Consider the following 56,685-nt stretch of genomic DNA (forward strand, 5'->3'; position numbering starts at 1 on the left):
CCTGTGGTATAAACATACCGGCTTTGCCCAGCTGATCATGCCTAAAACAATACTCCGTCGCCAGCTGAAAAATAACAGCGGCTTTGGCATTACCAAAACGGTCAAATCATCTGCGGCTGAAAAAGTAGCCGCTATCACGGCGTTGAAGCTGAAATACAGCCGCAGGGAAGGATTGATGGTCGCCCGCTGGCTCAACGATATGTCCCTGGACGTGGCCACTATGTGTGAAATCATGCATCCTAAGCGCAGGATGTGGGTACGATTTATCCGCGCCCTGCGACTGGCGGAGTTCAGCCGCCGCGAAGGGTTTGCACACCTGCGCACATTGATGGATACTTTCTACCGCCAGGACTACACCGTATGGCAAGGCCGGGTGAACCACTATCAGCTTCGTTATGACAGAGATAACACCTTAAAGTTATTACAACAGCGTCCCGGACTTTTTGCCCGGTCCCTGTTTGCCAACATCCTGTGGTTTGGCGAAGAAGCGGTTATTCCTGCATTTGCGGAAGTAGCACATAAAGTGCCTGCCCGCCTGCTGCTGACATTACAGATGTACGCTGCCTATTATTTTGATCCTGCCACCCAACGTGCAGTAAAGCCGCTGGGAGGCGTCAACAAACATATCCCGGTGAATAAGTTGGTATTCCTATACGAAGCCGATCAGCTGAAACAAATGCAAAACGCCGTAACCGCGCTTTGTATACAGGTGATACAACAGCGTTTTGCTACAGTAGCTACCAACGCAAAAACCATCTACATTGCACCGGCATTGTACAACATACCCGTTCCTATAGGCGACCGTAGCGAACAAATACAGGACCTCCCTGCAGCGTTGATGGGTACCCGTTATAAAGTGGACAGCGATAACCTCCTCCTCTTCCTGCAATGGGGTAAAGGGCTGCCAGCCCAGCACCTCGACATGGACCTGAGCTGCTTTATCGCCTACGACCATCAGCGGGTAGACATCTGTTCCTATTCCCGCCTGCATACTACCGGGTGTAAACATAGCGGTGATATCCGCGCTATACCACACCAGGTGGGCACCGCGGAATACATCAAGCTGGATATTGCCGAACTGGACGCAGCCGGCGCACGGTATGTAACATTCACCTGCAATGCCTATAGCGGCGGAGCATTAACGCCTAACCTGGTCGTAGGATGGATGAACAGCCAGCATAAAATGACGGTCAGCGAAAAGACCGGGGTAGCCTACGACCCTTCCTGTGTAGACCAAATGCTGCGCATTACCCAGGGACTTACAAAAGGACTGGTATTTGGCGTACTGGATGTAGCTGCCAGAGAAATCATCTGGCTGGAGCTGGCGTTCGGCGGACAGGTAGTACAACAGCTGGACCTGGTCAACATCAACAGCATCCTGAAAAAACTGGAGAGCAAATTAAGCATAGGTCAACTACTCGAAGCCAAAGCCGTCGCGCAACAGCTGCAAATCATGGAAACGCCTATCGCCGACGAGGTGTACACCCTGCAATGGGCCGTGAATACTGCCGCCGTGACACAACTATTGATCGGTTAAAGGAGCGGAAAGCGGAAGGCAGAAAGCAAAAAGCTATTGACACGAATGACCAACACGATTTTAAATATCCGCAAAGGTCATCCGGGGAAATAGCTTTTTGCTTTCTGCCTTCCGCTTTCCGCTTTTTTTCCTATATTCAGTGCATTGTCATCATGAATAGATACCTGCTTTTATTACTGCTTATCACCCCAGCCGTACTACACGCCCAGCAAAAAGACCGGGCCGATTCGACGGCCACCGTTGCTGTGCCCCGTGGATTCTTCGATCAGGTCATGTATTACCTGAAAAATACCAACGTTGAAAAGAAGAAAAAGAAAGTAGACCTTAGCTTCATTGGCGGCCCGGTTTATACGCCGGAAACCAGTTTTGGCATCGCTGTGATGATGGCTGCCCAGTTCAGAACCGACCGCCGGGATTCCCTGCTACCCATTTCCAACGCGGCTATTTATGCGTCCGGTGCCCTGACCGGCTTTTACGGGATAGGTATCAGCAGCACCACCATTTTTCCGCATAACCGCTTCCGGCTGGCCCTCAAGGCCTCTTTCAGCTCCCGGCCCAACAGGTACTGGGGCATAGGTTACGAAGCTGGCAGCAACAAAGATCATTACACCAAATTTGTACAACTCACCGAAAAAGCGCAGGCAGATTTTGCGATGAATATCAACGGAAAACTATTTATGGGCATTTGTACCCAGATACAAAATGTACAGGCCGGGCAAATAGATACCGTTGGCGGCAAACCACTGATGTTGCCCAAAAAAATACTGGGTATCGGCGTAGGCCCCTTTGTGGTATATGATACCCGCGATTTCATCCCCAATGCCTATAAGGGTATGTACATTCGCCTGGGCTACCGGTTTTTTCCCTCCTTCCTCGCCAATAAATCCATATACTCTCAATTTGACCTGCAATTCGATTGGTTCAAACAGCTCTGGAAAGGCGGCGTGCTGGCTACAGACCTATACGCAGAAGAACGCAGCGGCGATGTTCCCTGGAGTTTGCTGGCAGAGGCAGGCGGTTCCAGCCGGCTGCGCGGCTATTATGAAGGCCGCTTCCGCGATAAAAATTATTTAGCAGCACAGGTAGAACTGCGGCAGCGGATCTACGGCCGCAGTGGTATGGCGGTATGGGTAGGCGGTGGCAATGTATTTCCCAGTTTCAATAACGTGGAGTTGAGCCAATCCCTTATCAGCTATGGTATCGGCTACCGGTGGGAGTTTAAGAAAAGGGTAAACATACGGCTCGACTATGGCCGGGGTAAAGACCAGTCCGGCTTCTACTTTGGTATTAATGAAGTTTTTTAGAGAGATATCTCCCGCGTCTTTTTCTCCCTGGATGAAGATAATTTCCCGTCCGTTATAACAAAACTTTATCATTCGTTTTCATACGCCCGACCAGGGATGCTGCTATCTTAGCACAAACCTGGCGCCCATGAAACTGACTTTTACCAGCCTGTTATTCTTACTCTGTCCCGGTACATTGCTGGCTCAACATGGGCTGTCTGGTACCGTGGAGGACGACTCCTCCATGGTATTGCTACCCGGGGCCAGCCTGATCAACATCAGCAACGGCAAAACGGTGATTTCAGATAGTCACGGCTCCTTTACCATCAACTGCCGCGAAGGCGATACCCTGCGCTTTTCTATGGTAGGCTATTTACCCCAACAGCTGATTATTTCAAAGGAATTATTTACCCTGCCTACGCTGCGCATCCGCATGAAGCAGGGTGTTATTACCCTGCAACAGCAGCTGGTAAGAGGAAGTAACCACTATAAAGATTCATTGCGGCTCCGGGAAGAATACGCTGCTTACTTTAAGAAGGCCCAAAACTGGGATTTTAACCTGATGCTGCCTCCCAACAGCAAACAGGAACTACGGGACCAGTTTCACACTGTAAGACAGGGGCTCAATATCAACCAGTTTTATAAAAATCTTTCTTTCCGTAATAACCGGAGGAAGGAGCGCTTCCGGAAACAGCTGCTGAACAAAGAAGCGGAAGCATACATTAAATACGCTTATGACCCGGATATGGTAGGGCAGATAACGGGACTTACAGGTGACAGCCTGGATTATTTCATGGCACATTACCGGCCGGCGGCCAGTGTATGGCAAAGCAGCAATACTTACGAAAAACTGAATTATATCAAACAACTGTTTCAGCGATATACCGATAGCCTGGGCGTTGTGCTGCCAGCCCAACGCTAACTATCTTTTCCTTTGTTGCCTTCCATTTGTTTGATGATATTATTTACTTCTGTTTCCGTTGCCCGCAGTTTCTGCTGACAGAATTCTATCAGGATGGCGGCGCGTTTTACCTTTTCGGCCAACAGGTCTACAGACACGGCTTCATTCTCTATTTCTTCTGCAATGAGTTGCAGTTCGTTGTAGGCAGCTTCATATGTTAATGCTTCACTCATGAGTGTTGTTCGTTTTTGTGTTGACCGTTGCCTCCAGCGATGCATCCTGCATCACTACCCGGATATGGGCGCCTGGCTGTAAGTTAGCAGCATTGCTGATTACCTGGTCATCCAGGTATACCATTGCAAAACCGCGTTTCAGGATATTGGCTGGGCTCATCAGTTTAAATAAAGTATCGTAATGTGCTACCTGTCCCCGTTTGCTCTGTATAAACAGGCGGCTGAAAGAGCGGAATTTACCGATAGCATTCTCCAGGTCGTTCCGGCGGTTAGACACCATCATGCGGGGTTTACTCAGCACCGCGTTGGATACGGTGATCAGGTCCCGGTGGTTGTTTAACAGGATATCGCGCGACGTATGCAGCACCACATTGTTACAGGCATGCAGGGCTTCTTTATGGGCAGCCAACAGGTTGCGGGCCTGGTTAATAATGCTGCTGTTTAAATATGACAGCGACTGGAAATGGCCGGAAAACATTTGTTGGGCACGGATCAGGATCTGTTGCCGGGCGCTGATCACCGATTCCTCAAAACTGCGGTTATGGGCAATAATCAGCTCCGCCGCTTTGGTAGGCGTTTTGGTGGCCGTATGCGCCATCATATCCGTTACCGTTTCATTTTTCTGGTGACCAATGCCAGTTATGACCGGGATGGGAAATTTCGCAACGGCTCTTCCGAGTATAAACGTGTCGAATAACAGGAAGTCTGTTTGTGCGCCGCCGCCACGGATAATCACCACGGCGTCATACGGTACCTGGCTATTGTAAATATCAATCAGCCGTTGCTGTACCAGTTCTGCTTTTGCTTCTCCCTGCACTACCGTAAAATAATTATCGATCACAAACGTATAGCCGAAAAGGTTATGATCGAGCGTATGTTTAAAGTCCTGGTAGCCGGCCGAATTACCAGAGGTTACCACCGCCAGCCGCTGTATCACCCTGGGCAATGTCAGTTGATTGTTACGGGTGATATAACGATCTCCTACTTTGCGGATAAAGTCGGCGCATTCCGTGGTCAACCGCAGCAGGGTTTGCTGTTTCTGCTGCTCGAGCAGCCCTACCGTGAAATTGGTGTCTATATCCAGCAGGGTAATCTGTAAGCCGTGTACCTGGTGATAGCTGACAGATACGCGCACTAATACATGAATATCATTTTTAAACTGTTGGCCGGTCACGAATTCAAATTCACTGATCCTGATGGCGCCATTCCCCCAGGCTACAGCAGATACTTTGGCGACAATACCGCCGGAATATTCATCTTTTTCCACCAGGTCGAAGTAGTGATAGCCTTTCTGGCGGTAAAAAGAGTGGTTGGTCACATCGGCTACCACCCACCAGGTTTGTTCAGCAAAAACCTGGTGGAGCGCTTGCTGGATTTTCCCGGTGAGCACGGACAATTTTATGGAGGCGGAGGTGGTCATGCTACGCATAAAGATAAGGAAAACGTTATTCACGTGCGGAGAATGACAGCTGTAGGAAATCCAAAAATTGTATATATTGCCGACATATATGAACAATGACTTTGACTGACAAACAACCGAAATCGTAACAAACACTTAATAGAAGACTTATTCCGTTTTATATACTTTTGCGCCATGAGAAAAGATGAGCAGATAAAATCGCTTTTTCAAAGGGTCTGCTGTGATGACAATATTCAGGCGTATAACGAATTATACATAGCGCTGTGCACCCGGCTGATTCATTTTTCTGCATCCATTGTATCCTCGTTCCATCTGGCAGAAGAAATTGTGTCGGATGTATTTATTGCGTTGTGGCAAAAGCGCAACGACCTGCTGCACGTAGAAAACCCGGTGGTATACCTCTACGTAAGCACTAAAAATCTTTCTCTTAATACCTTACAACAGCAGAAAAGGCACCAGCACCATGCCCTGGACCATATCAACCCCGATATGTTGTCTATCGCGCCGGAGGCGGAAAATGGGATGGTATCTGCAGAAGTATCTCAAAAGATAGAAAGGGCCATCCGCAGTCTCCCCGCCCGCTGCCAGGTGATTTTCCGTTTGATTAAACAAGACCGGCTCAGTTACCGGGAAGTGGCTACCCTGTTGAATATCTCCTCCAAAACCGTAGATGCACAGTTGACTATTGCGGTAAAAAAAATATCCCAGGCTATCCGGTTCGACTTATCGGATGAAGTAGCCCAGACTTTTCTGCGGATAGATTCTTAAATTTTTTTCATTTTCCTTAGGGAGTTTTCAGGTGTTTATTGGTCCTCTTTATAAGGACGGAAAAATTCCGTTGTTGCGGTACCTTTTACCGCCTATCTGGAACTATGGATCAGGAAAGACTTTATGCGTTGCTGGCCCGCGAAATGGCCGGCGAACTGACAGCTGAAGAAGCCAGCACTTTGCAGCAATTATTGCAACAATATCCTGATGCCAGTTATATACGGGAAGTATTTGCCCAAAACTGGGTGCCAACAGGTAAGCAATATGGGCCTTCCCAGGTACAGCAATTACTGGAAAAGCATCAGCTGCGCCTGCAGGCAGCCACCCTGCCGGAAGAAACGCCCGCAGCGGACATCGCTCCACAGCGCAAGGTATGGAAGCTATATACCGCTATAGCCGCCAGCTTGCTGGTATTGGTATCCATGGGCGCCTGGTTCCTGCGCCAACGGCCCGTCCAAAAGCCTGCCCCGCTGGCACAACTGGTCACTGCGAAACGTATGCGTTCACAAATATTATTACCCGACGGTTCCCGGGTATGGTTGAATGCCGGCAGTAAACTCGACTACCCGGAACAATTTGCACCACATAGCCCCCGGGAAGTACACCTGGAGGGAGAAGCCTTCTTTGTAGTAGCCGCCGACGCGGAACGTCCTTTCCGCGTACACACCAAAGCATTTCATGTGCATGTATTGGGCACTTCTTTCAATGTAAGGGCCTATCCGATGGAAGACAGCGCAGTAGCTTCCCTGGTACAGGGCGCCGTGGAAGTAGTATTAAATAATGATAGTAAACAGGTGGTGGCATTACGCCCCAATGAAAAACTGACCGTACCGGTTCATCCGGTTACGGCCGCAGCCACCAATGCAGCTCCCATGCCCGCGATGGCAGCCCTGCAAAAAAGTAAATTAACATTAGTACAGGATAGTATTATCCCGGAAACCGCCTGGGTGCAAAACAAGCTGGCCTTCAAACACCTGGAGCTGGAAAAAGTAGTTGTCATGCTGGAACAATGGTACGGTGTAGAAATAGACTTCCGCAACAATAACAAACGAAAATTATACTTCACCGGCGTATTCGAAACAGAAAGCCTGGAACAGGTACTGAACGCTCTGGAAAACACTTTATCCTTTAGCTGGGAAAAAGACAACACGGGGAAAATATGGATCAGGTAACAGCTGGTCCTTTTTGAAAAAATAACACGAAATATTCTATTCACTTGAAAAAACAGACAACCTGAACAGACAGTAATTTCAAAATTTTAAAGCAAACAATGTTTAGCATGTAGCCGAAAAAAAACGGGAAATGTTCGCACCATTCCCCGCGTAATATCGGTTAACAGCATTGTATTGGGTAAACATTCCGTCAACAATTTATTAACCAACAAAACAAATGTATGAAAAAAAGTACAGTGGACAAGTGGCTTCCGCCTGGCCGGAAGTTGTATAAACTGTTAATTTTTATGAAGCTTTCTATGCTGCTGATGACCGTTGCCTGTTTACACGTAAGCGCATCGGTACATTCACAATCTACTATTACAGTGAAACTTACGCAGGTGCAGCTGGAGAAGGCGCTCGCCCTGTTGGAAAAAAACAGCCATTACCGGTTTGTTTACAACGACGACAATCTCCCGGCAAACCATAAAATATCGTTAGACGCCAAAGACTGGAGTATTGATTCGGTATTGGATAAAATATTGGATAATACCTCCCTGCGCTTCCGTAAAATGTCTGACAAGCTGATTGTCATCGCTCCTGCCGGTGTAGTCAGCAAAGACATCCTGGTAAAAGGACGGGTGGTAAATCCCGCAGGGGAAGTCCTCCCGGGAGTAAGCGTGCGGCTGAAAAATACCAGCATCGGCACCGTTACCAACGACAAAGGAGGCTTTGAATTAAAAGTACCCGAAAACGCCATCCTGCAATTAACCTATGTTGGTTTCGATCAACAGGAAGTATCGCTGAATGGACGTGAAACCCTGACCATCACCCTGGAGCCTTCTAAAAACTCTATGGAAGAAGTGATCGTAGTGGGTTATGGTACGCAGAAAAAACTGAACGTAACCGGTGCGATCGACCAGGTAGCCGGTAAACAGCTGGCAGCACGCCCCATTGCCAACGTGATGCAGGGCCTGCAGGGTCTCAGCCCCGGGCTGAATATCAGCTATGCCGGCGGTAAGCCAGGCCAGGTACCCAATATCAATATCCGTGGTGTAGCCACTATTGCCGGTAGCGGTACTGTACAACCCCTGATCATTATTGATGGTATTACCGGTACAGTAGACGATATGATGCGGTTGAACCCTTCTGATATCGCTTCTATTTCCATCCTGCGCGACGCGGCATCTGCTGCTATCTACGGCGCCAGGGCCTCTTTCGGAGTAATCCTGATCACCACCAAACAAGGCACCATGGGTGGTAAGCAAACGGTGAGCTACAGCAATTACTTCGCCATGTCCCGCCGCACGGTATTGCCAGATCCAATCACGGATCCTTATATCTACTCCCGTGTGCTGGAAACTTCTACCGATAATACTCCCTGGGACTATGTCAACTACTCCGATGAGTATTATAAATGGGCCAAAGAAAGATCCGAAAATCCTTCCCTCCCCGATACCCGGATTGACCCCAGCGACCCTACCAAGTGGGCGTATATGGGTAGCAACAACTGGAACGATTACTTCTTCAGTAAAAGTAATTTCTCCCAATACCACAGCATTTCCCTTAGCGGTAGCGCAGAAACAGCAAAGAAAACACCGATCAGCTACCTGCTCTCTGCCGATTATACCAAGGAAAACGGTTTGAATAAACTGGCCAAAGATGACTGGGGGCGTTCCGGTATGCGCGCAAAAATCAACCTGAAGCCCATCAGCTGGTTGCAGGTCGACAATAACCTGAGCGTGTACCAGACCAAAACAGATGCGCCTACTTTCAATATCACCGATGTATACTACCTGCAGCCTACACAGGTGGCCGTAAATCCCGATGGCACCTGGGCTAACACAGCGGCAGGACGCCTCTCCGCCCAGCTGGTAGACGGCGGCCGCAATACCGCCACCCGCTTCGGTTTCCAGGATGTGATCAGGGGAGTAGCCTCCTTCCTGAACAACGACCTGCAAATTACCGGCGACGCCAGCTTCAAAAGGGAGTTATGGAAATATCATACCGACCAAAACCAGTATAAAATCGGGTATGGTCCTAATGACGTACGCCAGGAAGGCGGTAACACCAGCGTAACGGAAAACAATACAGCTATTAAGCATGATGTATTTGACCTGTATGCCAACTATCACAAAACCATTGCAAGAAATCACAGCGTTACCCTGCTGGCAGGATATAACCAGGAAAGCTTTGAGCAACAGGATGTGAATGCCAACAAGAAAAACATCATTTCTCCTTCCCTGCCCTATCTGTCACTGACCAGCGGCGATCCATCCGTAAGCGGCTACTACGGTTCTTATGCCATCAGGAGTCTCTTTGGAAGGATTAACTATACCTTTAAAGATCGTTATATCATAGAGGGAAATGGTCGCTATGATGGCTCTTCCCGCTTCCCTTCCAGCAACCGCTGGGGGCTGTTCCCTTCTGTTTCTGCCGCCTGGATAGCCAGCGAAGAAAGCTTCATCAAAGCAATTCCTGTTATCTCTGTACTTAAGTTCAGGGGATCCTATGGTAGCCTGGGCAACCAGAACGTTGGCTACTATGGATACCTGCAATCGCTCGCTACCCAAAACTCCGGTTACCTGATCGATGGTGCTACCAAGCAAACCGTAATCAGTGGTGCGCCTTTACTGAAAGTAGACCCGAACAACTATACCTGGGAAAAAGTAACCACGACCAACGTAGGTACTGATATCGGTTTCTTCCAGGGCAAGTTCCTCGCTTCCTTCGACTATTTTGTACGTAATACCACCGGTATGCTGGCGCGCGGACAAGAACTGCCAGGCGTATTAGGTACCAGCGCTCCCCTGCAAAATGTAGCCGACCTGTCGACCCGCGGATGGGAACTCACCGCCGGTTACCGCAGCGATTTTAATGTGGGCAACAAGCCTTTCAACGTAGGATTGAAAGTGACTTTATCTGACGATAAAACAAAGATTACCCGTTTCAAAAATGACCAGAAATTATTTGGTAACAAATACTGGGAAGGACAAAACTTTGGCGAAATATGGGGACTCACCAATGATGGTTATTTCAAAAGCAAAGACGATGTAAAATCACTCGACGAATCTGCCATCGTTCCCTGGGGTGCACTGGAAATAGTAGAAGGATGGCCTAAATACAAAGACCTGGATGGTAATGGCAAAATTGAACAAGGCCTTTCCGCTAAAGATCCCAAAGACCTGAAAGTGATCGGCAATACCAGTCCCCGTTACCGCTATGGTATCAACCTCGACATGAACTGGAACGGTATCGACCTGTCTATATTCATGCAAGGCATTGCCAAAATGGATTACTATCCGCATCACTACCTGTTCTGGGGACCACTTCAACAGCCCTATGCCAACATCTACCCATGGAATCTCGACTACTACCGCGCTACAGCCGATAATGAAGCTACCCGCGCCAAACATAGCGAATCCTATATCAAGGCAGGACTGGCTGATGCCAATACCAATTCTTACTACCCGGTATTACAATCCTGGCTGGCTGATGCCAACAACAAAAAAGGATTGGATATCCCGCAGTCCAAATACTTGCTGAGCGCGGCTTATATGCGTATCAAGAATGTGACGCTGGGATACACCTTACCGGCTGCTCTCACCAAACGTTACCATATTAACCGTTTGCGCATATACGTAACCGGGGAAAATATCTTCGAGTTTTCTCCCATCAAGAAATACGTAGACCCGGAATCTATTATCGACGGCTATGGATGGGCCTATCCTTACCAGCGCAAATATGCAGTAGGATTAAACCTTGACTTATAATTCCGGACATTTTAAACATTGCGACATGAAAAAAATTACTCCATATATCATTGCCGGTCTATTGCTCACCGGGGCTTCCTGTAAAAAGGATTTCCTGGACCGATATCCACAGGATGCTATTTCACCGGAACTATTTTTTAAATCAGAGACTGACCTTTCCCTGTATGTAAACGGGCTGCTGTCCCTCGCCGGTACTTATCAGTACCTAAGCGACCAGAGTACCGACAACACCTCCACCACCGCCGCTATTGAAATAAAAAATATGATGGTGGGCAATCCCAGTTCACAAACAATTACCGGTGGATGGGATTGGGGACGTTTACGCGATATCAATTATTTTCTCGACAACTACAACAAAGCCGCCGTTGTTCAGGAAGTAAAAGATCATTATGCCGGTATGGCCAGGTATTACCGCGCGCAATTTTATTTCGATAAAATTGGCCGCTATTCAGATGTGCCCTGGTATGGTAAGGCCTTGCTGCCGGATGATCCATCCTTGTTCAAAGCACGCGATCCCCGCGCCCAGGTAGTAGACAGCGTGATGGCCGATCTGTCATTTGCGGCCAACCATGTACGGGAGAAAGTACCTACTGGTACACCCAATGTGTGGGCAGCAAAAATGTTGTTTGCCAGGTTTGCGCTTTACGAAGGTACCTATCGTAAATACCATCCGGAGCTCAACCTGCAGGCCACTGCCGGCCGCTTCCTCGACAGCGCCCTGGCACAGGTGAAAGATATCATGGCCTCCGGCAAATTCCAGGTATATAATACCGGCGCTCCCAACAGCGATTATGCAGCGTTGTTTTCCAGCCAGGACTTTGGCAAAATTTCCGAAGTAATCTTAGGGAATCCTTACGACCTGTTGAAAGGTACCGGTAGCAGCAGTAACAATGGTACCGTGTTTGGCGACTACGAACAAGCGCCTTCCCGCGACCTCATACAAACCTACCTGATGAAAGATGGTAGCCGCTTTACCGACGCCGCCGGGTACGACAAACTCCAATATACCCAGGAATTCAAAAATAGGGATCCCCGTATGGCGCAAACACTCGCCTGGCCTGGCTTTATACGTGCCGGCGAAACCCGTCCCTACATTCAGCGCTTAAATAAAAACTTTACCGGCTACCACCAGCTGAAAGGCTATTTCAATACCACCGACGCCAACATTGCCGGTAGTATGGATTTCCCCGTATACCGTTATGCTGAAACACTGCTGATTTATGCAGAAGCCAAAGCAGAAAACGGAACGCTCACACAAACCGACCTGGACCAGTCTGTAAACCTGCTGCGTGCCCGTGCTGGTATGCCGCCAATGAACCTGGCTGCCAGCAATGCCACACCAGACCTGTTGCTCGCTGCGAAGTATCCCGACGTAACCGGTGGCATGAAAGGTGTGATCCTGGAAATCCGCCGCGAAAGAAGGGTGGAATTTGCCCTGGAAGGTTACCGCTACGATGACCTCATGAGATGGCATGCCGGCAAACTGCTGGAAAAAATACCGGAAGGCATGTATTTCCCCGGCCTGGGCAAATACGACATGACCGGCGATGGTATTGAAGACATTATCCTGATCGACAAAACCCAGGATATTCCGGCTGAAGACAAAAAAGAGAAAAACTCCTTGGGACAAACACTGATTTATTATAAAGCAGGTAGTATAGGAGATGAAGTAACGGTATACCTGAAAAATGGTGCAGCCGGCGGCAACATTGTAACGGAAGTAAAAACACGCACCTTTACAGAACCTAAGTTCTACTACCGTCCTATTCCCTATACCCAGGTAGCATTGAATCCAAACCTGAAGCAAATTTTTGGCTGGGAATAAACCATCGTATGAATAGAAGAGATATATTAAAACATTCAGGCTTACTTGCAGCCGGTACCCTCCTGGGACCGGCTGCCGTTAAAGCCGCCGGCAACAGCAAACGCAGCCCGGTGCTGACCGTGGCGCATATCACGGATGTGCATATTCGCGAAGACCTCGATGCGCCAGCGCGATTCAAAAAATGCCTGGAAGAAATCAAAAAGAAAAAGATCGATTTCTTTCTCAATGGCGGCGATTCTATCTTTGATGCCTCGTATGACAACGTGGTGCGCGACCGCGTAACACAACTCTGGAGCCTCTGGGATGACTGTATCAGCAGCCTCAAATCCTACGAGGTACATAGCTGCCTGGGCAACCACGATATGTGGTGGAAAGCGCCTTCTAAAGACGATAGCATGTATGGGAAAGACTATGTTGTAAAGCGCCTGAAAATACCGCACCGCTACTATAGCTTCACCCGCCAAGGCTGGCACTTCATTATCCTGGACGGTAACAACGACAAAACCTCCCTGGATGAAGAACAATACCAGTGGCTGGAAAAGGATCTGCAGGCATTACCGGCCGGTACTCCTACCCTGGTGATGTCGCATTATCCTATCCTGGGTGTTACTCCCATGCTGGTAGGCGGCGGCCACGGCGATCATCAGCGGTTAAAGTCCCTGTTTTTCCAACACCGCGACAAAGTAAAAGTATGTCTTAGCGGCCATAACCACCTGGCCGACAACGCGGTTTACAATGGTATCCGTTACTGCTGCAATGGCGCTATGAGCGGCTTCTGGTGGGGCAAAGGCGATAAGGAATCTGCCGGTGAAGGGTATTACCTGGAAACACCTCCCGGTTATGCTATCCTCCGCTTATACGCAGATGGCAGTGTAGAAAATGACTACATTCCGCATCACTGGTAACGGCGATGATGATATTTTGTATTCAGGGGCGCACGAAGCGCCCCTTTTTTGTGTAATTATCACCCGGGAAACCGTGATAGTTCAATGGCATCAAATATCCATTCCGGGGTCAGCAACTTGCCGGTGAATCCGGCTGTGTACCAGGGCGAAGCGCCTGCCGGGTTCTTTAATATATGTATATCCTGGGCAGGCATATAACTTTGCGCCAGGAGGAAAATCCGGTTACCTGCCGCGTCTTCTGCTACATCTGCTACTATCACCGCATGCCCCGGGCTACCTCCTTTAATAAATACATCACCAGGCAATAATTTCCGTGTATCCTTTACCGATACCAGCTCCCGGCTGAGCGAAAGCGTGCCTGCCCAGGAAAACACCGTTTCCAGGTACGACAGTAAACAGGTATGTCCGCCACAAGGCGACGCTATCCGCTTTCGTTGTAGCTGGTTGTTCTTTAAAATCCAGCGGTCTCCTTTGCTCCATCCGTTATAATCCATCAGTGTACCACTGGTAGCGTGAAAGGCAATTTTCTCTGGCCGTTCACTGGCAAATAAATACTCTGCCCGCAGCCGTATTACTGCATCTGCGCATTGCTGCAAATTTTTTGTACCAACAGAAATATCAAGTACTGCGTATTGCGCCTGTTGATTATGTTTTAACTGGCCATTATAGAGATATACCCGGCCATCCTTTTTCAATGGCAGCAATCTTAACCAGGCGCCAAAGGAGCCTGGTGACTGCGAAAGGCGTTTATAACCCGGTGGCAGCGGGATGCCGGATACGGTCCGGGTTTGAGAAAAAGCGGTTGTACTGATAAGGATGACAAACAATAATGAATATATCCGGGCTACCGACATATGAATATTTTTTAGAGAAGATGCATTTCTCTAAATTTTCCATAATTAGCAACCAGCGTATAATCCCCTATATCTTTTCTTTCTGTGCCGGCGCCAGCATACGCTGGATAGTAGCCGATTTCAACGCTCTCCCTATAAATACCAACGTAGAAGAAGCATTGCCATCTCCCCACTCCCCCGCTGGTACAATATGCAGGTATCGGCCGGTAGATTGCACCAGCATTTTTTCTTTACTGTTGTGGACGCGGATATGTCCTTTGATACGGTACAACTGATCGGGATAGGCGTTGCAGTAAAAATCAAGCACAAACACAAACATATTCAGATCGAAGGCGATGGGTGATTCAAACAAAACCGTGTTGATCTTATGGGGCTGCTTTACAGGAGCGGTGATCTCCTTTGCAGGTAAGGGTTTCTCCCGGAATTGCAGATCCTTCAGTGAAATAGTCCCCTTTGATCACATCCGCCGCGGCCACTTGCTTACCGGTTTCCGGCGCCTGTTGCAGGCGTTCAAAGATATTTTCTGCATCCACCACACAGACGGTATTTTCCAGCTTGTAATGACGCTGCACATCTGGCAAATGAAACATGCCGATGATATTGCCTGCGTCGGCGATGCCGGTGGTTTCTATGAAAACATGGTCCGGGCGCTGCTCCTGGACAGGTATATTTCCCAGCACTTCCAGCAGGTCGTTGTCGAGCGAGCAACAGATACAGCCGCTCGTGAGTTCATAGAGCTGATCAACTTTAGCCTCGATCAGGCTTGCATCAATATTCACTTTGCCTACCTCGTTTTCAATCACAATATTACGGGAGCCTGTAAACTGCTGCAGTAAGCTATTCAGGATAGTTGTTTTGCCCGCTCCCAGGAAACCGGTGATAATATAGGCTTTTATCGGTTTATCTCTCTCCATATACTTTATAAAATTTTAAAAAATAAATACCCAGCAATACCAGGGGAAGGCTCAGGAGCTGTCCCATATTCAACAGGTGGTCATTTTCAAAGGCGACCTGGTTTTCTTTAACGAACTCTATGCAAAAGCGGGCGGTAAATACCAGTAAGAGTAAACTGCCGAAGAGTTGCCCCGGCCGGGGTGCCTGGTAATAGCGGTATAGCTGCCAACAAAAAATAAGTACATAACAAAGCGCTTCATACAATTGCGCCGGATGCCTGGGCTGTGCATCTACGCGGGTAAATGTCACCGACCAGGGCAGAGTGGAAGGCAACCCGATGATTTCAGCATTAAAAAAATTGCCAATGCGAATAAAACTTCCCGCCAGGGGTACTACGATGGCCAGCCGGTCGAGTAACCAGGTAAGCGATAACCGGTATTTTACACTGAAGCGCCAGGATGCCAGCAGGATGCCGATCGCCGCACCGTGACTGGCCAATCCCTCGTAGCCGGTAAACTCCACCTGCCCGTTACGGAAAACAACTGGCAGAAAAATTTCCCAGAGATGAGTTTTGTAGTAGGCGGCATCATAAAAAAGACAATGCCCCAAACGTGCGCCCAACAAGGTGCCTGTCACCATGTATACCAGCAGGCGATCGAGTGTGCCCGGCGGCACCTGCTCCCGCCGGAAAATCCGGTTCAGCACCGTATAGGCAGCCAGGATAGCCAGCATAAAGGCCACACTGTAATAACGCAGCGCCAGGCCTCCCACCCGGAAAATGTCCGGGGACACGTCCCACGACAGTATCATTATTTTATCCATTCTACAAATTTGCAACAATGTTGCAAATTAACAAACAACTATCCAAAATAATCTTCCGGGAAGCAGTGAATACATCATCAAATCTCGACATGAAATTTTACCTTTGTCGGCATGTCGCTATTTATCACTTCATTGAATTCGGGAAGCAACGGGAACTGTTATTATATCGGGAATGACAGCGAAGCAGTGTTGATAGACGCAGGTATTTCCTGCCGTGAAACGGAGAAGCGGATGACCCGCCTGGGGCTTTCCATGAAAAAAGTAAAGGCGATCTTTATCTCCCACGAACATAGTGATCATATCCGGGGCGTAGAAGTACTGGCTAAGAAATACCGGCTACCGGTTTACATTACACCCGGCACCCTTACCCATGGGGGCCTATCGATCGATGCCCAGCTGGTAGTGGATTTCAACCCGTATGAAGCCATCCCGGTAGGCAACCTGTCCGTTACCGCATTTCCCAAACATCATGATGCCTCGGAGCCACATAGCTTTGTGGTGAGTGGCAACGCCGTTACCATTGGTATCTTTACGGACATCGGCGCCCCCTGTGAACATATAGTTCGTCATTTCCAGCAATGCAATGCCGCCTTCCTGGAAGCCAATTACGATGAAGAAATGCTGGAAAAAGGGCGGTATCCGTATTACCTGAAGAACCGTATCCGTGGTGGTAAGGGGCATTTATCCAACCGCCAGGCATTGGAAATATTTACTACGCACCGCCCGGCATTTATGAGCCACCTCCTGCTCTCCCACCTCTCCCGCGACAATAACAGTCCCGACCTGGTACAGGCGCTTTTTGATGAGCATGCCAACGGCACGCAGATTATCGTAGCCTCGCGGTACCAGGAAACGGCCGTGTTTACCGTTACTGCTGCCAACACAGGGGAAACAACGCCACCTCCCATATCAGCCGAGGCGCTGCAAGGGAAATTGTTTTAAGCCGGGCTCGCTTCCGGAGCAGTAGATGATGTTCCGCCACATACTGTTTAAGAGCCTCCACACCTGGTATTCCCTCTCATTAACGCCTGGCATCGGTTGCTCCAGGTTGAACATCCACCCACAAAGGCAGTCTGTAATACAAAACACGCGGTGACAATCAAACAAAAACGCCTGCTTCCTTGTATATTTCTGTGCATGTTGACAAACCTGTTGGCATGTTTTATGGCCGATATTCTATTACATCAAATTAATATTACTCATGGAAACAATAACCGCCGCCGTTACCAACGAAATACTGAACGACCTGATTGGCATCAACAACGACCGCATTGCCGGTTATGAAAAGGCGCTACGGGAATTACCTCCCACTGATGCAGACCTCAAACCTGTTTTCTCTGCCATGATTACGGAAAGTCACCAGCTCCGGAACGCATTGGGCAACGAAGTACAGGCCAACGGAGGTACCATGGAAACCGGTACTACTGCTGCCGGTAAAATATACCGCGCCTGGTCAGAGGTAAAAGCATTGTTTTCCGGGCATGACCGCAGAACCATACTGGCCAACTGCGAAGCCACAGAAGATGCCGTATTGCAGGCCTACCAGGATTCTCTTGACCTGGAAACCATGCCCGCCTACATACGGGAATTACTTACCCAGCAAAAGGCCTTGCTAAAACAGGCACATGATAAGGTGAAAACATTACGCGATCAGGCCAGAAAATAAGAATGTTTATATTGCAGTCAAACCGATTGCTTCGATGACACATACATTGCCGGCCTGGTATGATCAACTAATGAAAAAATACCCGGTAGTAACACTGGCAGAATGGCAGCTGCTGGATTCCATTGCCACTATAAAACACATTAAGAAAGGAGATGCCTTTTTGCGCTATGGAAAGGTAGCCAGGTATTCTGCTTTTGTTATATCCGGGATGTTCAAATTTGCCATCTTCGACGAAGAAGGCAATGAAAAAATTGTGAAGTTCAGTTTCCCGAACGACTTCCTCGCTAACTGCGAAAGCTACAATAAAAAGGCCCCATCTGCGCTCGGCATCGTAGCCGTAGAGGATGCCGTGGTGTTGAAAATAAATATTAAAAAGATACAACCGCTCTATGCCCTGCACATGAACCTGCTGCATGTAAATCTTCAGCTATTCCAGGAACTACTGGAGCAACAGGCAGAACATCAATATATTCTTTCCCTGAAGAGTCCCTTGCAGCGGTATAAATTCCTGCTGGAAAAACGCCCCGCCATCATCCAAAAAATATCACTTACCAACATTGCCCGCTACCTGTATACCAGCCGGGAAGCCATTAGCAGGGCCAGGTTGCTGCTGCTGAACCGTACCCGGAATGTTTGTGATTGAAATCACGCCCTTCATGTAAGCCGCACTATAGTTTTGTATTCAAAAAAGGTATGAAACAAAGCATGCTTTTATTGCACGGACTATTCGGCGGGCTTAGCAACTGGGAAGGCGTTGTTAATCACTTCTCCCCCCACTACAACATTCATATCCCGGCGCTGCCTATCTATGATGAGCATCCGGGAGATAACCTGGAATATCTTGTACAATTTCTCGATCAGTATATAGCATCTGCCGGGCTGGAAAATGTAATCCTGGTGGGCAATTCACTGGGAGGTCATGTGGCCATCCTGTATACCCACCGGCATCCGGAGAAAGTAGCCAGGCTGGTATTGACCGGCAGCTCCGGACTATACGAAAACACCAGTATGGGTAGTTATCCTAAACGTGGCAGTTACGATTATATCCGCGAACGGGTGGCTTATACCTTTTATGACCCTGCCACCGCCACCGATGCCCTGGTGGCAGAAGTATTCAGTACAACCACCAATGCCCGCAAGTGTTTCCGGATTGTAAAAATGGCCAAGTCGGCCAACCGTAATTATGTAGCCGGCCTGCTGCCACATATCCCCACCCGCACCTTGCTGATCTGGGGAGAAGACGATAAAATTACGCCGCCGGAAGTTGCACAGGAATTCAGGCGCCTGTTGCCACAGGCAGAACTGGTTATGCTGGCTAAATGTGGACATGCGCCTATGATGGAACTTCCGGCGGCGTTTAATGAAGTGTTGACATCCTTCCTGGAGAAAGATTAGCTTTTACGTAACAGGAGCTTCCGGTACCCAATCCATCCGGCCGCACCAATCAGCAGGAAAGGCCATAGCTCAACAAAGAAGAGTAAAATGTTGCGGAATATATCAGCGCCGCCGCGCAGGGCTACCACCAACTCTGTTCCGAAGCCGGCACGGCTCATCTTCGCAGGGTTCACCACTATCTGTACATCCGCTACTTCTGGTTGAAAAAGCTGTACGGTAAATGTTGAGTAAGCCACATCATCCAGGATCGTCAGGTTACTGATCCGGCGGTCTACCGCCTGTTCCCCGCGTTGATCGTTATACTCCACAATGTCGAGCGTATTGCCTTTTTTGGAAGGCGCTACTGCTTTGCCTGCGCTGTTTTCCTGTTGCTCATTCTTCATAGCGTTGGCCAGGTATTTCAGGGTCATATCCTGGTCTTTTACCACGCGATGATCAATGTAAACAGCGGTGGAAGTAAGCGCACGGACTACCATATCCAGGCTGTCGACCGGCACTCTCAGGGTAAGATTGGCTACCGGCGTGTAAAGCTGTACACGTTTTACGGAATCGGCCGAATAAGGCAGGCGGTATTGTTCTACCGATTCGTTTTGCAGGTTGCTTTCTTCTATTAAGCCACCAGAGCGGGTTACCAGTTGCTCCAGTGCACTGGTGGAGGCAAATACACTGGCTACCCTACACCGTACGTCAGCGGATTTTACCCGCTTCCGCGAGGCAGAAGTAATACGGCTCATGTCATTGGAGAAGGTAGTGGAATCGGCCGTGGTTGCGTACTCCGACGCGGATTGTTTTTCTGCCATGGCTTGTTTTCCTGCTCTGTTTGCACTGCAGGCGCAGCAAAAGAGCACTGGGATCATCAAGTACGAGAATGAAAGGCGCATAACAAGGAGAATTTAAACTTTATACAAACAGACTGAAAAAGGTAACCTTCATAATTTGTTAAAATATTTTCCGTTCCCTCACACGATAAAAATCGGATGCCTGATTATTTAGTATCTTTATTACTCATTATCTCTATGTACCATGCCCGTACTTCCTCAGAAATACCAGTCAAGAAAAGCAGAAATCACCAGCGCTTTTATTGAAGCGGTCAACAAACATGTGGATCAGATTATGGATGGCAGTGCAGATCATATGTACCATATCAAAGACATTGCGAAGCTGCTATTCATTCACCCGGTACATCTCAGCAATACCATCAAGCTGCATACCGGTAAAGCACCCTGCTATTTCTTTGAAATGAGGCTGATGGAAGAAGCCAGGAAAATGTTACAGATGCCGCAGTTGAGCATCACAGAAATCGCCACCAAACTGACGTTCGACAATTCCAATTTTACCAAATTCTTTAAACGGTTTGAAGGAGTCACGCCCTCTCAATACCGGCTACAACGCGCAGCCACGGCATCCTCAGAGGTAACGCTGCAGGTAGATGGGCTTTAAGAAAAAGTAGTTATTCAGCGGTTTGTTGTCAAACAAATCACCATCATCGTAATAAAATCCGTTGGTAAATTCCGTTTTGGAATTGAGCTGTACTTTACCCGTTGAATGTTCCACGATAAAATATACCGGAATAATCACATAGTATTTTCCACTCTTCCCGGTTAACTTGTTCCACCTGATATCCAATTCCTGCAGCCTGAATAAACGGGGCTTTAAATCACTGGCTACATTGGTAGAGCAATCGAGCTTAGTAATATTTCCATGATCTATTTCTGCTTTCATAGAAAAAGCGAGGCTGGTGCTCCCGGCTTTCATGGGGATTAACGCCGTGTCCATAAAGCGGGTTAACTGCTGGTACGTATTGCTGAACATAGGCGTTTGTTGCGCCTGAACAAAAACCTGGGGAAATAAACTACCTATGATGATAAAGAGGCTAATAATATGGAAGCGGTTAGATCTCATAAAACCTGTTTTCATATAACATGAAATAACGTTAACGCCTACCCTGTTAATATTAAGATACGATATCTTCCACCTAAAAAGATCGCAGGAAAAGAAAAAAAATAACGGTAAAATAGATTCGATTGAATCGCATCAGCTTGCATATAATATCTAAGTATCATTTATTCGCCGGGAAAGAAATAAAGCCGGGAGCGATCTACCTGCAAAGGGATTAACGTTTTATTTGGAAGAATATTATCCGGTTGAGACGCAAAGTTTTCAGCAGGGCAAGGGGCTGTCCAGGTTGGCGATTGGAGCGCCTGTGAGCCTGGTAATCAACGCTATCAGCTCCTGCTCCGTGATAGCATGATGGCATCGCTGCAGCGTAACGGCGATCAGCTGCCGGGGCGTTACGAATGGCGCCGGGAAATCTTCATCTGCATAGTCAATGCCCAGCTGTTCTTCTATTGCCAGCAGCAGTTCCAGGAATCCGGCATACCACCTGTTTTCTGCCAGCATGTTCCGGGTTCGCTCCTGTGCTTCCGGAGAATTTATGGTAATATGCCCACAATGGTTGCATACCACTTCCGGTAGCAGCAGATCCGATGTAGACATGCGCTGCATTTCATGGCATTGTTCACAAACAAAAACCCGGAGTCCCATGGTATCAGAATTTAATAGTTTTACCAGTTCGCACCGATTCCCGGGCGGCCTCCAGTATACGTACCACGATCACGTTATTTTCCGGCGCATATAAGCCATAGGGAGGCATTTTCACTGTGCCATTCAATATATCGATCAGGTAGCGAAAAGGGTCTTCGTATACCCGTATATCCGTTGCCGTTATATAACGAACGGTAGCCGGCGCCCGTTCATTATTACGTTGCACCAGTGTATTTTTATCGGCTGCAATAAGATAACCTTTGTCGCCGTATATTTCCATGTCTTTACGGCTGAAGGTCCAGTTCCAGGAAGCCTGTATGGTACATTGCATATCCCCGTAGTCCACCAGGATAGTGGCGTCGTCTTCCACTTTAGGATATACCTGTGGTTTGTAATGCCGGGCCACCGCGGTAACGGAAACGGGCAAACGATTCTTCACCAGGTAAGTCATCTGGTTGGCGCCGTAGCAGCCAAAGTCCATGAGCGCACCACCGCCATTCAGCACCGGGTCGGTGAGCCAGGCAAGGAACTCCGGACCGCAGCCTATTTCTTTGGGTCCCTGGTGCCCATCGTTGATGGTTACCTTCCTGATCTTCCCGGCGAAACTGCTGTCTTCCACCAACTGGAACGTTTTGGCAACAGACGGATACCAGCTGGTTTCATAGTCGGTGAGCAGGTGTACCCCGTATCTGCGTGCCAGGGAGTCCATATACACGGCATCTGCCACGGTGGTGGCCAGCGGCTTTTCTACCATGATATGTATATGCCGGGGCGCTGCCGCCTCCACCACTTCTCTATGGGCTTTGATAGAACCAAATGCCAGCACTGCGGCCGGCTTTACCGCATCCAGCATTTCTGCCAGGTTCGTATAAAAGATATTTTCCGGCAGATGGTATTGCTTTGCGCGCAACTTTGCTACGGCAACATCCGGTTCGTAAATGCCTGCGATCTGGATATCCCCTTTATCGGGGCGGCCCAGGATGAATCCCGCATGCCCGTGCGATACGCCGGCTACGGCTACCCGTAATGATTGCGACCAGGTGATTTCCGCCGCCAGCAGCAACAGGAAAATGATGAAAACTATACGCATACTGCTTTTATTTATGCAACAGGTACGGCTGTACGGCCTTTTCCCATATTGCGTATCCTTTTTTGTTCATGTGCAACATGTCGTCCAGGAATAATTCCTTACGCGGCTGCCCGGATTTATCGAGCATTTTGGAATAGATATCTACAAAAACGATCTGTTTTTCCTTTGCCAGGAAATTTTTGATCAGCGCATTGGTTTGCCTTGCCTTCTCTAAAAATGCGGCCCGGGAGGGACTGGGCTTAATGGAAATATAAATGATGGGAATGGCCGGTAGCTTGGCCCGGATAACACCATATAGCTGCTGAAAGCGTACCAGCATAGTATCGGCGGTAACGCTGGCATGCGGCAAATCATTTTCTCCTACATAAATCACTATCTGCCGGGGAGCATACGGGAAAATGATGTCATTGGCGTAATAAGTGATGTCGTTGGTTTCAGCCCCGCCAACGCCCCTGTTCATCGCCACATAGCTGCTGAAATTCCGTTCCAGGTCGTCCCATTTGCGGATAGAAGAACTACCCACAAACAAAATAGGATGCGGCGCCGGTGCATACATTTTATCAAAATCCTGGATCGTATGAATATCCTTTTCAAATCGCAGCGGCGACTGTGCAAACAGGCCAACGCTCGCATACAGACAGGCCAGGCAGAGCAGCAATAAATTTTTCCTCATAACAATTTAATTAACACCAAGCCGTTAAGATAAAAGAAATATATTTATTTCGGAATAGTCAACGATATGAATACCAATCCCGTCAACTTAGCCGTACGTTTCCTACTGGAAATTATTATGTTAGTTATACTGGGCTCCTGGGGCTGGCAAATGGGCGCCGATAGCTGGCTACGATATGTGCTGGCGTTGGGATTTCCGCTCAGCGCAGCCACCCTCTGGGGCGTTTTTCGTATTCCTAATGATCCGAAAGAAGCGCCCGTGGCTATTCCCGGACAGGCAAGACTACTATTGGAGTGGATATTATTCGGGTTGGCCATATGGGGGCTCCGTGTAATGGAACATCCTCAGTGGAGTACTATCCTGGCCGCCGTTGTAGTTATTCATTACATTGTATCCTACGACAGAACCTGGGATATGTTGCGTAACAAGCCCTATAACGGCTTTGCAGAAAGAAGATAAATAAGGTCCGGTTAAAAATACCACACCGCTTCAGGGTCTACAGCTACCTGCACGGTAGCCCCCTTCTTCAGCCCGGCATTGGCTGTTTTAATGGTAACGATTTCATTACCCAATGCTACTTCTGCCTCGAGGAAGCTGCCATAAAAACTGAGTTCCTTCACTTTACCGGGAATCGCGTCTTTTTTGGTACGCACTACTTTAAAATCCTCCGGCCGGATAAAAATATGCTTACCGTTACGGGTAATACCGGGGAGTCCTTCCAGTATGTTTGCCTTAGCGGGTGCGATCAGGTTGTATTTCCCAAACAATCCCGCTACATATTCACTAACCGGCTGGTTATAAATTTCCCTGGGAGTACCCTGCTGTACAATTTCCCCGTCTTTCATCACCAGGATCTGGTCGGCCCAGGGCAGTATATCCATAGGATCGTGCGAAATCAACATACAGGTAATACCCAGTCTTTCGCTGATATCGCCGATCACATTCTTCAGAATGCTTTTATGGATCATGTCGAGGTTAGAATAGGGTTCATCCAGCAAAAACAGGCGCGGTGCGCCTATCAGCAACCGGGCCATTGCAATACGTTGCTTCTCTCCGCCCGACAGCTGATCGGTCTTTCTTTTCAACAGGTGGCTGATCCTGCACACCTCGTATACTTCGTTGGCTGATTCTTCCGTAAGCTTATTGGCATACGACAGAATTTCCTCCACGCGGTAATTATTTCTCAATTCAAAGTGCTGCGACAAGTACGCGGTACCCGGATGTCCAGGAATAAGCACCTCCAGGGCGCCCCTTACCCGCTTTCCTTCAAACATAACTGTGCCTTCATCGGCCTGTCCCATGCCTCCTGCAATTTTCATCAGGGAGCTTTTTCCGGAACCTGTTTCTCCGGCAATCACTACCTTCTGAAACTGGTGTTGTGTAAAGCTGACATTCTTTAAAATATATGCGCCGTGCTGTTGTTTACTGATATTGGAGACTTCAAGAAAATTCATTCGCGCAAGTTAGTAAAACTTGCCGGAAAGGGGAAGCAAAAAGCGCATAACTATTGAAGTAAGCACATAGATAATCAAATCAATATCATTGATAACCAGTGTAGTATAATCACCAAAACATAAAACCCCTTCTGCATAAAGAAGGGGCTTTGTCGTAATCAGCTATACGAATAGTGTTAGTCTTTCCAGGCATTGCGCAGGAAGCGCAACCAGTTACTATGCATGACGTTTTCAATATCTGTAGCGCTATACCCTCTTTTCGACAGTAAGGCTGGAAGCGTTTGCAGATCTGCGATGGTTTCCAGGTCATAAGGACATTGCTCTTTACCAAAGGCGCCATCCAGGTCGGAACCAATACCGATATGCAGGGCATTGCCTGCGATCTGGCAGATATGATCCATATGGTCTACCATTTTTTCGAGATTGCAATGCATATCCTTCGGGGTAGATTTTCCGCGCACCCAGCCAGGTACCATCATCCAGGCATCCAATGCGCCGCCAATAACGGCTCCTTTTTGTACCAGTACCCGGATCATGTCGTCGCTGAACTGCCGGTTATGATCTACCAGCGCACGACAATTATTATGACTTGCCCATACGGGCCCATTAAACAATTCCATGGCATCCCAGAAGGCATCGTCGCATAAGTGAGTAGCGTCGAGTATCATGCCCAGACGCTCTATTTCCCTTATCAATTGCCGGCCGCGCTCATTTAAATGTCCCGTAGCATCGGTGCCGTTGGCATAACGTCCAGGCCCATAGTGAGCAGGACCTATCGCGCGGAGTCCTTTATTATAAGCACGTTCCAGGTATTTTATATCAACAATGGAATCGGCGCCCTCGAGGCTAAGGATATAGCCTATTGGTTTCTTATCATTGGGGGTACCGTCATTCCAGTGCAGCAGGTGTTGCTCCAATCCTTTCCGGTCTTTGATCATCACCATTTCTCCCGCATCTTCCATGGCTTTATACCAGGCGAGTTGTCCCTGGGTTTGCGCCCATGCCTGCTCGGGGGAATGCCAGCCTGGGAGGGGATTATCCGGGGCTACGAAGCGGCCTATTTGTGTGGCCACCACCAATCCTATATTTCCCTTCCTCAGTTCAGGGAAAGCCACCACGCCGTTACCGCGGTCCGGCTTATCGCTCAGCCCCGCTTCCCTTTCCCGGATGGCGGCTACCGGCTGTTGCAGGTCCCTGTTCCATTCCAGCGCATTCATGCTAAGATCCAGGTGTGCATCTATCGTAAACATACTTATTTTCTTTAGTTTGCCTAGTATAGTTCAAATAACGCTTCTATTTCAACCGGGATATTATCCGGTAGGGAGCCAAAACCAACTGCGCTTCTAACGCCTATCCCATTCTCCTCTCCCCAGATGGCCGCAAATAATTCGCTGCACCCATTGATAATATAAGGATGGCGCTCAAAGCTGGGCGTACAATTTACCATTCCAAATACCTTAATCACCCGTTTTACTTTATCCAAACTGCCTATATGCGTTTTAATGGTCGACAGCATCGTTAACCCCACCTGCCTGGCGGCCAGCTTACCAGCTTCCATGTCCAACGCATCTCCTATCCGGCCAATAATGAGTGATTTATCATGCTGTACAGGCCCATGACCTGACAGATAAAGATATTTACCATCTACGAGGCAAGGCTTATAAACGCCCAGCGGCGCTGGCGCTGGTGGCAATGCTAGTCCCAGGGTCGCAAATTTCTCTTCTGCGTGATTACTTTCCATAGTTGCTGTTTTATGTGCTTTATTCATATATAACCGTGGCAGGCCAAGATAACATTTTAACAACACTTTAATTTGTATTTTCCACGTTCCACAACGTTACCCTGATTTTCTACATCCGCGACCAAAGCAATATCCGGCACCTTTACCCGTTTTCAATACTCCCGGTAGCGCTATTGCGAACCCCTTCTCCCGGGTTAAACTTTTTTATGGCATAATTGTCGAATAGAAAGGATAAAGAGTAATCATATCATGAAAAACATTATCATCGCCTTGATGCTCACCAGTACAGCATTAGCTGCCACCGCACCGGTGGCGCAGGCACAGGTAAGCGTGGGAATTTCCATCCGGTTGGCGCCCCCGCTGTTACCCGTATACACCCAGCCTCCCTGTCCGGTGGATGGATATCTTTGGACACCGGGGTACTGGGCATACGGTCCCGATGGTTACTACTGGGTACCAGGTGCATGGATCATGCCTCCGGCCATTGGTTTACTTTGGACTCCGGGATATTGGGGTTGCATAGGTGGCATTTACAGCTGGCATGCCGGCTACTGGGGTCACCGGGTAGGATACTATGGTGGCGTTAACTATGGATGCGGATATTTTGGTTCCGGATTCTATGGGGGCGGCTGGGCAGGTAACGTATATCGTTATAATACAGCCTATACCAATGTAAACACCACTATTGTTCGTAATACTTACATTAACAACACCGTAATTAATAACCGGACTATTATCAATAATCGTAGCAGCTACAATGGTCCCGGCGGTATAACCGCCCGCCCTACGCGTACCGACCAGTTAGCCATGCGGGATCGCCATATACAGGCCACTTCTGCACAGGTATCCAATCAACGGGTAGCGAGGGGTAACCGTGATATGTTGGCTTCCGTAAACAATGGTCGTCCAGCCAATGCAGTGATACATGCTCAGCAGGGAAATCGCGTGGGCGGCAACCCTAATGCAGCACGGCCTTCGGTTCGACAGGGATTAACTAACCAGGGTGGTTCCAGTATCAGACAGGGCAACACCCAGCCTGGAGGTAATAACAACGTCCGGCAGGGGTTTGCCGACAGGGGCAATAACAATATGCGCCCGGGTAATAATAATATCAGGCAGGGAACTACACAGCCGGGTAATAACGTAAGACAAGGATTTACACGACCAGGTAATAATGCAAGACAGGGTTATAATCAACCTGGCAATAACGTAAGACAGGGATTTACCAGACCAGACAATAACGTAAGGCAGGGATTTACACGGCCAGACAATAATGTGAGACAAGGATTTACCGGTCAGCGCAATGCTCCTTCCTATAACCCAGCCAGACAGGGGTACAATAATCCAGGCGGCGCCCGTCCAAGTTACAACGGTGGACAGGGTCGTGTGATGGCACAACAGCAACCACACTTTTCACAGCAGATGCCTCGCGGCGGCGGTGGTGGTCGTGAATTCGGCGGCGGTGGTGGCGGTGGCCGTGTTGGAGGAGGTGGATTTGGTGGCGGCCACGGCGGTGGCGGCGGACACGAAGGTGGTGGCCGCGTACGGCACTAACACAATAATCCAGTACAAATATTTCCTTTCATCCGGCATTATAAATGAAGCATCTCCTACCAGAGATGCTTCTCTTCTTTCCTCGCCCAAAGGCTGGCACGGATGGATGAAAAGCGTTGCTGATCAGCAATTCCTTTTTTGATCAGCAACGCCCTTATCAATCCTCCATAATGTGACATTGGAAACCATTTTCATTGACCAGCATCATTACTTTTTCCGGGTGAAAATTGTCCCCTTCCACCCTTAACACCCTGTCGCAATCTTCCAGGTCGAAGTTAATCCTGCTACCCGGGAAGTTGTTGTGCAACAGCGCTACCAACGCATTGGCAACGCCGCGACGCTGCACATTGGTTTTAAATACTTCTACCATCGGTGTAAAATTTATTACATATACTTCATAGCCGGATAGCCCAGGAGTCGCCTCCACAAAGCAATCTGGCCAATACAATTGGCTTCCCTGTAAATGGTGAAAGTGACCATATCCCAGCAGGGAAAGCTCATTCCGGGGAATTCAATGATTTTGTCGAGCCGCTCATCGGTGGCCTGTGCCAGCACTTCCCTGAAAATTGGCGTAATCCGTTCCCAGTCTTGCTGGTATACTTCCAATGTGGGATAGGTAACGCCTTCTTTGATACCCTGGTTGTGTGCAAAAAGCGCATCTCCGGTTGATTTCTCTTTCACGTTGGGATCTATTAAACCGGCTACATCAAACCGCTGTTGTACCAGCGAACCTGCCAGCCAGGCAATATGGTTGGCAGCCGTATCCAAACGTTTATAAGCATCTGCATCCGCTATACCTTCCAATGCCCTGGGATAAAGCCCGGTTTGCAGATCGTACATGGCCAGAATGCCCAGCATCCTGTTACTAGCAGCTTTCATGTTGTTGTAATTTATGGTTTCAAACTATCTCTAAGGTAGTTGATAATTCCAGCCTGGAAGGATGTTGATTCAGTCAATCTTAGGGGCGTTTGCGACAAAAAAATCTTAAGTTTGGAAAGAGAATTTAAAATTGTCACCATATGCTGCAGATAGGTATCCTGCTAACCCGTCATTATAAGTTACTGAGTCTGGCTGCTATCACGGACGTCCTCGACACCGTCAACAAAATTTACCAAAAAAGCGATCAGCCTGCTCCTTTTACAGTGACGTTACTGTATACGTCCGACACCGCGCATCTGATTTCCGCATTTCCGGCCTACCCGGCGCAAACGCTGGTTGAAGCAGGTGCATTTAAATTATTGCTGATTCCTTCTTTTACAGCCGATGACCTATCGCAGGTACTGGCAGAAAACGAGGCATGGCTTCCCTGGTTGCGGCAGCAATATAAAAAGGGAGCAGAACTGGCCAGTTTCTGCACCGGCGCATTTTTGCTGGCCGCTACAGGATTGCTCGATGGCAAAATAGCCACTACCCATGTAGATGCCTGCAAAGAGTTTGCCCGCGCGTTTCCGCGGGTGAACCTGCTGCCAGATAAAACGGTAACACATGATGCGGGTATTTATACCAGCGGAGGCGCCACCTCCACCTTTCATTTGCTGTTACATTTGCTGGAGATACATTGCGGGATTGAAGTGGCGGTGAGAACGGCCAAGATATTCGCTATCGATATGGGCCGTGATAAACAATCCTATTTCAGTACCTTCCAGCCTACGCGTAACCACCATGACGACCTGGTAGCCACTGCCCAGCTAAAAATTGAAACCTGCTACCAGGAAGCCGGCACTATCGAGGAAATGATCAAAGATATTCCATCCAGTCGCCGCAATATTGTGAGAAGGTTTAAACAGGTAACCGGTGTTACCCCTATCGAATACCTGCAACTCACCCGCATAGAAGCCGCCAAAAAATTGCTGGAACAAACCGGTCAGCAAATGACCGAAATCATTTACAATTCCGGTTATAACGATCCCAAGGCATTCAGAAAGGTATTCCGCAAAACCGTGGGAATGACGCCTTCTGAATACCGGGAAAAGTTCAATGCAGTCAGATAGATCAGGGTCTATCCCAGAATGGAGCGGGCTCAATTCCCAGCGCGCGAAGGTATACATACCCTTGTCCGCGGTGGTGAATTTCGTTATCGATCACATACAGCAAGATGCTGCTAACGGTGCCATCGTATTGATTAAACGCTTTAATCTGTTGTTGAAATCTGTCCAGCGTTATGCGGGTCCAGTAGTCATTGATGGCTTCGGTAACTACGTCCCACAGGGCCAGCAAGCCCTCTTTGGTGGTGGGTTTGGTATCAATTTTATCGCCCAGTAAAGCTGCGTTATCCAGCCATTCGCCGGTTACAAAACCATGTACGCTGGGAGTTGCCATGCCAATCATTTCCATGGCCAGGGCTCCGAATGAGCGCATGCCGCCGATGCTGAAATCGAAGAGCTTATCTTCCGGGAAGCCTTCAATAATGCGGCGTGTCAGTCCACGATGGCCCTGCCAGTGCTTCAACAGCTGTTCAGGAGTGATGATTACGGCAGTAGTGGGGGCGGTAGCAGTCAGTGTGTTGTTTTCCATAAGTCTGTATTTTTTTCGTTTACAATACAAAGTAAAAAAGGGCATGTGACAACCGTATGTCAGCAGCCCTTAAAAAAAGTTGAATTTTTTTTTAATCGTTACTCCCAGCCAAAATACGACTTTGCATTGTTATAACAGACATCCTGTACCATATTGCCTACCAGCTGAAAATCTGCCGGTATTTCCCCTTTTTCCATTTCATCGCCGAACAGGTGGCAAGACACTACAATGACACGCCTCTTTTCCAGGGAATAAAATCATCCTGCCCGTTGACAACAGATTTTGCCACGGTAGCGCCACTGGCTACCTGTATAACGTAATCGAGAATACGTTCTCCGGCGGCGGCAATGGTTTCTGTGCCATCGATGATGGTGCCGGTATTGATATCGATAATATCCTGCATGCGCTCATAGAGCCTGGTATTGCTCGACAGTTTTATCACCGGTACAATAGGATTGCCGGTGGGCGTACCTAAGCCGGTAGTGAAAAGCACCATATTGGCGCCGCTGCCCACTTCCGCCGTGGTAGACTCTACATCGTTGCCCGGCGTGCAAAGCAGGTTGAGTCCCGGGTGCTGCACCTTTTCGGGGTAGTCGAGTACGGCGGCCACCGGGGAGGTACCTCCTTTTTTAGCCGCGCCGGCCGACTTAATCGCATCTGTAATGAGTCCATCTTTAATATTTCCGGGAGAAGGATTCATATCAAATCCGGAGCCTGCTTCTTCCGCGCGTTGCTGGTAGGTGCGCATGAGCTGAATGAAGCGGGTAGCATCTTCCATATCGGTACAGCGGTCGCTCATCTCCTGTTCCACGCCGCACAGTTCAGGGAATTCTGCTAATATCACGGAGCCACCCAGGGCTACTAATAAATCGGACGTGTAGCCAATAGCAGGGTTAGCCGAAATACCGGAGAATCCATCGGAGCCGCCGCATTCCAGTCCGATGCATAGTTTACTCAGCGGAGCAGGCTGACGGGTGCAGCGGTTCGCTTCCATTAGTCCGGCAAATGTTTGCCGGATAGCCTGGCTGATCAAGGCGCTTTCAGCGCCGGTTTGTTGCTGATCCAGGATGTACAGGGGTTTTGTGAAGTGCGGATCCCGTTTCCTGATTTCTTCCTGTAACATACTCACCTGGGCATTCTGGCAACCCAGACTTAACACCGTAGCTCCGGCTACGTTGGCGTGGGTAATATAGCCTGCCAGCAAGCCACAGAGCGACTGTGCATCCTGCCGGATGCCGCCGCAACCGCCATCATGGGAAAGAAATTTAATACCGTCTACATTTTCAAATATCCTGGCAGGGCCAGCGCCGGTCGTATCTTCTGTATAGATGGTTTCCAGTATTTGGGGGGTATCGGCGCCGGCTTGTTGCTGTGCAACCAGCGAGCGGGTAAAGGCGGCATATTTGCCGGGCCGGCTATAGCCCAGCTCTCCCAGCAGCGCTTCCTTCAGCACTTCCACATTCCTGTTTTCGCAAAATACCAACGGTATCACCAACCAGTAATTGGCAGTACCCACGCTCCCATCTGCCCTGTGGTAGCCCATGAAAGTTTTTTGCTGCCAGCGGGTAATATCAGGCGCTGTCCAGCCAGTTTTGCGTTGATCAGACAGCGCATAACTACCCGCTGCATGATGCACGTTTTCCACGGCAATCCTGCTGCCAATGGGAATAGGTTGTTTTGCCCTTCCTACTAATACGCCATACATGGTAATGGCATCCTCCTTATCAAATGCCGTGGCGGCGAATTTATGTTTGGCAGGAATGGGCTCTGTCAACGTATAGCTGATGCCGTTATACTGCACTACTTCCTGCTGCGACAGGTCCTGCAAGGCCACCAGCACGTTATCGTCGGGATGTACCTTTAATACTTTCTGTTTCATGAACCGTTCTTAAAATATTTATGATAAGATAATTTCTGTTGCTACGCGTTCGAGATAGGCCATGGCTCCCTCCTGTTCCAACTGCTGCAACATGGCGGTTACCGCCTGTGCAAAACCAGGAATGGCAGCCAGATCCCGGCCCCATACCTGCTCGTTGCCAAGGGTATTTTTTACTACCTGGGCCGGCGCAGCGTTTTCCCAGGCGTGCTGGTATAAAGCAGCAAATTCATCTGTGATGCTGTAGGATGCGCCTCCACGCATAAACAGCAGGTGTGCAGCGAAGCCCAGGGAAATCAAGGCTGGTACTTGTCCTGTTCGTTCATAATATTGTAATAGCACCGGCAGTACCCGCATCTTCATTTTGGAAGTATATTGACTGCAAATGCTTAACCAGCGGTGTTCTATATAAGGATTGCGGAAGCGGTCGAGTACGGCATAGGCAAAACGTATGGCCGCATCACTACGTATATCCTTGTCTGTTATAGCCGGGATAATTTCGTGCATCATGAGTCCCTCCATATAGGCCGCCATGGGTTCACTGCGCATCGCCGTCTTCACGGTGTCCAATCCTGCCAGGAAAGCCAATCCGCAACTCAGGGTATGTGTGGCGTTGAGCAGGCGCAGTTTAAGTTCGCGGAATACATTAATATCCGGCGAAAGCACAAAACCTGTATCCACTGCACCAAAAGGCAACTTTGCCTTCACTGTCTCCTGGTTTGTTTCAATGGCCCAAAGCCGGTATACTTCTGTCATGATCAGCAGCTCATCATCATAGTCGGCAGCTATGTGGGCTGCGCCGGGCACAATGCAATCCACCAGGGAGTTGCAGCAATAGTTATGTTGAGTAAGCCATTGTATAAATGCCGGTTCCAGCTGGTTAAACAACGCCAGCTTTTCCAGGATACCGGCCAGTTTGCTGCCATTATCCGGGATCAGCTCTGTGGGTATGATCACCATTCCTTTGTCGGGATCCCCTTTAAAGTATTGGTAACGCTGGTACAAAAATGCCAGCAGTTTGGCGGGAAACGAAGCGGGGGGCGACTGGAGGATATCTTCTTCTACATATACAATTCCTACTTCTGTGGTGTTGGATATTACCAGCTGCATATCCGGGTTAGCGGCGCAATCCAATATCTCCTGCCATTGCGAGGTGGCCGTCAACACCCGGCTGATGGCGGCATTGATAACATCTTCGGCTACTTGCCGTCCACCTTCAATGCCACGGATGCATTGCGTAAACAAGCCGTCCTGCTCCGCAAAGGCTTTGGTATCGCCCTGCGAAGTGGATTTTACCACTACGATACGGCCATTGAATATGCCCTGTTTGTTGGCTTTGTCGATAAAGAAGTCCGGCAGCCCGCGTAACAGCACGCCGGTACCGAACTGTAATACTTTTTCCGGCAATGCCCACCAGTTGCTGGCTGGCAGTTGCCGGTTCGCTTTTTCCGGTAATGCCGGCAGTGTTTTTTGAGATAATTTCATACGTTTTCTATTGGCAGATCATTTCCATTTCAATATTTTCCCTGTTACCTGTTTGGGCAAATAAAGGTTGTGCTACTTAATTGTATTTATTTAACGTGGCGATTCATTGGTTGAAAAAAGGCATTTGGAACTGGTATTGTGTGGTTACAATTCTACTGAAACTATTACTATCGGGGAAGTTTATTTACGCAATCGTTCCCGGAAAAATCGGTACATTCACCGTCTGAAAAAAAACGCCGGAAACCACGGTCCGGGAACGATATGAAGTACAAAGCTGCTACCATAAAAGATATTGCGCAGGCATTGGGATTGTCTACTTCCACGGTATCCCGCGCGTTGCGCGACAGTCATGAAATCAGTGCAGCTACCAGGCAACTGGTACTGGATCATGCAGCACAGCTGAACTATCATCCCAACCCTATTGCCCTGAGCCTGAAAGAAAAAAAGAGCCGGTCTATTGGCGTGATTGTATCTGAAATTGCCAACAGCTTTTTCTCCCAAACCATCAACGGTATTGAATCGGTAGCTAACGAGAAAGGCTATACGGTCATTATCTCCCAGAGTCACGAATCTTTTGAGAAAGAAGTGAGCACCTTGCAATACCTGGCCTCGCGGTCGATCGACGGGCTATTGATCTCGGTATCCAGCGCTACCAAAGACCTGGCGCCATTAAAAGCATTGCATCAGTATGGATTCCCGATTGTTTTTTTTGACCGGATTGTTGAAGAGATAGCGACGCACCAGGTGAGGGTGGATAATTTCCAGGGAGCCTACAACGCCACCACGCATTTATTACAGCAGGGATATCAACGCATTGGCTGTATTACCAACTCTGCGCATCTTTCCATTACGAGGGAGCGGGTAGCCGGCTACGTGGCCGCACTGGATAAAGCTGGTATCCGGTTGCCGGCATCGCTGATCAAATATTGTTTTCATGGCGGCATGCTGCAGGAGGAAGTCGCCGATGCAGTGCAGGAATTGCTGCAGGAAAAGAAACGTCCCGACGCCATTTTCGCTACCTCTGATAAACTCACTACAGGTTGCATACGAGCGCTGAAGAAGGCAAAACTGGCCATTCCCGAAGATATGGGCCTTACCGGCTTTTCCAACTCCGACCTGATAGAGCTGCTGTATGCGCCCATTACAGTGGTGCGGCAACCCGCCTTTGAAATGGGACAGGTAGCCACAGAACTATTGCTGCAATTGATAGAAAGCAAACGGCCGGTGAAAGATTTTGAAACAAAGGTGCTGCAAACCTCGCTCATTACTCCACCCTGAACCAATCGATGTCGGCCCAGCCAGCATCATTGGTCCTGGCCGTGCGACTGCAATGCAGTCCTATTTTTGCACCTATCCATCTCCCCGGCACCGCGGTAAACATTCCTCCTGCATCATGGAAGTTTTGTCCATCGGTACTATAACTAAAACGGCACTGGGCGTTCTTTTCCACCATGATCCTGAAAAATATATCCGTTACTGTTATAGGGGCTATAGTCTCTACCACTTCGACATTTCCGCGGTCGGCCTGTTTACAGGTAAAGCGGGTAAGATAAAGACCTGCGGCCCTTTTCTCCAACCTGATACCGGCATAATCGGCGCCCATTACCAGCATACTTATGCGATCGCCTTCCAGGTGGGGCGCAAAGCTACATTTAGCGGTTGCTGTAAATGTTGCGGCCGGAAATTTCTGCAGCAATACATTAGGCGTCTCCCAAAGGTTACGGGCGCTATCGGGCAAGGGTACCGCCAGTAGCCGAAGGCAGCCCAGGGCCGGTGAAGGAAATGCCCACCCGGCAGCGGGGTTCGCCTGCCATTGCCATTGTAAGCCAAGGGTACTGCCGTTGCACTCATCTGATTCCTGCGGCGTAACCACGGGATACGTTTTCCCTACATCTGGTTTACGGTAACGCATCACGGGCTCTCCTTTCCAATCCTTATCGGGATCGGCGCCTATTACCGGCCAATTGTCGACCCACTTCATGGGTTGCAGATGTACCACCCTTCCATAAGCTTCCTGGTCCTGGAAATGCAGGAACCAGTCTTCTCCTTTCTGCGTTTGTACCCATGCGCCCTGGTGTGGCCCATTTACCGGTGAATGTCCCTGGTCCATTACAATTTTGCTTTCATAGGGTCCGTATACCTGCCTGGAACGCAGTACCAGCTGCCAGCCCGTGCTAACGCCGCCGGCGGGAGCAAAAATATAGTAGTACCCATTGCGTTTATAAAACTTAGGACCTTCCAGGGTAGGGTGTTGCGAATGCCCGTCGAATACCAGCACCCCCTCACCGATGAGATGGGTACCTGTTGCATTGAGTTGTTTTACGACGATCATACTTTTGATCCCGGCACGGCTGCCGGCAAAGGCATGTGCCAGGTATACGTTGCCATTATCGTCCCATAGCGGGCAGGGATCAATTAATCCTTTGCCGGAGATTACCAGCTGTGGCTCGCTCCAGGGCCCCGTCACCTGTTTGGCGGTGATCACATAAATACCAAAGTCGGGGTCGGGATAGTAAATATAAAATTGCTGTTGATGATAACGGATAGCGGGCGCCCAAGCACCGTTGCCATGCTGCGTAGCGGAAAAATGGTCATAAGGCGGTTGCCGCAGGAGCGCATGGGCTACGATACGCCAGTTGACCAGGTCTTTGGAATGCAGGATAGGCAAGCCTGGTATGGCATCAAAACTGGAGGCTACCAGGTAATAGTCGTCATTTACACGGATCGCATCGGGGTCCGAGTAGTCAGCATAGATAACCGGGTTCTTATAGGTACCATCGCCATTATCGGCTACCCATACTTTCGACTTTTCATGTACAGATTGTGCTGCGGCTGGCAGGAAAGCCAGCGAGGCGTATAAACAAGCCAGTATTCTCATCATATTAAAATTTCCAGTCTTCAAATGTGTTTGCCAGGCTAAATTGTCTGGCTTCTTTCCTCCGCTATTGGCGCCGGGCCCTTACTTTTAAAACATATCCTACCGGATAAGCCTGTGTTATGGCTGCTGCCGTAATATAAGAATTATTTTTATTGTTTATTTGACACTTATTTATAAAGGCAGTCGCATAGCCAGATATAAAATCGGTGCCGGTTAAAATAGTAAACAGGCGGGAGATGCCGGGCGTTATTTTACGCAATCGTTCCCGGAGAAAGGGTTGCTCAAAGCGAATATACGTACCTGTAAATCACTGGAATACCTTTCATGACCGCACCAACAAACCCGGCTAAAAACCCGTGTCGGGGATAGAAAAGTTGTACATTCGCCGGCTCAACGATTTTAGTCATGATACATATCCGACCTGCCACTGCGGCCGACCTGCCGGTACTACTGGAGTTTGAGCAAGGGATTGTGGCTGCCGAACGGCCGTTTGACAATACATTAAAACAAGGCGTTATACATTACTACGACCTGGCTGCCCTGATCGCTGCCGATAATGCGGAGGTACTGGTAGCCGAGTATGCGGGCGAAATAATTGGCTCGGGGCATGTCCGTATCCGGGATGCGAAGCCTTACCAGGTATTTCCGGAGTATGCCTACCTGGGATTTATGTATGTAGTGCCTGAACACCGGGGTAAGGGAGTAAACCGGATGATTATTGAAGGGTTGGGCGCCTGGGCTGTGAAGCAGGGCATTCGCGAGTTACGGCTGGACGTGTATGCTGATAATGCCGCGGCGGTGCGTGCCTATGAAAAGTTCGGTTTCCGTCAAAACCTGATAGAAATGCGGCTTCCATTGTAGTTATGCGCAGTTTGGCATAGTTTTCGTAAGTTGCGGGGAATAAACCGTATCACCATGAAAAAGTTACTTGTAGCCTTAGCGGCAGCCGTGGTTTTCTTCTCCTGCAAAAGCAATGGAGATAATGCTGCAGCCATAGAGAGTGCGAAAAAAGCTACTATTGATTCGATGAACAATGTGAGTGCGATCAAGCAATCTGTTATAGATTCAATGAATCACGTAAAAGGACGTCGTCATCATGCAGGTGCTTCCGGCCAGGAAGGCTACAGCGACGCTGCAATGACCGCACCTGCTGGTGGCGGTGGTGGTGGTGATGTAGCAGCAGCTCCTGCTCCAGCGCCCGCTCCTAAAAAGAAAGGCTGGAAATCATGGAGCCATACCGCTAAAGGCGCTGTAGTAGGTGCCGGCGCGGGCGCCATTACCGGGGCCATCGTTAACAAAGATCACCTGAAAGGCGCTGCAATTGGTACCCTGATTGGTGCAGGTGTAGGTGCAGGTACCGGTGCTATCGTAGATCACAAGAAAAAGAAAAACGGACAATAAGTTATTGCCGATATAAAAGAAGAAGCCACGCAGCGTTGCGTGGCTTCTTCTTTTATATCAATGCGGTACCCTCATCTCTGCCCTTCCCTTCTCTGTTAAATACGGATAAAACAGTTGCTCAATCAGCGTAACGTAATAACCAACCGCCTTCTTCCCTTTTAACCCGGTATTGAGCTCATTGGCGGAAATCCAGAAATCACCGATGATATAAATGTTACTGATCAGGCTTTCCCATACAGGAGCGGGAATATCTGTACGCATAATGCCCGTTTCGCGGTAATGCGCAAATAGCTCCAGGAACTGCTCCCGCCGGATAGTAAACCGTCTGGCGTATTCTTTTTTTACCGATGGTAAACGCCTGGCGATCATCACAAAATGGATATAGATAAACCGGTAATTATAAATCTGCTCCATAATCGCTACAATAGATGATTTCAGCGCATCGAGGGTCAACTCCTTAAACATGGGTAATTCGTTCAATTCCTCAATGTGATTAGTATAGATCGTGGCAATAATATCGTCGGCATTCTTAAAGTAATACTGAATGTTGCTATGGCTGATCCCCATTTCTTTGGCAATGTGCCGGATAGTAATCACGTCTATCCCTTGCTCGTTGAACAGGCGGGTGGCGGTAAGCAGTATCTTTTCTTTGGTGCTCATAGCAGCGAAAATAGAAAAATTAGTACAAATGTACAAGAATGAAATATTTTTATACATTTGTACTAAATTATAAAAATCATGAAGGCGATTATCATAGGGGCTGGCATAGGGGGACTCACCACCGCCATTGCATTACAGCAACAGCAGATCCAATTCGAAATATATGAAGCAGCGCCGGAACTGAAGGCAGTAGGAGCCGGCATCTGGCTGGGAGGCAATGCCATGAATGTTTACGAGCGCCTGGGCCTGGCAGATGCATTAAAAGCGTCCTCCGTGTTCCTGGAATCGGTATTTATAAAAGATGTGAAAGGCCAACTATTGCAATTCATCGACAACCTCGACATTCAACAGCGGTACGGCAACGCTACCCATGCCATACACCGGGGCACCCTGCAGCAAATACTGGCTAATGCGGTAAAACAGCCGATACACCTGGGTAAAAGATGCGTGGGCATTAATGGCAATGTGGTACGTTTTGAAGATGGTACCACCGACAGTGCCGACGTGATTATAGGCGCAGATGGTATCCGGTCGGCGGTGCGGGAACAATATGTAACCAAAGCCCAATACCGATACTCCGGGCAAACCTGCTGGCGGGCCATTATCAACACTACCCTTCCGGCATCAGAGCAGGTGAGCAGCGGGGAAGTATGGAGCCGTAAAGGTGGGGTAAGGGCTTCCATTTCACAGGTAGGCGACCAGCAGGTATATTTCTGGATGACCAAAGCCATGCCTGCAGGCAGCAAATTTTCTCCGGCGGAAGCGCTGACTTATATACGGCGCGAGCTGGCGCCTTTTGATCTGCGCATACAGGATATCGTGAGCCGCCTGGATCCGGATGCTTTGATACATGGCGACCTCTATGACATACAGCCCCTGAAACAATGGTATCGCGGTAATGTAGTACTGGTAGGAGATGCGGCACATGCCTCCACTCCCAACCTGGGACAGGGCGCCAGCCAGGCGATTGAAGATGCATATGTATTGGCCGCCTACCTTGGCCAGGAATCACAACCGGAAAGGGCCTTTGCCAAATACCAGGCGAGGCGGTTAAAACGCGCCAAACGCGTAGTAGACCTGTCCTGGATGCTGGGACGCCTTACCAGCGTAAAGAATACTACCGGTAGCCTCCTGCGTAATTACCTGATCCGGCATACACCCAACCGCATTGCCCGTAAACAGTTTGATTTTCTTTACGGCGTGAATTTAAACATTGAATAATATGCAGCTCACCTCCACGTTCCCTGATGCCATTCATGGGAGGGTTAAGTGTGGAAACTGTGCAACAGTCGCACGGGCAGCTGGAGCAAAACAACAGCAAGGGCCGAAAGCTGGTAATGACGGTACTTTCGCCGGGTAATGCGTACTAGTTGGCATATACCGGCATCATCTTTGGGCTTGGGCGCGCATGTGGAATCAATTGATAGAAAATACGGATCACCTGCCTGATTGGCTATGGAACCTTCTGCTGGCGGGCATTGCCGTTATTGCCGGCTGGCTTATTAAAATTTTGCTGTCTTTATTTTTGCGTAAATCGCTATCTGATCAGCATGAATTTTCGCTGTTGCGCAGTGTATTGAACCATTTAGGTAAGGCATTCAATTATTTCCTGCCCCTGCTGCTGCTGAATACGGCTATCCCCATGATGCGGGTGCCTTCTAAATATATACCCACCTTAAGTAAGATGGCGGAAATAGCTATGACCTTATCGTTTGCAGCACTGGTTATTGGGATCATCAAGGTATTGGAAGACTATGTGTATCATACGTATGATCTTAAAAAGGCTAACAACCTGAGAGAGCGTAAAATACGGACGCAGCTACAGTTTATACGTAAGTTATCTATCTCCCTGGTATTAATTTTAACCGCGTGCTTTATCCTGCTGAGCTTCGACAGTATGCGTAAGCTGGGGGCTGGTTTACTGACGGGCGTAGGTGTAGGCGGTATTATCATTGGTTTTGCAGCGCAGAAATCGCTGGGCAACCTGCTGGCCGGCTTCCAGATCGCCTTTACCCAACCGATCCGCATCGATGATGTATTGGTAGTGGAAGGAGAATGGGGACGTGTGGAAGAAATTACCCTCACCTATGTAGTATTAAATATCTGGGACCAGCGCAGGCTGATATTACCGATAAATTATTTTATAGAGAAACCGTTCCAAAACTGGACCCGTACCAGCGCTGAGATGTTGGGCACCGCATTTTTCTACCTGGATTATACCGTGCCGGTGGATCAGCTGAGGATAGAATTTGACCGGTTACTGGCGGCATCGCCCTTATGGGATCGGCGCGCCAAAGCCTTACAAGTTACCAATACCAGCGAACGGACGATGGAAGTAAGGGCACTCATGAGCGCCGCCAGCTCCGGCAATGCGTTTGACCTTCGCTGCTATATCCGCGAAAACCTGATAAAGTATGTCAGGGAACAATTTCCGGATAGCCTGCCTAAAACCCGTGCGCTTATTGAGCCGCAGCCCCCTGCTCCGTCAGCTTAATCTTTTTTCCAGCATAATCATATGCCTGCATTGGATGCCATTTTCGTAGATGGGTTCCTGGTAGTTTGTTGTAAAATAGTCTTTGATAATAGCGGCCATTTCAAAACCCTGGCGTTGGTACAAATACAACTGGGCGATACTGGAATTACCGGTGCCGATACAAAGGCGCCGGTAGCCATTTATCCTGCCCCGGTGCGTAGCATCCTGCAATAACATTTTACCCAGCCCCTTTCCCTGGAAAGAGGGGTGTACTGCAATATTCTTTATTTCAAGGGTGTCGCCGTCCTTTACCCATACATAGAGGCCAATTACCTGGTGGTCTTGTTCCATTACGTACAGCTCTCCGGATGAGAGGTAAGCATTGATAGCAACAACTGAGGGATCGGCTAACAGTAACAGGTCGTAGGGGATTTTCTCCTGGGCGTTGAGTTTCCGGATGGTGGTATCCTGCAGGGTGGTCATCTGGTGAATAGTTTGAGGAGGTATAAGAAGATTAACAAAATAAATATACAAAAAGCTTTTTGCTTTCAGCACTTAGCTTTCAGAAAATACAACAGATCCCGAAAGCCAAGTGCAAAAGCATATTGGTTAAAAGTGGATATACTGGCGTTTCACATTATGTCCGTATACTTCAATCTCCGCTCCGGGAGCGGCACTTATAGCGGCGCCGGTAATGGTGATGGTTTTCTGTTCTCCTGGTAACACCGACACATAGTTATCATCGTAAAACACGGGCAGGATACGTTGCTGGTGCTGTGCATCTACCAGCGATATGCGGTTGAAGAAGGCCACCGGTCCGCCCGCAGGGTTGCTGATCGTTACCCGGATACTATCGTTTCCGGCCTTCACCGCCTTCACGGACACGTTGGCCGTAGCCAGCTGCTGCAAGCCGGAATAGTTACCATTTGCATCGGGCAGCCAGTAAATGTTTTCATCTACTACTTGTTGATGCGTATTCAGCAGACGCAGAACAAAAAATACACCCTGCTGTGCGCTCAGCTTGTCCAGCATGGGTTTCACCGGCATAAACTTCTGTACCGTAGCCGGGCCTGCTTCCACAAACAACTGTGTCAACAGCGAATCATGGCCCTGCATATCGTAGGTCTTCAGCTCCAGCATCAGGTCGCGGGCATAGCGAAAGGTATTGTTTACTGCCATGACCATACCGTCTGTTGGGTTATACATCACATGCAGCGGCGCCGCGCCTTTGCGGGTACCGTAGAGACAGGCGTTGGGATCGAGGTAATAGTCGTACATCTGCCCTCTCAGCGCCGTCCAGGGATTCTGGGTTTTCCAGATGATAACGCCGGTATACCAATCCCACATATGTGCGCTGAAGCCTTCCATTAATGCGCGGTATTGGTCGTAGTTGACCAGCTGCGCCTTGTTGGCCCATTCTCTTAAATCGCTTGTTTTACCATAGGGGTCGATGGCGTTATTATACGGAATGTATTTGTGATAGTTCCATACTGCATCGGTCTTGCCTGTTTGAGGATCTGGCGGTACCAGGTTTTCGGCGGGCAGGAACCTGGCCAGCGATTCATAATCGCCGGTGCCTACTGAACCTACTTCCGAGTTGAACGGGAAAGTGCGTTCATTCCAGAAGTGCGCGATGGGCTGGATGCCGTAAGGTCCATCGCCGTTGCCGCCAATGGAATTGTACGACATGCTGTCAGAGTTGGAGTAATCGAAGAAGTAGCGGGTGCCATCCAGGGAAGGAATGATCGTATCTTTCATGGCGGCGAAGATATCTGCCGGAGGTGTAATTTCATTTCCTCCGCACCAGAAGGCCAGCGAAGGATAATTGCGGATCAGTTTCACCTGGTCGGCCACACTTTCGAGGAAAAGCGCATGGTTATCGGGATACTGGCGACGGGTCCACTGATCATCTTTTTTCTGTGGGTCCTGCCATCTGCCGTTACAATCGCCGGAGATCCAGAAGTCCTGGAACACCAGCAGGCCGTACTTATCGCAGGCCTCGAAGAACTCGGGCCGTTCTGTTAAGCTACCGCCCCATATGCGGATCAGGTTGAGGTTCATATCGCGGTGAAAGCGTACTTCCGCATCATAGCGTTCTTTGCTGAAGCGGAACATGGCATCGGAGGTAATCCAGTTGCCGCCTTTAATGAATATTTTCTGGCCGTTTACCGCCACTTCGCGGCTACGGGTATGGTTGTTCCAATAGGTTTGTATTTCGCGGATACCTACTTCCACGTCTTGTTTGTCGTCTGCTTTGCCTTTGTTGAGGAATTCCAGTTGCAGGGAATACAGGTGTTGCTCTCCATATCCGGCTGGCCACCAGAGCGCGGGCTGCTTCAGCGTGAGGTCCGGCATATGCACGGTGGTAGTGCTGTGCGGCGCGAGGGTAACTTGTTTAGTAACGGTTTCTCCCCCTATTTTATACCGGAGCGTACCGGTGATGCTTTTGGCGGTGGCATTTTCCAGTCCGGCAGCCACCTGTACGATGGCAGGCGACTGTGGCCCCTGGGCCTGGCGAACGCCCGGTACGCGTGTAATCACATGTGGATCCTTAATGCGTACGGCGCCTGTTCTTTCAATGGTTACCTTATCCCAAATGCCGGTATTGCGATCACGCATCGGTTGTATCCAGTCCCACCCAGCGGTATATTGCGGTCCTACGTTTTTGGCAATGGTACCATCCCCGCCTTGTCCGCCGTTAGGATTGCCCGGGAATTGGGGCGGGTATACGATTGCAGCCAGCCGGTTTTGTCCGTTTTTAGCCAGCCAGGGGGTAATGTTATACACCTGGCGGAGGTAAGCGCCGTAGTGGGTATCTTTTGTAAGACGGTGACCGTTGAGAAAAATATCGCAGCCATCATTTACGCCCCGGAAATGCAGCCATATCTGGGCATCACCAGCGGGGGCATTCTCTGTAAAATCTTTTACAAACCAATAAGTATAGTGCTCCCGACCGGTGTGATAGATATCTGGTATTTTTTCGTTGTTCATACCGTAGAGCGGGTCCGGTACCTGCTTATTGTTGAGCAGTGTGGTGAGCACGGTACCCGGCACCGTAGCCGGCGTCCAGCCTGTCAGCGCATAGCCGGGTACCGAAATCTGCTGTCCTGTAGCCTTTACGCCCTCCACATTCCTGCATTGCCATCCGCTATTGAGTTCATATTTTTCCTGTGCCGGCAATTTCAGAAAAGCGAATAGCAGCATACAGGACACGGTAGATGATGTCCAAAATCTCATGAGATATATTTTACGAGCAGTGGTTACCTTTTTTGCAATATCCGCAAATATAGGGCAAGCTCATCCCCGATCAAAGCATATCTCATTATTTACATGAGCGGTTATTGTTCTGCCAGTGCCTTTACTTTTTCCAGCGCCAGCGGGAAGGTCTTCTGGAAATAATCCTTGTATTCATCAGCCGTATCCAGTTCTACCAGTAACTCCGTATTGCCGTTGACGGTAGTAAGGTGGTAATTTTCGTGTGCGCCGGCCCATCCCTTTGCTTCCATACTATCTAAATCTTCCACGCCATTGTCGAAACCGCCGAGGTGTTCGAATGACATGTATTCTCCGGGGGTTTTAGCGGCAATCCTGGACACCATGCCCCGGTTTGTGTCATCCACGAACAATACTTTACTGCCTTCCTGCCAGTCGGTTTTCGCTGTGCTACCAGCAGCAAAGACAGCGGTCCATGCGCTGTAGGTGTCTGCGCCCCAGAGTATGTCCCATACGCGATTGCGGGGAGCGTTGATGGTTGTTTTAAAAGTGAGTTTTTCCATAACTATTCATTTACAGTGTTAGTGATTTGGCGGTTATATTTATTCCGGTATTCCAGTGGCGTCAGCCCGGTTACTTTCTTGAACACCGTCCTGAAAGCCTTGGTGTCTATATATCCAACATCATAGATCACCTCATTTACATTTTTAGTACTGGTTTCAAAGTCGCGCTTGGCGGCTTCTATTTTGATGCGTTGTATGTATTCCATGACGGTATTGCCGGTAGATTTTTTAAATCGCCGTTCAAAAGTGCGCCTGCCGATGGCCGACATATCCGAGAGCTGGTCTACCGTAAATTTTTCCTGGTAGCTGGCTTCTATATATTCCTGTATTTTCCTGATGGGTTCATCGTTATGGGCTTTCTGGCCTTCAAAGATGATGAAGGGTGACTGGCTTTGGCGATCGATATCGATGGCGTAAGCTTTTGCCAGCAGGATGGCGATATCCCTGCCTGTGTATTTTTCCACCAGGTATAATAACAGGTTGAGATAAGAATAGGCGCCGCCGCTGGTGTAAAGCCGATCCTCTTCCGTGATGATACGGTCGTCCATCAGGTGTACTTTGGGAAACATTTCCCTGAAGGTTCTGGCAAACATCCAATGTGTAGCACAGGGTTTACCATCGAGCAGGTTGGTGGCTGCCAGGAGAAAAGCGCCGAGGCACAGGCTGGCTACCGCTGCACCGCGTTCGTGTTGTTGCTGAATCCAGGGGATAAAATCCTGGTTGCGGGCAATCGCTTCTGTGGGCGCGTCGTGGATGGCGGGAATAATGATCAGGTCCGTTTTCCGGACGCTGCCAATGAGTATATCCGGTTGTACGGTAAACAGGCGGTTGCGTTGACTGGTTTCCCAGTTGAGCCCCACCAGTTGCACTTTAAACAAGGGTTCTCTTTGTTTTGCCACCAGGAAATTATTAACATCAGAAAAGATCTGGTGGGAGCCTTCGATGTTGACTAAGCTGGTATGCCCAAGCGGCACCAGGACAGAAACATGTATCATAGTAAAACAATTAATGCCGCAATTAGCCTTTGAATTGTCGCTAAACACCCCTGGGAAAGTGCGGCAGCGTTACGATTTTTGCAATATGATTTCACAAAAAAAAACGGTTAAATGACCACCATCCATACTTACCTGACTTTTAACGGCAACTGCCGGGAGGCGATGACTTTTTACAGAGAATGTCTGGGTGGAAAACTTATCCTTCAAACCATTGGCGAATCCCCTGCATCCATCAACATGCCCGCTTGTATGAGATCCCTCATCCTCCATTCGAGTCTTACGAAAGGTTCATTAGTGATCAATGGAACCGATATGGTGCCCGAATCGGGGCTGACGACCGGCAACGCCGTTTCCCTGTTATTAAATTGCAGTACGGAAAGAGAAGCCCGTGTATTTTATGCGAAGCTGGCCACCGACGGCGTTGCTACCCATCCGTTGGAAAGTACATTCTGGGGAGCATTGTTCGGCGGCCTGACAGATAAATATGGTACACATTGGCTGATTAATTTTGAAGGCAATTCCCGTCAATAAGTTATTCGCCGTCGTATGCTTTTTTCAGGCCGGCAATATCCAGTTTTATCATCTTCATCATAGCGGCCATTGTTCTGCCTACTTTTGCGGGGTCTTTATCGCTCATCAGTTCACCGAGGATCGCGGGTACAATTTGCCAGGACAAGCCATATTTATCTTTCAGCCAGCCGCATTGTACTTCTTTGCCCCCATCTGCCGTTAAACGGCTCCAGTAAAAATCTACTTCCTCCTGGGTTTTACAATTCACCGTAAATGAAATGGCCTCCGTAAAGGTGAACTGGGGGCCGCCGTTCAGCACGAGAAACTCCTGCCCTTCCAGCTGAAAAGTTCCTACCAGCAGGGTGCCTTTGGGCAAAGGAGCACCATCGCCATAGTACGACTTCTTTAAAATCTTTGACTCGGGAAAAATGGAAGTGTAGAAGTCGATGGCTTCTTCCGCATTATTATTAAACCAGAGAGATGGAACGATCTTTTGCATAACCGATGTTTTTAGGGTAAATGATCATTACAAAGATACCCGCCCTTTGGTTTTGGTAACAGGTGCAAAAGCGACATTCTAAAGGGGGGCTTGCGACAATTCGGTTTCATGCAAGAGGGGACAAGTAAGGGGATAGTGGCTTTATCCCCTTATATTTTTAAGCGGAATAGTGTAAGCTTGCCTGGTTGACAGTATGGCGGGTGGCCAGCTGCGTGGCTTGCTCCCGGCGGTATAGCCATTCCCGGAGCGCCATCAGCAATAATGCAGCGGAACCCAGCGCCAGCATAGCCCAGGGGGTATGATGGATACCATAGGTATTAATGACCCAACCGCTGACAGCGGTACCGATGGTAATCCCGAGGTTGCCAAAAGAAATGGAGAGGCTGTTGGCAAAGACCGGGGCCTCGGGCGCCGCACTGATTACATAAGCGTTTCCATTCAGAAAGCAGGGCGTGTGTAAAAATCCCCATACAATAATTAAAGGAACTGATAAGATGGGCGAAAAATAGATACCTACAGATACCAGTGTAATTCCCAGCAGAAAGGCGGCTACGGTGCCGGAAAGATTTTTACCCAATAGTTTTCCGGCCACAAAGTTGCCCGGTAGTCCTGCCAGTCCGAATAACAACAACATGATACTGATCGTGTCGGGTGACATCCCGTTTACTTTTCCCATATAATCCGCAAAATAGCTGTAGGTGGTAAACATGGCCGCAATCATGCAGGTGATGGTAGCGGCACTAGCCAGGAACGAAGGCCTGGTCAGTACCCGCAGCTGGGCGCCATAAGATTGTTTTTCTTTTACCGGCATAGATGGCAATGCCAGTAGGATGGTAACAAATGCGATAGCGCTGACAATGGTTTGTATCACAAAAGATGCCTGCCAGCGATCGTATACACCTGCGATGTAGGTGGCAAAAGGAATGGTGGTAACCGTTGCCAGCCCGATGCCTGCCATCACGATGGCCATCATTTTATGTTCCTCTTTTTTATCAGCCGCCGCAGTGGCAGCGGCAATCGCATTGGAAATAAATACCGGTTGCAGGAAAGCAGGCAGCATCCGTACCACCAGCAGCAACCAGAAAGGAGGCGATAAAGAAGATACTACCCCTGTAACCAGGAAAATGCCAATGCTGGTTGCCATGAGGGTTTTGCGGTTAAAGCCCGACATCCAAAGGGTCATGAGCGGTCCTCCCAAGGCTATGACCAGTGCAAACACGCTCAGCAGCCAGCCTGCCTGCGCAATAGAAATATGATACCAGGCGGCTACCTGGGGCAAAATACCAATAATGCCAAATTCTGTTGTGATAATGCCAATAAGTCCCAGACTTCCGATATATGCTATCCTTTTCATTGATCCATTTTTTTAAATAAGTATTCCCCCGGGGTGTTATAAGGACACAAAATTGGCTGTTAAACTGATATAAGGAAAATAATATGATTTATCCCTCATTATAAAATTATTTATAACTTGCATGATGGTTAATCTGGAATGGTACCGCACCTTTAAGGCAGTATATCAGACAGGCTCGCTGACAGCCGCTTCAAAAATGCTTTTTATCTCGCAGCCGAATGTGAGTCAGCACCTATCGGCGCTGGAGGCCTATGTGGGCAAACCATTGTTTGACCGAAAGCCTAAAATTGTACCTACCGACTATGGCAAACTTTTTTACACGCAGGTAGTAGAGCCGTTGGAAAAACTGGAAAATGTGGAAACGGATTTTCGCTATCTCTGTTCCACGAAAGAAATTCCCAACATACACCTCGGCACCGTAAAAGAATTTTTCCAGGCGCAGGTAGCCTGCCGCATCAGTACCGCTCCTGCCAATTTTGTGGTGGACTTCGGCGGCAGCAAAGACCTGGTGCGCCGGCTGCGGCAACAGGATTTTGATTTTGCAGTAGTAACGGAACAGATAGAAGAAAAAAACATTACCTACGAGCCGATACTCACGGAGCATTTTGTAGTGGTGGCGCATGCCGGTCTTGATACCAGATCATTTAAAGCACACCTGAAGAAAAATGACCTGGCCTGCGCGGAAGCATGGTTACTGGAACAAACCTGGTTTGCCAACAGCAGCGATTTGCCAGTGATACGCCGGTTCTGGCGGGATAACTTCCGTAAACGTCCGGCGCTGCAGCCTAAGTTCATCATTCCAGATATCAGCACCATCGTGCATGCCATCAGCCATGGCGAGGGCATTACCATTGCGGCAGAATATATGGTGAAAGAAGCCATTAAAAGTGGCCTGCTGAAAGAAGTGTGGCGGGGCGCCGTGCCAGCCTATAATACCGTTTACCTGGCCTATGAACCGGGCAGAATACCGGCCGACCGGGTGAAAATTATGCACGACCTGTTAAGAATGCAGCACCTGTAATGATATTGCTGTGAAATGAGTATTTTAGTGAGATATCTATCTCTTCTGACATATGAAGCTAAAATTCCACCGACATATCCTCTTGCTGGTATTGGCCCTGCTGTGTTACGCCAACGGCTATACGCAGGATAGTACTCCCTCCTTCCGGGTCATTGCATTTTATACCGCCAAAAACGACGACGCCCACATCAGCTTTGTACATGAAGCGCATGAGTGGTTTTCCCGGATGGCGCAGCAATATCATTTCGTGTATGACTCCACCAGCAACTGGCAATTAATGGAGCCCTCATTTTTATCCAAATACCAGGTCGTTATATTCCTGGATACCCGCCCCGAAGCACCGGCGCAAAGGGCTGCTTTTCAGCAGTATATGGAACAGGGCGGCGGCTGGCTCGGCTTTCACTTTGCGGCGTTTGCGCTTACGCCCTCTGATGTACCTCAAAACTGGAATTGGTATCATGAAACATTCCTGGGCTCCGGTTCCTACGTCAGCAATACCTGGCGCCCCACAGCTGCTACCCTGCGTGTAGAAGACCGCCAGCATCCCGCAACGCGCCACCTGCCGGATACTTTTTCGGCCGCGCCGAATGAGTGGTATCGCTGGAGTAATGACCTGCGGAAAAATAAGGACATCCGTATCCTGTTATCAATTGACAGCAACAGTTTCCCGTTGGGCACCGGCCCCAAAGCGCACGAAATCTGGCATAGCGGCTATTACCCCGTAGTATGGACTAACCGGCGGTTTAAGATGCTATACATCAACATGGGGCATAACGACATGGATTATGAGCATCATACCCATCAAACATTGTCATCGTCTTTCAGCAGTGCGGCGCAGAACCAACTGATACTGGATGCGTTGCTGTGGGTGGGAAGGGGGAAATAACGGGAAAATATAAACGAAAAAGCGCCCTTTCATGGGGCGCTTTTTCGTTTATATTTTCCCGTTACTCCTCGTTCATGAAGGCTTCAATCTTTCTCCGCTCCTCCTGTTTTACATATTCTCCGTATTTGTCGAGGTACTCCCGGGCAACGGGTTTGAAGCCATTTTTATCTTGTTTATTGAGCTGGTAGATCGTCCGGGCTCTTAAAAATATTTCTTCTCCGGGGGCGCCGTAAGGTTTTACCGTGGTATAGATGGCGGTCCAGTCGGGGTTGTTGCTGCCTGCCGGTATAGCGGGTGCGATATCATCCTGGTAAATGAGGTTCATCATTTTCACGGCGGCCTGTCTGGCTCCCATGGCTTTGTCGATGGCTTCGGTGTTATTCCGGATAATGTTAAAGCCGGTGTCTTTGGTGCTGGCAGTAACCAGCATTACATAGCGAAGGTCATCTTCTGAATAGGGAGGTTTCATGACCGCGAAATATTCATCGCTGGCTATGGCGGCGCCGTCTTTATCGCCTGCTTGTGTGGCCATCATGGCCAGTTGTTTTAAAAATTCGGGTTCCCGGTTACCATCAATATATTCCTGTAACCGGGCGCTATAGACAGCGGCTGGATCTGTGAGGTCAGCGTCCTGGATAGCAATGGCGGGCATGTTGCCCATATCGGGGTTCAGGGGTGCATGTATTTTTCTTATCTCTGTAAAAGGAATTTTAACTACTTCGCGGTCGTAGGTCATCAGGCCGTTTTGTTCGCCTTCTACATCGAAGGGTTGGGTGTAAATGCTGGCCGACAAGCCTTGCCGTTGCAATAGTTGCAGGTGCTGGTTCATGATGGTGTACTTGTATTTCAGGGCTGCCGGCTTTTCCAGGATATATCCCCAGGCGCTGGTAGCATTCCACTGGTGATGGGGAATGAAGACGCCTATACCGCCAAACTCGCCCAGCACGCGGGCCTTGCCTGGCTGCTGAATAGCATTTCTTGGATTGGGATAACTGTGCACGTCGGTGAGGTCGGCGCTGATATATGCGTTGGGACTGGGGCTTCGCAGTTTTTCATTGACATACAGGTATTCACCCGAGTGCCCGTTTACCAGGCGGGAAGGATCGGTATGTTTGATCCATTCCGTGAGGCGTTGTTGATCGAATTGGCCCCATTTTTCATTAAACAGTACCCAGGTAGTAATACTGGGGTGATTATGGAGCTGGGCCAGCGTTTCCTTACACTGGGCTTCAAAAGCGGCTTTGGCGCCTTCGGGGAGACCGTGGTTGGGGCTTACCATATCCTGCCATACCAGTATTCCCAGCTTATCGGCCCAATAATACCACCTGGCGGGTTCTATTTTGATGTGTTTGCGAATGGTATTGAATCCCATCGCTTTGATGGCTTTAATATCGAAGGCCAGTGCTTCATCTGTGGGAGCGGTATACAAGCCATCGGGCCAGAAGCCCTGGTCGAGCGTGCCCAGGTTGAAATACGGTTTATTATTCAGGAAGATGCGGTCCACTCCTTTTTCATCTTTTGCTACAGAAATTTTCCGCATGCCGAAGTAGCTTTTCACTTCATCTACTGTGGTATTGCCTTTCAGCAGTTGTACCGACAAATCGTAGAGGGCGGGATGGCCGGGTGTCCATAATTCAGGATGGGATATTTTCAATTGAAGGGGTACCCCGCTTTTTCCTTTTACCTGGCCGGCCACGGCGCCATTCTTTAGCGCAGTAGCGGTTACAGTGTAGCCGGCAGGCGCATTGACGGTGATATCCAGCAGGCTTTTATCGATATCAGGCGTCAGCAACAGGCCAGCGATATAGTCGCGGGGCACCTGTTCCAGCCATACCGTTTGCCAGATACCGGAGCTGGGCGTGTAATAGATATCGGCGGGATTGAGTACCTGTTTACCATGAGGACCTATTCCTTTATCGGATGGATCATATACTTTCAGCACCAGGATATTTTCCCCTGTTTTGGCAGCGGCGGTGATGTCGATGGTAAAGGCGGTGTAGCCGCCTGTATGCGTACCCACTTCTTTTCCGTTGAGATAGACGGTAGTTTGCCAGTCCACCGCTCCGAAATGCAGCAGGGTTCTTTCGCCGGCGGCAGGCTTCATTTGAATAGTTCGGCGATACCATAGCCGCTGATCGGGCAGCAGTGACCTTTTTACGCCGGATAAGCCGGATTCCAGGGGGAAGGGCACCAGGATCTGTCCATCGAAAGTGGCAGGGATGGCCGCATTAGCGGCGGTAATGGCGTATTCCCATAATCCATTGAGGTTTTCCCAGTTTTTCCGTTCGAGCTGAGGGCGCGGATAGGCTGGCAAAGCGTTTTGCGGGCTTACTTCTTTGGCCCAGCGGGATTGGATGGCAATGGGTTTCATTTGATAACTTTGCTGTGCCTGGAGGGCGGAAATCCCCGGCAGGCCGAGCAGCGCGATGAATAGCAGCTGTTTGCGGATGTGTTGTAACATAACGGTGCTGTACTTTATAGCTTTATTGGTTAATTGAGAAAATGCAACGGGGGTGTAATAAATACCGGTATGGTGCTAAAAGTCGTCTGTAAACAGGTCCGGGCGTTGAACAAAAGCTTCAAAATATACGGAATTATCGGCGATTGAGCGACCAATACTTGAGTTTTTTTACGATGCGTCTATTTATATTAAATACTCATTATATATTAAGGGTATATTAATATTATCATTATTCTTTTCCTGGGCATCTCTGCCGTGACGAATAAAAAAAATTTTATATAATTTTGGCGGCAGAACCTAAAACAACTGTCACACTTAAAAGCGTATCATGTTAATATCTGCCGTTAAGGGCCGCTGGAATGCCGTATGTAATGCCGTGAGCAGGATTCCGATTAAATATTTATATGCGTTGTTTTTACTAATGGCAGTAGCCATTTCTTTTCATTCCTGGTATTCTTCCCAGGACATGGAGCGTTGGACCCGTTATAATAACTTCCTGATCTTCAAAGATGCCTGGTCGCACCTGGTACACAACCAGGATTTATATGTTCTGTATGAAGATGAGTATTACGACCTGTATAAATACAGTCCTTCTTTTGCGATGTGGATGGGCGCTTTTGCCTGGATGCCGGATGTACCGGCATTGATCTGCTGGAACCTGATGAATGTGATTGTATTCCTGGTAGCGATGCGGAAGTTGCCGATCCCTAAAGAGCGGCAGTCCGTCCTGCTCTTGTTCCTGGCTATTGAGATGATGATTGCGTTAACCAGTTCACAGATCAATGTATTCATTGCGGGCTTTTTTATCCTGGCCTGGCATTGTATGGAAAACAAGAAAGTGTGGCTGGCCACCTTGTTGCTGGTTATCACGGTGTATATCAAGATATTTGGGGTAGTGGCTATGTCGCTGTTCCTGCTGTATCCCGAACGCTGGAAGGCGGCGTTATACACCGTTTTCTGGACCCTGGTGATTGCGGTAATGCCGCTGCTGGTCATTTCCGCTGATCAGCTGACCTTCCTCTATAAGAGCTGGGCGCACCTGCTGGCCAACGACTATTCGGCTTCTTACGGCGTATCGGTAATGGGCTGGTGGCATACCTGGTTTAACATGGATATCCCCAAGCAGGGATTCATTTTAACGGCAGCGGCCATCTTCATGCTGCCATTCATCAAGATCCTGTATAGTGGCAGCACCCTGCAACTGCGCCTGAACATGTTGGCTTCCATACTCATCTGGGTAGTTATCTTCAATCACAAGGGAGAGTCGCCCACTTATATTATTGCATTAACCGGTGTGGCTATCTGGTATTTTACCCAGCCTCCCACCCGTATCAATACGACGCTGGCCGTGTTAACGCTGGTCTTTACTTCGTTTTCGTCTACCGACCTGATTACGCCTTATTGGATTGCCAGGACTTATGTAGAGCCCTATGCGGTGAAAGCGGTGTTCTGCTCTATTGTATGGGTAAAGATTGTGCTGGAGCCGTTCTTCGTGTCGCAGGAGTCCCTGTCGGCCGCCAGGGAGGAGGAGTTTAGCCGTGCTATCTGATCACGCTCACGCAAAGGGACATAAGAAGCAAAGGCGCAAAGAAAACCTCTTTGCGCCTTTGCTTCTTATGTCCCTTTGCGTGGTTACGCTTGTTTTCTCAGGTATTTAGTGAGAATCACGATCAGCTGACCTTCTATTTTTCCTTCAATTTGTTCGGTATTATCTTCTACGAGGCGGATATTTTTCACGACGGTACCCATTTTGGCATTCAGGGTGGATCCTTTTACATCGAGTGATTTGGTGAGTACTACCGAATCGCCATTTTGCAATATGGCACCGTTGCTATCCCTGTGGAGGTTCACGGTGGCATCGCTTTCATGGTCGCCGGTAGCTTTGGCCCAGGCCAGCGCTTCATCGTTCAGGTAAATCATGTCGAGGCTTTCCATGGCCCAGCTTTCATGTCTTAAACGCTGGAGCATGCGCCAGGAAACGATCTGTATGCCGGGTACTTCACTCCACATGGAGGTAGTCAGGCATTGCCAGTGATTACTATCCAGTTCTGCTTTACGCGCGATCTGCGACTGACAGGTGTCGCAGATAAGGATGCAATTGTCCTGGTCAGCATAGGATTGCGGGGGAACCTCATATACGGTTAATGTAGCAGCAGCCTGGCATAACTCGCACTGATGATTGGCCCTTTCCTGTAATAGTTCATTCAACTTCATAAAATCCCTTTGAAAATGTCCGCAAAGGTAATCTTTTTTCCAGGGATATGGATGGTCACCCGGTATTTACCGCTGTATTGTGCAGCTGCCATTTAAACGGTCAACGTCACCATAGCACCGTTTTTCCGCTTACTTTCATCCGCCGCCTCCATAAACGCCATCATCTCAATGGTTTCTTCCGGTTTTACCGGTGGGATACCGGTTTGAAAGAATTGGGTGATCTGCAGCACCAGGGGGTGATAGGAGTTAAAATCACCGATGGCCGCAATGGCTTTTTCACCAAAGGCATGGCCACCAAAACCATAGGGCCCTTTTTTTACGCCCCGCAAAGTGGCTATACGCCCGTCGTCCCAAACGGCTGTGATATGATCCATATCAGTTTCCGTAGTGCGGGTGAGTCGCTTACAACCCGTACCCATCAGGGCGTAGAGCATTTCCACGCCGTGAATGCCGTACCAAAACAAATCGGGGTGCGTTTTTTCCGTAGGTGAAGGCGTGTAAATATCCACGCCAGTTACTTTTCCGATACTTCCACCGTTTACCTGCCGGATACTATCGATAAAGCGAAGGGCGGAAGAAGAAAACACGGGCACATTGTTTTTGGCAGCTGCCTTAAAAATAGCTTTCGTATCTGCCAGGGAGGCCGACATCGGCTTGTCTATAAACAGGCGCTTCCCCGCTTTCAGTACCGGCAAAGCCTGCTCCAGGTGTACTCTCCCATCGTTGGATTCCAGCAGCACCACATCGCATTTTTCCAGCAGTGCGCCGATGGTATCCACAATTTCTACGTTCATCTCTTTTATCTTAGCCAGGTTGCCGGGCACCATCTCCAGGCTGGAGGCAATGTCCTTGCTGCCCTGTACATAAGCTACGGTGACATGATATCCCAAAAATGCAGGATCAGGGCTGGAGGCGTTCAGCATTTTGGTGAACTCCACACTATGCGAAGTATCCAGCCCTATAATGCCTACCCTCCGCTGATCGGCCATGGGTATAGCGCCCATGAGTGGTTGTACAGCAGCTGTTAGTCCTAATCCAATTCCTGTAATAGCGGCGTTCCGGATAAACTGCCGGCGATTGTATGCATTGTTCATTGCAACTACTTTAATTTTTATGATGATGATCTTTAAACAAACACCCGAAGAATATTAATACTACCCCGGAGATAACCGCCGGCACCAGCCAGATGGATGCCCAGT

The 56,685-nt window shown here is 49.0% G+C and carries 58 protein-coding genes (2 of these 58 cut by a window edge); 25 read left to right on the forward strand and 33 right to left on the reverse strand.

Going from position 1 to position 56,685, the window contains the following annotated elements; genetic code table 11:
• The 3 genes from HGH91_RS26445 to HGH91_RS26455 form a co-directional block, all read left to right on the forward strand.
• A protein-coding gene (locus HGH91_RS26445) for a hypothetical protein (protein ID WP_168742036.1) crosses the window boundary here: on the forward strand, window positions 1-1,537 show its 3' portion. The gene continues 707 nt to the left of window position 1, outside the view; only the last 1,537 of its 2,244 coding nucleotides appear in the window; its start codon lies beyond the left edge, outside the window; the stop codon is at window positions 1,535-1,537.
• Window positions 1,538-1,689: 152 nt separating this feature from the next.
• Complete coding sequence (locus HGH91_RS26450; RefSeq protein ID WP_168742037.1) at window positions 1,690-2,841, forward strand: BamA/TamA family outer membrane protein; 1,152 nt, start codon at window positions 1,690-1,692, stop codon at window positions 2,839-2,841.
• A gap of 127 nt (window positions 2,842-2,968) precedes the next feature.
• On the forward strand, window positions 2,969-3,742 hold the full coding sequence (locus HGH91_RS26455; RefSeq protein WP_168742039.1) for a carboxypeptidase-like regulatory domain-containing protein: 774 nt from the start codon (window positions 2,969-2,971) through the stop codon (window positions 3,740-3,742).
• On the opposite strand, the gene xseB is transcribed toward HGH91_RS26455, so the two are convergent.
• Both xseB and xseA read right to left on the reverse strand, forming a co-directional pair.
• Complete coding sequence (gene xseB / locus HGH91_RS26460; RefSeq protein WP_168742041.1) at window positions 3,739-3,954, reverse strand: exodeoxyribonuclease VII small subunit; 216 nt, start codon at window positions 3,952-3,954, stop codon at window positions 3,739-3,741. The two genes, HGH91_RS26455 and xseB, sit on opposite strands and share 4 nt — an antisense overlap.
• Window positions 3,947-5,383, reverse strand: a complete 1,437-nt coding sequence (gene xseA, locus HGH91_RS26465) for an exodeoxyribonuclease VII large subunit (RefSeq protein ID WP_211092438.1) — start codon at window positions 5,381-5,383, stop codon at window positions 3,947-3,949. The genes xseB and xseA overlap by 8 nt, the downstream gene beginning before the upstream one ends.
• 165 nt (window positions 5,384-5,548) lie before the next feature.
• Between xseA and HGH91_RS26470 the strand changes: the two genes are divergently transcribed.
• The 5 genes from HGH91_RS26470 (at window position 5,549) to HGH91_RS26490 (ending at window position 13,796) form a co-directional block, all read left to right on the forward strand.
• Window positions 5,549-6,142 carry an RNA polymerase sigma-70 factor gene (locus HGH91_RS26470; RefSeq protein WP_145670960.1) on the forward strand — a complete coding sequence of 198 codons (594 nt, stop codon included), beginning with the start codon at window positions 5,549-5,551 and terminating at the stop codon, window positions 6,140-6,142.
• A gap of 104 nt (window positions 6,143-6,246) precedes the next feature.
• A complete protein-coding gene (locus HGH91_RS26475; protein WP_168742043.1) occupies window positions 6,247-7,314 on the forward strand; it encodes a FecR domain-containing protein in 1,068 nt (355 codons plus the stop codon).
• Between the two features lie 221 nt (window positions 7,315-7,535).
• Complete coding sequence (locus tag HGH91_RS26480; RefSeq protein WP_211092439.1) at window positions 7,536-11,066, forward strand: SusC/RagA family TonB-linked outer membrane protein; 3,531 nt, start codon at window positions 7,536-7,538, stop codon at window positions 11,064-11,066.
• A 25-nt stretch (window positions 11,067-11,091) separates the two neighbouring features.
• Window positions 11,092-12,891 carry a RagB/SusD family nutrient uptake outer membrane protein gene (locus tag HGH91_RS26485; RefSeq protein ID WP_168742047.1) on the forward strand — a complete coding sequence of 600 codons (1,800 nt, stop codon included), beginning with the start codon at window positions 11,092-11,094 and terminating at the stop codon, window positions 12,889-12,891.
• An 8-nt stretch (window positions 12,892-12,899) separates the two neighbouring features.
• Window positions 12,900-13,796 carry a metallophosphoesterase family protein gene (locus HGH91_RS26490; RefSeq protein ID WP_168742049.1) on the forward strand — a complete coding sequence of 299 codons (897 nt, stop codon included), beginning with the start codon at window positions 12,900-12,902 and terminating at the stop codon, window positions 13,794-13,796.
• A gap of 59 nt (window positions 13,797-13,855) precedes the next feature.
• Here the strand turns inward: HGH91_RS26490 and HGH91_RS26495 are convergent, their stop codons facing one another.
• The 4 genes from HGH91_RS26495 to lgt all read right to left on the reverse strand — a co-directional run bounded on the left by HGH91_RS26495 (window position 13,856) and on the right by lgt (window position 16,366).
• On the reverse strand, window positions 13,856-14,650 hold the full coding sequence (locus HGH91_RS26495) for a DUF4846 domain-containing protein (protein ID WP_168742051.1): 795 nt from the start codon (window positions 14,648-14,650) through the stop codon (window positions 13,856-13,858).
• 67 nt (window positions 14,651-14,717) lie between these two features.
• Window positions 14,718-15,002, reverse strand: coding sequence for a GTP-binding protein (locus HGH91_RS26500; protein WP_168742053.1), 285 nt, complete (start codon window positions 15,000-15,002; stop codon window positions 14,718-14,720).
• Between the two features lie 13 nt (window positions 15,003-15,015).
• The gene (locus HGH91_RS26505) at window positions 15,016-15,564 is read right to left on the reverse strand and encodes a CobW family GTP-binding protein (protein WP_168742055.1); all 549 of its coding nucleotides are present in this window, start codon (window positions 15,562-15,564) and stop codon (window positions 15,016-15,018) included.
• Window positions 15,551-16,366: a prolipoprotein diacylglyceryl transferase gene (lgt, locus tag HGH91_RS26510; RefSeq protein ID WP_168742057.1), complete on the reverse strand. Its 816-nt coding sequence runs from the start codon at window positions 16,364-16,366 to the stop codon at window positions 15,551-15,553. Before lgt ends, HGH91_RS26505 begins: the two co-directional genes overlap by 14 nt.
• A gap of 111 nt (window positions 16,367-16,477) precedes the next feature.
• Here lgt and HGH91_RS26515 point away from each other — a divergent pair, with 111 nt between their 5' ends.
• The 4 genes from HGH91_RS26515 (at window position 16,478) to HGH91_RS26530 (ending at window position 19,427) form a co-directional block, all read left to right on the forward strand.
• Entirely contained in the window at window positions 16,478-17,308 is an 831-nt protein-coding gene (locus tag HGH91_RS26515) for an MBL fold metallo-hydrolase (protein ID WP_168742059.1), read from the forward strand.
• A 259-nt stretch (window positions 17,309-17,567) separates the two neighbouring features.
• Window positions 17,568-18,032, forward strand: coding sequence for a PA2169 family four-helix-bundle protein (locus tag HGH91_RS26520; RefSeq protein WP_145670968.1), 465 nt, complete (start codon window positions 17,568-17,570; stop codon window positions 18,030-18,032).
• 34 nt (window positions 18,033-18,066) lie between these two features.
• Complete coding sequence (locus HGH91_RS26525; RefSeq protein WP_168742060.1) at window positions 18,067-18,675, forward strand: Crp/Fnr family transcriptional regulator; 609 nt, start codon at window positions 18,067-18,069, stop codon at window positions 18,673-18,675.
• A 50-nt stretch (window positions 18,676-18,725) separates the two neighbouring features.
• Window positions 18,726-19,427 carry an alpha/beta fold hydrolase gene (locus tag HGH91_RS26530; RefSeq protein WP_168742062.1) on the forward strand — a complete coding sequence of 234 codons (702 nt, stop codon included), beginning with the start codon at window positions 18,726-18,728 and terminating at the stop codon, window positions 19,425-19,427.
• Here HGH91_RS26530 and HGH91_RS26535 read toward each other — a convergent pair.
• The gene (locus HGH91_RS26535) at window positions 19,424-20,227 is read right to left on the reverse strand and encodes a DUF4349 domain-containing protein (protein WP_168742064.1); all 804 of its coding nucleotides are present in this window, start codon (window positions 20,225-20,227) and stop codon (window positions 19,424-19,426) included. The two genes, HGH91_RS26530 and HGH91_RS26535, sit on opposite strands and share 4 nt — an antisense overlap.
• A 223-nt stretch (window positions 20,228-20,450) precedes the next feature.
• On the opposite strand from HGH91_RS26535, the gene HGH91_RS26540 reads away from it, so the two are divergent.
• Entirely contained in the window at window positions 20,451-20,867 is a 417-nt protein-coding gene (locus HGH91_RS26540; RefSeq protein ID WP_168742066.1) for a helix-turn-helix transcriptional regulator, read from the forward strand.
• Here HGH91_RS26540 and HGH91_RS26545 read toward each other — a convergent pair.
• From HGH91_RS26545 to HGH91_RS26560, 4 genes are all read right to left on the reverse strand, one after another.
• Window positions 20,835-21,329 carry a hypothetical protein gene (locus HGH91_RS26545; RefSeq protein WP_168742067.1) on the reverse strand — a complete coding sequence of 165 codons (495 nt, stop codon included), beginning with the start codon at window positions 21,327-21,329 and terminating at the stop codon, window positions 20,835-20,837. The two genes, HGH91_RS26540 and HGH91_RS26545, sit on opposite strands and share 33 nt — an antisense overlap.
• A gap of 258 nt (window positions 21,330-21,587) precedes the next feature.
• A complete protein-coding gene (locus HGH91_RS26550) occupies window positions 21,588-21,923 on the reverse strand; it encodes a hypothetical protein (protein ID WP_168742069.1) in 336 nt (111 codons plus the stop codon).
• Between the two features lie 52 nt (window positions 21,924-21,975).
• On the reverse strand, window positions 21,976-23,061 hold the full coding sequence (locus tag HGH91_RS26555) for a Gfo/Idh/MocA family protein (RefSeq protein ID WP_168742071.1): 1,086 nt from the start codon (window positions 23,059-23,061) through the stop codon (window positions 21,976-21,978).
• Window positions 23,062-23,068: 7 nt separating this feature from the next.
• The gene (locus HGH91_RS26560) at window positions 23,069-23,734 is read right to left on the reverse strand and encodes a GDSL-type esterase/lipase family protein (RefSeq protein WP_168742073.1); all 666 of its coding nucleotides are present in this window, start codon (window positions 23,732-23,734) and stop codon (window positions 23,069-23,071) included.
• 66 nt (window positions 23,735-23,800) lie between these two features.
• Here HGH91_RS26560 and HGH91_RS26565 point away from each other — a divergent pair, with 66 nt between their 5' ends.
• Window positions 23,801-24,193, forward strand: a complete 393-nt coding sequence (locus tag HGH91_RS26565) for a YrdB family protein (RefSeq protein ID WP_168742075.1) — start codon at window positions 23,801-23,803, stop codon at window positions 24,191-24,193.
• Between the two features lie 11 nt (window positions 24,194-24,204).
• Here the strand turns inward: HGH91_RS26565 and HGH91_RS26570 are convergent, their stop codons facing one another.
• From HGH91_RS26570 to HGH91_RS26580, 3 genes are all read right to left on the reverse strand, one after another.
• On the reverse strand, window positions 24,205-25,188 hold the full coding sequence (locus HGH91_RS26570; RefSeq protein ID WP_168742077.1) for an ABC transporter ATP-binding protein: 984 nt from the start codon (window positions 25,186-25,188) through the stop codon (window positions 24,205-24,207).
• 176 nt (window positions 25,189-25,364) lie between these two features.
• Window positions 25,365-26,438 carry a dipeptidase gene (locus tag HGH91_RS26575; RefSeq protein ID WP_168742079.1) on the reverse strand — a complete coding sequence of 358 codons (1,074 nt, stop codon included), beginning with the start codon at window positions 26,436-26,438 and terminating at the stop codon, window positions 25,365-25,367.
• Between the two features lie 20 nt (window positions 26,439-26,458).
• Window positions 26,459-26,929, reverse strand: coding sequence for a RidA family protein (locus HGH91_RS26580; RefSeq protein ID WP_168742080.1), 471 nt, complete (start codon window positions 26,927-26,929; stop codon window positions 26,459-26,461).
• Window positions 26,930-27,178: 249 nt separating this feature from the next.
• Here HGH91_RS26580 and HGH91_RS31135 point away from each other — a divergent pair, with 249 nt between their 5' ends.
• Entirely contained in the window at window positions 27,179-28,483 is a 1,305-nt protein-coding gene (locus tag HGH91_RS31135; protein ID WP_211092440.1) for a YXWGXW repeat-containing protein, read from the forward strand.
• Between the two features lie 56 nt (window positions 28,484-28,539).
• Here the strand turns inward: HGH91_RS31135 and HGH91_RS31455 are convergent, their stop codons facing one another.
• Genes HGH91_RS31455 through HGH91_RS26600 form a run of 3 tightly spaced genes read right to left on the reverse strand, consistent with a single transcriptional unit; the run spans window position 28,540 to window position 29,362 of the window.
• On the reverse strand, window positions 28,540-28,662 hold the full coding sequence (locus HGH91_RS31455) for a hypothetical protein (RefSeq protein ID WP_262888359.1): 123 nt from the start codon (window positions 28,660-28,662) through the stop codon (window positions 28,540-28,542).
• Window positions 28,641-28,853 carry a hypothetical protein gene (locus tag HGH91_RS26595; RefSeq protein WP_168742082.1) on the reverse strand — a complete coding sequence of 71 codons (213 nt, stop codon included), beginning with the start codon at window positions 28,851-28,853 and terminating at the stop codon, window positions 28,641-28,643. Before HGH91_RS26595 ends, HGH91_RS31455 begins: the two co-directional genes overlap by 22 nt.
• A gap of 14 nt (window positions 28,854-28,867) precedes the next feature.
• Window positions 28,868-29,362 carry a DinB family protein gene (locus HGH91_RS26600; protein WP_168742083.1) on the reverse strand — a complete coding sequence of 165 codons (495 nt, stop codon included), beginning with the start codon at window positions 29,360-29,362 and terminating at the stop codon, window positions 28,868-28,870.
• Between the two features lie 140 nt (window positions 29,363-29,502).
• Between HGH91_RS26600 and HGH91_RS26605 the strand changes: the two genes are divergently transcribed.
• Window positions 29,503-30,474, forward strand: coding sequence for a GlxA family transcriptional regulator (locus tag HGH91_RS26605; protein WP_168742084.1), 972 nt, complete (start codon window positions 29,503-29,505; stop codon window positions 30,472-30,474).
• A gap of 1 nt (window position 30,475) precedes the next feature.
• Here the strand turns inward: HGH91_RS26605 and HGH91_RS26610 are convergent, their stop codons facing one another.
• From HGH91_RS26610 to HGH91_RS26625, 4 genes are all read right to left on the reverse strand, one after another.
• The gene (locus HGH91_RS26610) at window positions 30,476-30,997 is read right to left on the reverse strand and encodes a DinB family protein (protein ID WP_168742086.1); all 522 of its coding nucleotides are present in this window, start codon (window positions 30,995-30,997) and stop codon (window positions 30,476-30,478) included.
• 98 nt (window positions 30,998-31,095) lie between these two features.
• Window positions 31,096-31,221, reverse strand: a complete 126-nt coding sequence (locus HGH91_RS31690) for a glucuronate isomerase (protein ID WP_168742088.1) — start codon at window positions 31,219-31,221, stop codon at window positions 31,096-31,098.
• Window positions 31,221-32,876: a UxaA family hydrolase gene (locus tag HGH91_RS26620; RefSeq protein WP_168742089.1), complete on the reverse strand. Its 1,656-nt coding sequence runs from the start codon at window positions 32,874-32,876 to the stop codon at window positions 31,221-31,223. Before HGH91_RS26620 ends, HGH91_RS31690 begins: the two co-directional genes overlap by 1 nt.
• Window positions 32,877-32,894: 18 nt before the next feature.
• Entirely contained in the window at window positions 32,895-34,358 is a 1,464-nt protein-coding gene (locus tag HGH91_RS26625; RefSeq protein WP_168742091.1) for a tagaturonate reductase, read from the reverse strand.
• A 261-nt stretch (window positions 34,359-34,619) separates the two neighbouring features.
• On the opposite strand from HGH91_RS26625, the gene HGH91_RS26630 reads away from it, so the two are divergent.
• The gene (locus HGH91_RS26630; RefSeq protein WP_168742093.1) at window positions 34,620-35,636 is read left to right on the forward strand and encodes a LacI family DNA-binding transcriptional regulator; all 1,017 of its coding nucleotides are present in this window, start codon (window positions 34,620-34,622) and stop codon (window positions 35,634-35,636) included.
• Here HGH91_RS26630 and HGH91_RS26635 read toward each other — a convergent pair.
• A complete protein-coding gene (locus HGH91_RS26635; RefSeq protein ID WP_168742096.1) occupies window positions 35,623-37,239 on the reverse strand; it encodes a glycoside hydrolase 43 family protein in 1,617 nt (538 codons plus the stop codon). The genes HGH91_RS26630 and HGH91_RS26635 overlap by 14 nt on opposite strands.
• 402 nt (window positions 37,240-37,641) lie before the next feature.
• Between HGH91_RS26635 and HGH91_RS26640 the strand changes: the two genes are divergently transcribed.
• Both HGH91_RS26640 and HGH91_RS26645 read left to right on the forward strand, forming a co-directional pair.
• Window positions 37,642-38,097: a GNAT family N-acetyltransferase gene (locus HGH91_RS26640; RefSeq protein WP_168742098.1), complete on the forward strand. Its 456-nt coding sequence runs from the start codon at window positions 37,642-37,644 to the stop codon at window positions 38,095-38,097.
• 54 nt (window positions 38,098-38,151) lie between these two features.
• On the forward strand, window positions 38,152-38,637 hold the full coding sequence (locus tag HGH91_RS26645; protein ID WP_168742099.1) for a glycine zipper domain-containing protein: 486 nt from the start codon (window positions 38,152-38,154) through the stop codon (window positions 38,635-38,637).
• A gap of 57 nt (window positions 38,638-38,694) precedes the next feature.
• On the opposite strand, the gene HGH91_RS26650 is transcribed toward HGH91_RS26645, so the two are convergent.
• Window positions 38,695-39,297, reverse strand: a complete 603-nt coding sequence (locus HGH91_RS26650) for a TetR/AcrR family transcriptional regulator (RefSeq protein ID WP_168742101.1) — start codon at window positions 39,295-39,297, stop codon at window positions 38,695-38,697.
• Window positions 39,298-39,375: 78 nt separating this feature from the next.
• Between HGH91_RS26650 and HGH91_RS26655 the strand changes: the two genes are divergently transcribed.
• Window positions 39,376-40,518 (forward strand): FAD-dependent monooxygenase, encoded by a 1,143-nt coding sequence (locus HGH91_RS26655; protein WP_168742103.1) that lies wholly within the window; start codon window positions 39,376-39,378, stop codon window positions 40,516-40,518.
• 187 nt (window positions 40,519-40,705) lie between these two features.
• Complete coding sequence (locus tag HGH91_RS26660) at window positions 40,706-41,791, forward strand: mechanosensitive ion channel family protein (protein WP_168742104.1); 1,086 nt, start codon at window positions 40,706-40,708, stop codon at window positions 41,789-41,791.
• Here the strand turns inward: HGH91_RS26660 and HGH91_RS26665 are convergent.
• From HGH91_RS26665 to HGH91_RS26680, 4 genes are all read right to left on the reverse strand, one after another.
• A complete protein-coding gene (locus HGH91_RS26665; RefSeq protein WP_168742106.1) occupies window positions 41,783-42,253 on the reverse strand; it encodes a GNAT family N-acetyltransferase in 471 nt (156 codons plus the stop codon). The genes HGH91_RS26660 and HGH91_RS26665 overlap by 9 nt on opposite strands.
• A 126-nt stretch (window positions 42,254-42,379) precedes the next feature.
• Complete coding sequence (locus tag HGH91_RS26670; RefSeq protein ID WP_168742108.1) at window positions 42,380-45,007, reverse strand: glycoside hydrolase family 2 protein; 2,628 nt, start codon at window positions 45,005-45,007, stop codon at window positions 42,380-42,382.
• 101 nt (window positions 45,008-45,108) lie between these two features.
• Entirely contained in the window at window positions 45,109-45,546 is a 438-nt protein-coding gene (locus HGH91_RS26675; RefSeq protein WP_168742110.1) for an SRPBCC domain-containing protein, read from the reverse strand.
• 2 nt (window positions 45,547-45,548) lie between these two features.
• On the reverse strand, window positions 45,549-46,541 hold the full coding sequence (locus HGH91_RS26680) for a GlxA family transcriptional regulator (RefSeq protein WP_168742112.1): 993 nt from the start codon (window positions 46,539-46,541) through the stop codon (window positions 45,549-45,551).
• 111 nt (window positions 46,542-46,652) lie between these two features.
• Between HGH91_RS26680 and HGH91_RS26685 the strand changes: the two genes are divergently transcribed.
• Complete coding sequence (locus HGH91_RS26685) at window positions 46,653-47,072, forward strand: VOC family protein (RefSeq protein ID WP_168742114.1); 420 nt, start codon at window positions 46,653-46,655, stop codon at window positions 47,070-47,072.
• Window position 47,073: 1 nt separating this feature from the next.
• Here the strand turns inward: HGH91_RS26685 and HGH91_RS26690 are convergent, their stop codons facing one another.
• Window positions 47,074-47,550, reverse strand: a complete 477-nt coding sequence (locus HGH91_RS26690) for a VOC family protein (RefSeq protein WP_168742116.1) — start codon at window positions 47,548-47,550, stop codon at window positions 47,074-47,076.
• Window positions 47,551-47,707: 157 nt separating this feature from the next.
• A complete protein-coding gene (locus HGH91_RS26695) occupies window positions 47,708-48,904 on the reverse strand; it encodes an MFS transporter (protein WP_168742117.1) in 1,197 nt (398 codons plus the stop codon).
• Between the two features lie 121 nt (window positions 48,905-49,025).
• On the opposite strand from HGH91_RS26695, the gene HGH91_RS26700 reads away from it, so the two are divergent.
• Both HGH91_RS26700 and HGH91_RS26705 read left to right on the forward strand, forming a co-directional pair.
• Window positions 49,026-49,925 (forward strand): LysR family transcriptional regulator, encoded by a 900-nt coding sequence (locus tag HGH91_RS26700; RefSeq protein ID WP_168742119.1) that lies wholly within the window; start codon window positions 49,026-49,028, stop codon window positions 49,923-49,925.
• 52 nt (window positions 49,926-49,977) lie between these two features.
• Window positions 49,978-50,811: a ThuA domain-containing protein gene (locus HGH91_RS26705; RefSeq protein WP_168742121.1), complete on the forward strand. Its 834-nt coding sequence runs from the start codon at window positions 49,978-49,980 to the stop codon at window positions 50,809-50,811.
• A 61-nt stretch (window positions 50,812-50,872) separates the two neighbouring features.
• Here the strand turns inward: HGH91_RS26705 and HGH91_RS26710 are convergent, their stop codons facing one another.
• The gene (locus HGH91_RS26710; protein WP_168742123.1) at window positions 50,873-53,272 is read right to left on the reverse strand and encodes a glycoside hydrolase family 2 protein; all 2,400 of its coding nucleotides are present in this window, start codon (window positions 53,270-53,272) and stop codon (window positions 50,873-50,875) included.
• Window positions 53,273-53,600: 328 nt separating this feature from the next.
• Between HGH91_RS26710 and HGH91_RS26715 the strand changes: the two genes are divergently transcribed.
• Window positions 53,601-54,821 (forward strand): glycosyltransferase family 87 protein, encoded by a 1,221-nt coding sequence (locus tag HGH91_RS26715; protein WP_168742125.1) that lies wholly within the window; start codon window positions 53,601-53,603, stop codon window positions 54,819-54,821.
• Window positions 54,822-54,904: 83 nt separating this feature from the next.
• Here HGH91_RS26715 and HGH91_RS26720 read toward each other — a convergent pair whose 3' ends face one another.
• The 3 genes from HGH91_RS26720 to HGH91_RS26730 all read right to left on the reverse strand — a co-directional run.
• Window positions 54,905-55,486, reverse strand: a complete 582-nt coding sequence (locus HGH91_RS26720; protein ID WP_168742127.1) for a PhnA domain-containing protein — start codon at window positions 55,484-55,486, stop codon at window positions 54,905-54,907.
• A gap of 92 nt (window positions 55,487-55,578) precedes the next feature.
• Window positions 55,579-56,580 (reverse strand): Gfo/Idh/MocA family protein, encoded by a 1,002-nt coding sequence (locus HGH91_RS26725; RefSeq protein WP_168742129.1) that lies wholly within the window; start codon window positions 56,578-56,580, stop codon window positions 55,579-55,581.
• 10 nt (window positions 56,581-56,590) lie between these two features.
• A protein-coding gene (locus tag HGH91_RS26730; RefSeq protein ID WP_168742131.1) for a nucleoside permease crosses the window boundary here: on the reverse strand, window positions 56,591-56,685 show its 3' end. The gene runs 1,102 nt beyond the window's last position; 95 of the gene's 1,197 nt are visible here — the last part of the coding sequence; the start codon falls outside the window, past its right edge — the gene reads right to left on this strand; it ends in the stop codon at window positions 56,591-56,593.

The organism is Chitinophaga eiseniae, assembly GCF_012641265.1.
In the GTDB taxonomy this organism is placed as follows: domain Bacteria; phylum Bacteroidota; class Bacteroidia; order Chitinophagales; family Chitinophagaceae; genus Chitinophaga; species Chitinophaga eiseniae_A.

Bases quoted from the DNA above. Each gene is read 5' to 3' on its own strand.
- HGH91_RS26665 (WP_168742106.1), bottom strand. From the start codon at position 42,253: ATGACCACCCTGCAGGATACCACCATCCGGAAACTCAACGCCCAGGAG.
- HGH91_RS26580 (WP_168742080.1), bottom strand. From the start codon at position 26,929: ATGGAAAGTAATCACGCAGAAGAGAAATTTGCGACCCTGGGACTAGCA.
- HGH91_RS26475 (WP_168742043.1), top strand. From the start codon at position 6,247: ATGGATCAGGAAAGACTTTATGCGTTGCTGGCCCGCGAAATGGCCGGC.
- HGH91_RS26575 (WP_168742079.1), bottom strand. From the start codon at position 26,438: ATGTTTACGATAGATGCACACCTGGATCTTAGCATGAATGCGCTGGAA.
- lgt (WP_168742057.1), bottom strand. From the start codon at position 16,366: ATGGATAAAATAATGATACTGTCGTGGGACGTGTCCCCGGACATTTTC.
- HGH91_RS26695 (WP_168742117.1), bottom strand. From the start codon at position 48,904: ATGAAAAGGATAGCATATATCGGAAGTCTGGGACTTATTGGCATTATC.
- HGH91_RS26675 (WP_168742110.1), bottom strand. From the start codon at position 45,546: ATGGAAAAACTCACTTTTAAAACAACCATCAACGCTCCCCGCAATCGC.
- HGH91_RS26710 (WP_168742123.1), bottom strand. From the start codon at position 53,272: ATGTTACAACACATCCGCAAACAGCTGCTATTCATCGCGCTGCTCGGC.
- HGH91_RS26525 (WP_168742060.1), top strand. From the start codon at position 18,067: ATGACACATACATTGCCGGCCTGGTATGATCAACTAATGAAAAAATAC.
- HGH91_RS26450 (WP_168742037.1), top strand. From the start codon at position 1,690: ATGAATAGATACCTGCTTTTATTACTGCTTATCACCCCAGCCGTACTA.
- HGH91_RS26535 (WP_168742064.1), bottom strand. From the start codon at position 20,227: ATGGCAGAAAAACAATCCGCGTCGGAGTACGCAACCACGGCCGATTCC.
- HGH91_RS26635 (WP_168742096.1), bottom strand. From the start codon at position 37,239: ATGATGAGAATACTGGCTTGTTTATACGCCTCGCTGGCTTTCCTGCCA.
- HGH91_RS26470 (WP_145670960.1), top strand. From the start codon at position 5,549: ATGAGAAAAGATGAGCAGATAAAATCGCTTTTTCAAAGGGTCTGCTGT.
- HGH91_RS26715 (WP_168742125.1), top strand. From the start codon at position 53,601: ATGTTAATATCTGCCGTTAAGGGCCGCTGGAATGCCGTATGTAATGCC.
- HGH91_RS26660 (WP_168742104.1), top strand. From the start codon at position 40,706: ATGTGGAATCAATTGATAGAAAATACGGATCACCTGCCTGATTGGCTA.
- HGH91_RS26655 (WP_168742103.1), top strand. From the start codon at position 39,376: ATGAAGGCGATTATCATAGGGGCTGGCATAGGGGGACTCACCACCGCC.
- HGH91_RS26600 (WP_168742083.1), bottom strand. From the start codon at position 29,362: ATGAAAGCTGCTAGTAACAGGATGCTGGGCATTCTGGCCATGTACGAT.
- xseA (WP_211092438.1), bottom strand. From the start codon at position 5,383: ATGCGTAGCATGACCACCTCCGCCTCCATAAAATTGTCCGTGCTCACC.
- HGH91_RS26550 (WP_168742069.1), bottom strand. From the start codon at position 21,923: ATGTCTACATCGGATCTGCTGCTACCGGAAGTGGTATGCAACCATTGT.
- HGH91_RS26560 (WP_168742073.1), bottom strand. From the start codon at position 23,734: ATGAGGAAAAATTTATTGCTGCTCTGCCTGGCCTGTCTGTATGCGAGC.
- HGH91_RS26455 (WP_168742039.1), top strand. From the start codon at position 2,969: ATGAAACTGACTTTTACCAGCCTGTTATTCTTACTCTGTCCCGGTACA.
- HGH91_RS26545 (WP_168742067.1), bottom strand. From the start codon at position 21,329: ATGAGATCTAACCGCTTCCATATTATTAGCCTCTTTATCATCATAGGT.
- xseB (WP_168742041.1), bottom strand. From the start codon at position 3,954: ATGAGTGAAGCATTAACATATGAAGCTGCCTACAACGAACTGCAACTC.
- HGH91_RS26685 (WP_168742114.1), top strand. From the start codon at position 46,653: ATGACCACCATCCATACTTACCTGACTTTTAACGGCAACTGCCGGGAG.
- HGH91_RS26595 (WP_168742082.1), bottom strand. From the start codon at position 28,853: ATGGTAGAAGTATTTAAAACCAATGTGCAGCGTCGCGGCGTTGCCAAT.
- HGH91_RS26680 (WP_168742112.1), bottom strand. From the start codon at position 46,541: ATGATACATGTTTCTGTCCTGGTGCCGCTTGGGCATACCAGCTTAGTC.
- HGH91_RS26480 (WP_211092439.1), top strand. From the start codon at position 7,536: ATGAAAAAAAGTACAGTGGACAAGTGGCTTCCGCCTGGCCGGAAGTTG.
- HGH91_RS26520 (WP_145670968.1), top strand. From the start codon at position 17,568: ATGGAAACAATAACCGCCGCCGTTACCAACGAAATACTGAACGACCTG.
- HGH91_RS26515 (WP_168742059.1), top strand. From the start codon at position 16,478: ATGTCGCTATTTATCACTTCATTGAATTCGGGAAGCAACGGGAACTGT.
- HGH91_RS26620 (WP_168742089.1), bottom strand. From the start codon at position 32,876: ATGAAACAGAAAGTATTAAAGGTACATCCCGACGATAACGTGCTGGTG.
- HGH91_RS26625 (WP_168742091.1), bottom strand. From the start codon at position 34,358: ATGAAATTATCTCAAAAAACACTGCCGGCATTACCGGAAAAAGCGAAC.
- HGH91_RS26485 (WP_168742047.1), top strand. From the start codon at position 11,092: ATGAAAAAAATTACTCCATATATCATTGCCGGTCTATTGCTCACCGGG.
- HGH91_RS31135 (WP_211092440.1), top strand. From the start codon at position 27,179: ATGAAAAACATTATCATCGCCTTGATGCTCACCAGTACAGCATTAGCT.
- HGH91_RS26640 (WP_168742098.1), top strand. From the start codon at position 37,642: ATGATACATATCCGACCTGCCACTGCGGCCGACCTGCCGGTACTACTG.
- HGH91_RS26605 (WP_168742084.1), top strand. From the start codon at position 29,503: ATGCTGCAGATAGGTATCCTGCTAACCCGTCATTATAAGTTACTGAGT.
- HGH91_RS26570 (WP_168742077.1), bottom strand. From the start codon at position 25,188: ATGAATTTTCTTGAAGTCTCCAATATCAGTAAACAACAGCACGGCGCA.
- HGH91_RS26530 (WP_168742062.1), top strand. From the start codon at position 18,726: ATGAAACAAAGCATGCTTTTATTGCACGGACTATTCGGCGGGCTTAGC.
- HGH91_RS26650 (WP_168742101.1), bottom strand. From the start codon at position 39,297: ATGAGCACCAAAGAAAAGATACTGCTTACCGCCACCCGCCTGTTCAAC.
- HGH91_RS26490 (WP_168742049.1), top strand. From the start codon at position 12,900: ATGAATAGAAGAGATATATTAAAACATTCAGGCTTACTTGCAGCCGGT.
- HGH91_RS26610 (WP_168742086.1), bottom strand. From the start codon at position 30,997: ATGGAAAACAACACACTGACTGCTACCGCCCCCACTACTGCCGTAATC.
- HGH91_RS26505 (WP_168742055.1), bottom strand. From the start codon at position 15,564: ATGGAGAGAGATAAACCGATAAAAGCCTATATTATCACCGGTTTCCTG.
- HGH91_RS26670 (WP_168742108.1), bottom strand. From the start codon at position 45,007: ATGAGATTTTGGACATCATCTACCGTGTCCTGTATGCTGCTATTCGCT.
- HGH91_RS26630 (WP_168742093.1), top strand. From the start codon at position 34,620: ATGAAGTACAAAGCTGCTACCATAAAAGATATTGCGCAGGCATTGGGA.
- HGH91_RS26720 (WP_168742127.1), bottom strand. From the start codon at position 55,486: ATGAAGTTGAATGAACTATTACAGGAAAGGGCCAATCATCAGTGCGAG.
- HGH91_RS26495 (WP_168742051.1), bottom strand. From the start codon at position 14,650: ATGTCGGTAGCCCGGATATATTCATTATTGTTTGTCATCCTTATCAGT.
- HGH91_RS26555 (WP_168742071.1), bottom strand. From the start codon at position 23,061: ATGCGTATAGTTTTCATCATTTTCCTGTTGCTGCTGGCGGCGGAAATC.
- HGH91_RS26645 (WP_168742099.1), top strand. From the start codon at position 38,152: ATGAAAAAGTTACTTGTAGCCTTAGCGGCAGCCGTGGTTTTCTTCTCC.
- HGH91_RS26565 (WP_168742075.1), top strand. From the start codon at position 23,801: ATGAATACCAATCCCGTCAACTTAGCCGTACGTTTCCTACTGGAAATT.
- HGH91_RS26705 (WP_168742121.1), top strand. From the start codon at position 49,978: ATGAAGCTAAAATTCCACCGACATATCCTCTTGCTGGTATTGGCCCTG.
- HGH91_RS26540 (WP_168742066.1), top strand. From the start codon at position 20,451: ATGCCCGTACTTCCTCAGAAATACCAGTCAAGAAAAGCAGAAATCACC.
- HGH91_RS26700 (WP_168742119.1), top strand. From the start codon at position 49,026: ATGATGGTTAATCTGGAATGGTACCGCACCTTTAAGGCAGTATATCAG.
- HGH91_RS26690 (WP_168742116.1), bottom strand. From the start codon at position 47,550: ATGCAAAAGATCGTTCCATCTCTCTGGTTTAATAATAATGCGGAAGAA.
- HGH91_RS31455 (WP_262888359.1), bottom strand. From the start codon at position 28,662: ATGTCACATTATGGAGGATTGATAAGGGCGTTGCTGATCAAAAAAGGA.
- HGH91_RS26725 (WP_168742129.1), bottom strand. From the start codon at position 56,580: ATGAACAATGCATACAATCGCCGGCAGTTTATCCGGAACGCCGCTATT.